Source organism: Halomonas sp. ISL-56, assembly GCF_018612805.1.
In the GTDB taxonomy this organism is placed as follows: domain Bacteria; phylum Pseudomonadota; class Gammaproteobacteria; order Pseudomonadales; family Halomonadaceae; genus Vreelandella.
Genome location: NZ_JAGGRO010000022.1, coordinates 1 through 57671, shown reverse-complemented (window position 1 = coordinate 57671; position 57671 = coordinate 1). Strand labels below are relative to the sequence as shown.

The 57671-nt window shown below is 52.2% G+C and carries 52 protein-coding genes and 3 pseudogenes (1 of these 55 running past the window's edge); 45 read left to right on the top strand and 10 right to left on the bottom strand.

What is annotated here, in order from left to right; translation table 11 throughout:
• A protein-coding gene (locus tag J7J49_RS18775) for a methyltransferase domain-containing protein (protein WP_215094815.1) crosses the window boundary here: on the top strand, positions 1-517 show its 3' portion. 377 nt of this gene lie to the left of the window's left edge; the window shows 517 of its 894 coding nt (coding positions 378-894); the start codon falls outside the window, past its left edge; its stop codon occupies positions 515-517.
• Positions 518-613: 96 nt separating this feature from the next.
• A pseudogene (locus J7J49_RS18770) lies at positions 614-1079 on the top strand (IS66 family transposase); the annotation flags it as partial.
• A 38-nt stretch (positions 1080-1117) separates the two neighbouring features.
• On the opposite strand, the gene J7J49_RS18765 reads toward J7J49_RS18770, so the two are convergent.
• From J7J49_RS18765 to J7J49_RS18740, 6 genes are all read right to left on the bottom strand, one after another.
• Positions 1118-2443 carry a capsular polysaccharide export protein, LipB/KpsS family gene (locus J7J49_RS18765; RefSeq protein ID WP_215094813.1) on the bottom strand — a complete coding sequence of 442 codons (1326 nt, stop codon included), beginning with the start codon at positions 2441-2443 and terminating at the stop codon, positions 1118-1120.
• 258 nt (positions 2444-2701) lie between these two features.
• Complete coding sequence (locus tag J7J49_RS18760; RefSeq protein ID WP_215094811.1) at positions 2702-3814, bottom strand: DegT/DnrJ/EryC1/StrS family aminotransferase; 1113 nt, start codon at positions 3812-3814, stop codon at positions 2702-2704.
• A gap of 623 nt (positions 3815-4437) precedes the next feature.
• Entirely contained in the window at positions 4438-5151 is a 714-nt protein-coding gene (locus tag J7J49_RS18755) for an acetyltransferase (RefSeq protein WP_215094809.1), read from the bottom strand.
• A 13-nt stretch (positions 5152-5164) separates the two neighbouring features.
• On the bottom strand, positions 5165-5893 hold the full coding sequence (locus J7J49_RS18750) for an SDR family NAD(P)-dependent oxidoreductase (RefSeq protein WP_215094807.1): 729 nt from the start codon (positions 5891-5893) through the stop codon (positions 5165-5167).
• Positions 5883-7256, bottom strand: a complete 1374-nt coding sequence (locus tag J7J49_RS18745) for an AMP-binding protein (RefSeq protein ID WP_215094805.1) — start codon at positions 7254-7256, stop codon at positions 5883-5885. The genes J7J49_RS18750 and J7J49_RS18745 overlap by 11 nt, the downstream gene beginning before the upstream one ends.
• The gene (locus J7J49_RS18740; protein ID WP_215094803.1) at positions 7237-7482 is read right to left on the bottom strand and encodes an acyl carrier protein; all 246 of its coding nucleotides are present in this window, start codon (positions 7480-7482) and stop codon (positions 7237-7239) included. Before J7J49_RS18740 ends, J7J49_RS18745 begins: the two co-directional genes overlap by 20 nt.
• 240 nt (positions 7483-7722) lie before the next feature.
• Between J7J49_RS18740 and J7J49_RS18735 the strand changes: the two genes are divergently transcribed.
• Positions 7723-7983, top strand: coding sequence for a hypothetical protein (locus J7J49_RS18735; protein WP_215094801.1), 261 nt, complete (start codon positions 7723-7725; stop codon positions 7981-7983).
• A 1117-nt stretch (positions 7984-9100) separates the two neighbouring features.
• Here J7J49_RS18735 and J7J49_RS18730 read toward each other — a convergent pair.
• Positions 9101-9262: pseudogene (locus J7J49_RS18730) on the bottom strand (transposase); the annotation flags it as partial.
• A gap of 300 nt (positions 9263-9562) precedes the next feature.
• Here J7J49_RS18730 and J7J49_RS18725 point away from each other — a divergent pair.
• From J7J49_RS18725 to J7J49_RS22595, 4 genes are all read left to right on the top strand, one after another.
• Positions 9563-10399 (top strand): hypothetical protein, encoded by an 837-nt coding sequence (locus J7J49_RS18725; protein ID WP_215094799.1) that lies wholly within the window; start codon positions 9563-9565, stop codon positions 10397-10399.
• Positions 10400-10820: 421 nt separating this feature from the next.
• The gene (locus J7J49_RS18720; RefSeq protein ID WP_251048400.1) at positions 10821-11027 is read left to right on the top strand and encodes a hypothetical protein; all 207 of its coding nucleotides are present in this window, start codon (positions 10821-10823) and stop codon (positions 11025-11027) included.
• Positions 11028-11031: 4 nt separating this feature from the next.
• Positions 11032-11181, top strand: coding sequence for a hypothetical protein (locus J7J49_RS22835; protein ID WP_215094795.1), 150 nt, complete (start codon positions 11032-11034; stop codon positions 11179-11181).
• 323 nt (positions 11182-11504) lie between these two features.
• Positions 11505-12956, top strand: coding sequence for a flagellin N-terminal helical domain-containing protein (locus J7J49_RS22595; protein ID WP_251048399.1), 1452 nt, complete (start codon positions 11505-11507; stop codon positions 12954-12956).
• A gap of 34 nt (positions 12957-12990) precedes the next feature.
• Here J7J49_RS22595 and J7J49_RS18700 read toward each other — a convergent pair whose 3' ends face one another.
• Complete coding sequence (locus tag J7J49_RS18700; RefSeq protein ID WP_215094793.1) at positions 12991-13725, bottom strand: ATPase; 735 nt, start codon at positions 13723-13725, stop codon at positions 12991-12993.
• Positions 13725-13940, bottom strand: coding sequence for a hypothetical protein (locus J7J49_RS18695; protein WP_215094791.1), 216 nt, complete (start codon positions 13938-13940; stop codon positions 13725-13727). Before J7J49_RS18695 ends, J7J49_RS18700 begins: the two co-directional genes overlap by 1 nt.
• A 350-nt stretch (positions 13941-14290) precedes the next feature.
• On the opposite strand from J7J49_RS18695, the gene J7J49_RS18690 reads away from it, so the two are divergent.
• From J7J49_RS18690 to J7J49_RS18615, 16 genes are all read left to right on the top strand, one after another.
• Positions 14291-14971, top strand: a complete 681-nt coding sequence (locus J7J49_RS18690; RefSeq protein ID WP_064235155.1) for a hypothetical protein — start codon at positions 14291-14293, stop codon at positions 14969-14971.
• Positions 14972-15143: 172 nt separating this feature from the next.
• Entirely contained in the window at positions 15144-15914 is a 771-nt protein-coding gene (locus J7J49_RS18685; RefSeq protein ID WP_215094789.1) for an amino acid ABC transporter substrate-binding protein, read from the top strand.
• Between the two features lie 146 nt (positions 15915-16060).
• Complete coding sequence (locus tag J7J49_RS18680; RefSeq protein ID WP_215094787.1) at positions 16061-16729, top strand: amino acid ABC transporter permease; 669 nt, start codon at positions 16061-16063, stop codon at positions 16727-16729.
• On the top strand, positions 16726-17481 hold the full coding sequence (locus tag J7J49_RS18675; RefSeq protein WP_215094785.1) for an amino acid ABC transporter ATP-binding protein: 756 nt from the start codon (positions 16726-16728) through the stop codon (positions 17479-17481). The genes J7J49_RS18680 and J7J49_RS18675 overlap by 4 nt, the downstream gene beginning before the upstream one ends.
• 268 nt (positions 17482-17749) lie before the next feature.
• A complete protein-coding gene (gene rpsT, locus J7J49_RS18670; RefSeq protein ID WP_022521977.1) occupies positions 17750-18016 on the top strand; it encodes a 30S ribosomal protein S20 in 267 nt (88 codons plus the stop codon).
• A 195-nt stretch (positions 18017-18211) separates the two neighbouring features.
• Positions 18212-19795 carry a murein biosynthesis integral membrane protein MurJ gene (gene murJ / locus J7J49_RS18665; RefSeq protein ID WP_215094783.1) on the top strand — a complete coding sequence of 528 codons (1584 nt, stop codon included), beginning with the start codon at positions 18212-18214 and terminating at the stop codon, positions 19793-19795.
• A gap of 64 nt (positions 19796-19859) precedes the next feature.
• Positions 19860-20954: a bifunctional riboflavin kinase/FAD synthetase gene (gene ribF, locus J7J49_RS18660; RefSeq protein ID WP_215094781.1), complete on the top strand. Its 1095-nt coding sequence runs from the start codon at positions 19860-19862 to the stop codon at positions 20952-20954.
• Entirely contained in the window at positions 20938-23799 is a 2862-nt protein-coding gene (gene ileS / locus J7J49_RS18655; RefSeq protein ID WP_251048398.1) for an isoleucine--tRNA ligase, read from the top strand. The genes ribF and ileS overlap by 17 nt, the downstream gene beginning before the upstream one ends.
• Positions 23792-24349, top strand: a complete 558-nt coding sequence (lspA, locus tag J7J49_RS18650) for a signal peptidase II (protein WP_502793521.1) — start codon at positions 23792-23794, stop codon at positions 24347-24349. Before ileS ends, lspA begins: the two co-directional genes overlap by 8 nt.
• 33 nt (positions 24350-24382) lie before the next feature.
• On the top strand, positions 24383-24829 hold the full coding sequence (fkpB, locus tag J7J49_RS18645; RefSeq protein WP_215094779.1) for an FKBP-type peptidyl-prolyl cis-trans isomerase: 447 nt from the start codon (positions 24383-24385) through the stop codon (positions 24827-24829).
• Positions 24830-24866: 37 nt separating this feature from the next.
• Positions 24867-25853, top strand: coding sequence for a 4-hydroxy-3-methylbut-2-enyl diphosphate reductase (ispH, locus tag J7J49_RS18640; RefSeq protein ID WP_215094777.1), 987 nt, complete (start codon positions 24867-24869; stop codon positions 25851-25853).
• An 80-nt stretch (positions 25854-25933) separates the two neighbouring features.
• Positions 25934-26329 (top strand): type IV pilin protein, encoded by a 396-nt coding sequence (locus J7J49_RS22715; RefSeq protein ID WP_353048398.1) that lies wholly within the window; start codon positions 25934-25936, stop codon positions 26327-26329.
• Complete coding sequence (gene pilV / locus J7J49_RS18630) at positions 26316-26750, top strand: type IV pilus modification protein PilV (protein ID WP_215094775.1); 435 nt, start codon at positions 26316-26318, stop codon at positions 26748-26750. The genes J7J49_RS22715 and pilV overlap by 14 nt, the downstream gene beginning before the upstream one ends.
• On the top strand, positions 26750-27235 hold the full coding sequence (locus tag J7J49_RS18625) for a PilW family protein (protein ID WP_215094773.1): 486 nt from the start codon (positions 26750-26752) through the stop codon (positions 27233-27235). Before pilV ends, J7J49_RS18625 begins: the two co-directional genes overlap by 1 nt.
• Positions 27232-27669, top strand: coding sequence for a PilX N-terminal domain-containing pilus assembly protein (locus tag J7J49_RS18620; protein ID WP_215094771.1), 438 nt, complete (start codon positions 27232-27234; stop codon positions 27667-27669). Before J7J49_RS18625 ends, J7J49_RS18620 begins: the two co-directional genes overlap by 4 nt.
• 112 nt (positions 27670-27781) lie before the next feature.
• A complete protein-coding gene (locus J7J49_RS18615) occupies positions 27782-28804 on the top strand; it encodes a tryptophan--tRNA ligase (protein WP_215094768.1) in 1023 nt (340 codons plus the stop codon).
• 142 nt (positions 28805-28946) lie between these two features.
• Here the strand turns inward: J7J49_RS18615 and J7J49_RS18610 are convergent, their stop codons facing one another.
• Positions 28947-29465: an Hcp family type VI secretion system effector gene (locus J7J49_RS18610; RefSeq protein WP_035580474.1), complete on the bottom strand. Its 519-nt coding sequence runs from the start codon at positions 29463-29465 to the stop codon at positions 28947-28949.
• 643 nt (positions 29466-30108) lie between these two features.
• Here J7J49_RS18610 and tssB point away from each other — a divergent pair.
• The 22 genes and pseudogenes from tssB (at position 30109) to J7J49_RS22870 (ending at position 57670) form a co-directional block, all read left to right on the top strand.
• Entirely contained in the window at positions 30109-30618 is a 510-nt protein-coding gene (tssB, locus tag J7J49_RS18605) for a type VI secretion system contractile sheath small subunit (RefSeq protein ID WP_064235142.1), read from the top strand.
• A gap of 54 nt (positions 30619-30672) precedes the next feature.
• Positions 30673-32154: a type VI secretion system contractile sheath large subunit gene (gene tssC / locus J7J49_RS18600; RefSeq protein WP_064235141.1), complete on the top strand. Its 1482-nt coding sequence runs from the start codon at positions 30673-30675 to the stop codon at positions 32152-32154.
• A 15-nt stretch (positions 32155-32169) separates the two neighbouring features.
• Complete coding sequence (tssE, locus tag J7J49_RS18595) at positions 32170-32601, top strand: type VI secretion system baseplate subunit TssE (protein ID WP_215094766.1); 432 nt, start codon at positions 32170-32172, stop codon at positions 32599-32601.
• An 18-nt stretch (positions 32602-32619) separates the two neighbouring features.
• Positions 32620-34383 (top strand): type VI secretion system baseplate subunit TssF, encoded by a 1764-nt coding sequence (gene tssF / locus J7J49_RS18590; RefSeq protein WP_215094764.1) that lies wholly within the window; start codon positions 32620-32622, stop codon positions 34381-34383.
• Positions 34347-35366, top strand: coding sequence for a type VI secretion system baseplate subunit TssG (tssG, locus tag J7J49_RS18585; RefSeq protein ID WP_064235138.1), 1020 nt, complete (start codon positions 34347-34349; stop codon positions 35364-35366). Before tssF ends, tssG begins: the two co-directional genes overlap by 37 nt.
• Before the next feature lie 3 nt (positions 35367-35369).
• Entirely contained in the window at positions 35370-36866 is a 1497-nt protein-coding gene (gene tagH / locus J7J49_RS18580) for a type VI secretion system-associated FHA domain protein TagH (RefSeq protein WP_215094762.1), read from the top strand.
• Positions 36863-37402 carry a type VI secretion system lipoprotein TssJ gene (tssJ, locus tag J7J49_RS18575; RefSeq protein ID WP_064235136.1) on the top strand — a complete coding sequence of 180 codons (540 nt, stop codon included), beginning with the start codon at positions 36863-36865 and terminating at the stop codon, positions 37400-37402. The genes tagH and tssJ overlap by 4 nt, the downstream gene beginning before the upstream one ends.
• Positions 37402-38736, top strand: coding sequence for a type VI secretion system baseplate subunit TssK (gene tssK, locus J7J49_RS18570; protein ID WP_064235135.1), 1335 nt, complete (start codon positions 37402-37404; stop codon positions 38734-38736). Before tssJ ends, tssK begins: the two co-directional genes overlap by 1 nt.
• 3 nt (positions 38737-38739) lie before the next feature.
• Positions 38740-39585, top strand: a complete 846-nt coding sequence (icmH, locus tag J7J49_RS18565; RefSeq protein ID WP_251048397.1) for a type IVB secretion system protein IcmH/DotU — start codon at positions 38740-38742, stop codon at positions 39583-39585.
• A gap of 8 nt (positions 39586-39593) precedes the next feature.
• Positions 39594-42215 carry a type VI secretion system ATPase TssH gene (gene tssH / locus J7J49_RS18560; protein ID WP_215094760.1) on the top strand — a complete coding sequence of 874 codons (2622 nt, stop codon included), beginning with the start codon at positions 39594-39596 and terminating at the stop codon, positions 42213-42215.
• A gap of 4 nt (positions 42216-42219) precedes the next feature.
• Positions 42220-43803, top strand: coding sequence for a sigma-54 interaction domain-containing protein (locus J7J49_RS18555; RefSeq protein ID WP_215094758.1), 1584 nt, complete (start codon positions 42220-42222; stop codon positions 43801-43803).
• Positions 43804-43865: 62 nt separating this feature from the next.
• Positions 43866-44459 carry a type VI secretion system-associated protein VasI gene (gene vasI, locus J7J49_RS18550; RefSeq protein WP_240488237.1) on the top strand — a complete coding sequence of 198 codons (594 nt, stop codon included), beginning with the start codon at positions 43866-43868 and terminating at the stop codon, positions 44457-44459.
• Positions 44460-44477: 18 nt separating this feature from the next.
• Complete coding sequence (gene tssA / locus J7J49_RS18545; RefSeq protein WP_215094756.1) at positions 44478-45941, top strand: type VI secretion system protein TssA; 1464 nt, start codon at positions 44478-44480, stop codon at positions 45939-45941.
• A gap of 177 nt (positions 45942-46118) precedes the next feature.
• A complete protein-coding gene (gene tssM, locus J7J49_RS18540; RefSeq protein WP_251048396.1) occupies positions 46119-49649 on the top strand; it encodes a type VI secretion system membrane subunit TssM in 3531 nt (1176 codons plus the stop codon).
• Entirely contained in the window at positions 49633-50244 is a 612-nt protein-coding gene (locus tag J7J49_RS18535) for a GNAT family N-acetyltransferase (protein ID WP_251048395.1), read from the top strand. Before tssM ends, J7J49_RS18535 begins: the two co-directional genes overlap by 17 nt.
• 230 nt (positions 50245-50474) lie before the next feature.
• Positions 50475-52721: a type VI secretion system Vgr family protein gene (locus tag J7J49_RS18530; protein ID WP_215094751.1), complete on the top strand. Its 2247-nt coding sequence runs from the start codon at positions 50475-50477 to the stop codon at positions 52719-52721.
• Between the two features lies 1 nt (position 52722).
• Positions 52723-53877 carry a DUF2169 family type VI secretion system accessory protein gene (locus tag J7J49_RS18525; protein WP_215094749.1) on the top strand — a complete coding sequence of 385 codons (1155 nt, stop codon included), beginning with the start codon at positions 52723-52725 and terminating at the stop codon, positions 53875-53877.
• Positions 53867-55471, top strand: a complete 1605-nt coding sequence (locus J7J49_RS18520) for an HNH/ENDO VII family nuclease (RefSeq protein WP_215094747.1) — start codon at positions 53867-53869, stop codon at positions 55469-55471. Before J7J49_RS18525 ends, J7J49_RS18520 begins: the two co-directional genes overlap by 11 nt.
• A 10-nt stretch (positions 55472-55481) precedes the next feature.
• Entirely contained in the window at positions 55482-55943 is a 462-nt protein-coding gene (locus tag J7J49_RS18515) for an SMI1/KNR4 family protein (RefSeq protein WP_215094745.1), read from the top strand.
• Between the two features lie 74 nt (positions 55944-56017).
• Positions 56018-56214 (top strand): annotated as a pseudogene (locus tag J7J49_RS18510) (phage baseplate assembly protein V); the annotation flags it as partial.
• A gap of 49 nt (positions 56215-56263) precedes the next feature.
• Positions 56264-56734, top strand: coding sequence for a hypothetical protein (locus J7J49_RS18505; RefSeq protein ID WP_215094743.1), 471 nt, complete (start codon positions 56264-56266; stop codon positions 56732-56734).
• 6 nt (positions 56735-56740) lie between these two features.
• Positions 56741-57670, top strand: coding sequence for a type VI secretion system tip protein TssI/VgrG (locus J7J49_RS22870; RefSeq protein WP_215094741.1), 930 nt, complete (start codon positions 56741-56743; stop codon positions 57668-57670).
• Position 57671: the final 1 nt, after the last annotated feature.

Here is a 57671-nt window from a genome sequence, read left to right as displayed (position 1 = left end):
CTCAATTAAGATGAAGCCTTTAGTGGCAGATATGCTCGAAATCCCTCTTCCGACAAAGTCTGTTGATATTGTTACTTCCAGCCATGCTTTGGAGGCGAACGGTAGCCAGTTAAGCGAAATTGTTAATGAACTTTTTAGGGTTTCGAGAGATAAATGTGTGCTTTTTGAACCATGTTATGAGCTTTGTTCTAAAGAAGGCCGTGAGAGAATGGATAGGCTTGGTTATATTAAAGACGTAGAAAATGTCGTCAAAAATTTGGGCGGTAGTGTTGAGAATATTATTCCGATTACTCACTCTTCTAACGCACTGAACCCAACAGCGTGTTTTATAATTAAAGTGCCTCCGAGTTACGCAACATATGAAGGGGGTAGCCACTTTACGGTTCCAGGTACAGACTACTTACTAGAACATAAAAAAGACTGTTACTATTCAATCGATACTGGTATAGCGTTTCCGATTCTAAAGGGTATTCCAATTTTAAAAAGTGACAGCGCTATTTTAGCGTCAAAGTACTAAAATTTTCAGTACAGCGCTCTTTTAAAGCTGATTTTTTCATGAATTATTTACGTGAATAAAACAAAACCACCTCGTCCTGGCGTGAGTTGTGGCTACAGGATATACGGTGTGGAAAAACAAGCGAAGGCCCTTGAACTCGAGGCGCGTCACGCGCTGCGCGAACAGAAGAGCCGCCCACTGATCGATCAACTGCGCACCTGGCTCGACAAGTCACTGGCCCAGGTGCTGCCCAAAATACGCTAGGTAAAGCCCTGCACTACCTGAACAACCAGTGGTCGCGCCTGACACGGTTCCTGGACGATGGTCTGATCCCGCTGGACAATAATCCGGCGGAGAACGCTATCCGGCCGTTCGTGGTGGGGCGTAAAAACTGGCTGTTCAGCCACACCCCGAGCGGCGCTCACGCCAGCGCGGCGATCTACAGCCTGATCGAAACCGCCAAAGCCAATGGCCTGTCGCGCTACGACTACTTGCAGTAAGTCTTCGCAACCCTGCCACCCTCAACGATGATGACCTCGACATGCTGCTGCCCTGGCAGTGGAAAGAGACATTACCGGTCTAAGTGACGCCTGAATAGATGGAGTTAGTGGCGCTTGCGTTTTACTTGCGCACTACAAATAGTTGTCCGTAATCTTCAAAGTTTTTTAAAGAGAGTTCTTTGTAAAAACTACAAGGCTGTCCATATTTAAAATTGTAATATCCAAATGGAAGAGTATTTTCCTTTTCTTTCGGAGAAATTTCGTCTTCTAATAATATATGTAATTGCTCAGGCGATTGAGGCTCATAAACAGCATCAAATCCTTTATATATCGGATTTCCAACCGTAATACTAGGGATACCCATATAAGTTGCTTCGACGCCCATTGTCGATAAAAAGCTAACTACCTTCTTAGCTTTCAATGCTACTTTATACGAGCTTATGTTTGAGTGACTAGGAATTATAGTTACGTTCTTCCCGTTAAGTTTATTGTGCCAAAAGGAGTAATCTTTTTGGCATATTTCTTTCTGGTTAGGATGCAATCGTATGACTAATTGATAAGCTTCTTGACTGCTAGCCCAAGCTGCTAGCCACTGAACAGCGTCTCTTTGGCTTTTAAATAGAGTTGATAATGATATTCTTTCATCTAAGCTAGCGTATTCGTCCTCACTGGAAGGGAAGTAAACTATATAAGGTTTGTTAACTAATAATTCATCATCATTATTTTTGCTGAATGTATTTTTTTCTTGTTTTTGAAAAAACGAATGACCAGTGTCAATTTTTGATTTATCTGTAGCATTTATCCAAAAGTCATTAGCAATTTTACTTCTCAACAAAAAATCATGAATACGTGGCTTTTGGATCGTTAGATTTTTTCCACTATTCATTCGCTCATAATAAAGTATATTACACCCCAGTTGCTCGCAGAAAAGAGACTGCGGGTAAGTGTTGTAGTGCCTACCATTATAGATGTATATAGTATCGCTGATATGAATATGATCTAAAGCAGCCGTTTGAAAGCTTTCAAGAAAAAGAATGCTTTGTTGGGTGTATGAATTTAATTCTTGACTTAATTTTTTTAGGTCAGGTTCTGTACACCTATGTTTTGAGATTAAGCTTGATGCAATGCCAGGGCCAATATTTATGTTGTTATATTCTAGTAATTGAAGCTCCTTTATATTAGTTATTTTTTGTGTAAGTGACTCTGATTTTTTTTCTATTGAGTCATTGATGGTTATGTCATTATTGACTTTGTAGATGCCGTTTTCAATGTCGAGTTTATTTGATAGGATCTTTTTTAATGCTGGTATTTTATCAGCATCACGTGTTCCGACAATTACCATAGGTATTGGGTCTTCGTTTTTTGTTACTTTTAGATAGTAGAGAAGCTCTAAAAAAGTACCTAGAACCTGATAGTTTTTTAAATCGGTACAGTAGACATAGTTCATGTTTATATATCCAATATGTTATAATGAAATATAAGGAGCTCAATGCCATACTTTTTAATGACTACCTTAATTTCGGTTAAGTATTGATTGTCATAGTAGCTGGGAATTATTGTATCGTCGTCGCAGTCAAATGCCCCGTGCGCTAATGGGTTATTGTCTAGGCCTATTAAATTAACTTGATCTATAAATAATTGGCAGAAGTCTACAATAGACTGTCCTACACCACTTTCGATAGAGCAAATGCCAATAATAACCTTTTTATTTTGTTAATGGGTATTGAACAAGAGAAACTATTTTTGATAGAGAATTTCTCTCTATACTTGGAAAGATAGGCAGGCATATAACTTTGCTAGAAATTGATTTTGCAACTTTTAAGTGATTCTTTTTAGATAGACTGTTGTATTGGGGCGTGTTGCTTATCAAAGGGTAGAAATATCTCCGCGCATGTATGTTATTTTCTTTTAGTAAAAAGTAAAGCTGATCTCTGCTTAATGGGTAATTACTCTCAATTAGTATAGGGAAATATGAGAAATTATGTTTCTCTAAGTTTAAGGGTTTTAATATACTAATGCCTGGTGTTGAGTTTAATGCATCTCTATAATAATTATCTACTGATTTTCGTTCTTCAAGTGCTTTGTTAATATACTGTAGTTGAAGTAGTCCAAACGCTGCATTTACTTCACTCATTTTGCCATTTATGCCGGGCGCTACAACAGTAACTTCATCAACAAAACCAAAGTTTTTTAAATTATTGATATGTTGCTTCGTCTTTTTATCGGGACAAATAATCGCGCCGCCTTCAAAAGTATTGAATACCTTAGTAGCGTGAAAACTTATCGCGCTTAAATCACCATGCCTTAAAATGCTGCCGCCTTCATCTCGAACGCCGAAAGCATGCGCAGCGTCATAAATAACTTTGAGATTATATTTATCTGCAATTTCTTGGATAGCATTTACATCGCAAGGGTTCCCATAGCAATGTACAGGCATGATTGCTGTAGTGCGAGAGGTAATGGCAGCTTCAATTTTATTAGGATCAAGGTTAAAAGTGTTGGGATCAATGTCAACAAAAACAGGCGTAATACCGTTCCAAGTCAAGGAATGTGCCGTTGCTACGAACGAGAAGGGAGTTGTGATGACTTCGCCAGTAATTCTCAATGCTTGTAAGGCAGTGAGTAGTGCTATAGTTCCATTATTGAAAAGCGCTATTTCAGGCACTCCCAAGTACTCGCAGAGGGCTTCTTCAAGCTGCTGGTGCATCGGCCCATTATTAGTAAGACGCTTGCTTTGCCATATTTTCTCTAAATACGGAATGAACTCCTCAAGCGGTGGAAGATAAGGCTCTGTCACATAAATTGGTTTATCGCTCATGCTTCTCTCGCTAATTGTTTTAAGTAAGCGCCGCAAACGATTTTTCTCATTGGTTTGCTTCGTATCATCATTGCCCTTGCGATAGCGCCCAACGTCGTGAAACTGCTACCAATAAACTCGACGCTACTCTTTAATGAAAAATGCTACTATTTTTTTAATTTTACTTAAATCAAAATTCTTAATCGAGTAGATCATATGGTTGAAAATTCCTTTATCTTGACATGATGTGGCAATTGCAAATGAAAGAAAAGCGTTATTGATTGGGCTTATGAGTAGCATTTAAAACATAGACGCTGTTCGTTGACTGATCTTTAAAGTTAATATTTGATTAAAAATCAAGGATTTATATCTATATTTTGGTCTGTGTAGCCCTTTTTTGTAAAATCACTTGACAGCTACTGTTTCTCTATCTATAGCCATAGGCCCTTTTTTAGTTTCCGTAGGCATCTTAGTTGACGCGGCTACCCCCGCTTGTGTTACTGAACATCCACAAAACTAATCCGAGGAAAAAGTGTAAATGCTCATTAATTAAATATAAGATAACTACTTGGCTCATTAGTTATCAGGTTCTCAATGCTTAGATATTAAAAGCGATGAGAAAGTCAATATTCTGATCTATAAAATCACCGCTTTTTGAGCAAGCTTTCACCATTTTTAGAGTTAAACATTCTAACGCTTTTAGGTGATTCTCGGTCAAATGCTAACATCCCGTCAGGCATGTCTTTTTTAATAACAATTCCAGACGATAATTTACAATATCGTCCAATGTTTGTGCGCGGATCCACAACTACGCCTGCACCTATAAACGTATATTCGCCAATGCTAGAGCCACCATTGAGGTTCACATGAGGAGAAACGATGACGCCAGAGCCAATAGATACATCGTGACCAATTGTAGAATGGACGTTTATTATGGAATGGTCTCCAATTTTAGAGAAGGGCCCAATAAAAACAAACGGTGCAATGATTACGCCTTGTCCAATACTTGCTACGGGTGAAACTACTGCGCTAGGATGGATAATCGTGATGAACTCACCACCTGCGTCATTTATCTCTGATCTCTTTTGCCTAACTGCTAAAGCCGTACCTATGCCAATGATAGATTTTTTTTGCTTGAATTTATCAACACTGTTTATAGAGTCGTGAAGCGAGACTGAATAGCCGAGAACCTTTTGAAGGTCATCAGCTCGAGAAAATTCACTAGAAACAATATCAGTAACGACTAATTTTTTGTCACTAGTTTTTCTATGATATGTAACATCTTTTATATACATGGCTAATTCAATAGCCATGGCGCCGCATCCATGAATTATTATTTCTACAGAGTGATTCGTCATAGTTTATTCCTAATTATGCCGTGCTTCCGCCATCGACTGTTAATATAGTGCCTGTCGTTTTTTCCGCCCCTAGTTCCAGCAGATAACGCACAGCATGAGCCGCATGTGAAGGGTCTGGCAAGCCAAGTGGCGCGCGACGCTTTACTGACTCAAGCTTTGACCCTGTTAACCCCTGAGTCATTTCTGTGATCATGTAACCAGGCGCGACACAATTTACAGTGATGCCTGCTCGGCCCACTTCACGAGATAGAGAGCGTGTAAACCCTTCTAAGCCTGCTTTAGTTGCACCATAAACGGATAAGCCGCTAAAGCCAGTCTGCGCAATTATTGATGATATATTTACAATTCGCCCGCGCCGAACTTTCATCATTTGGCGAACCACATATTTTGTCAGGGTAATCGGGGCTTCCAAATTAAGCGTTAATACACGCGAAATATCAGAAGCGTGCTGAGTGGCCAGTAAACCGTCAAGACCAGTTCCAGCATTATTTACCAACCCATAAGGGGCTTGGCCTATTAAATCCATAATATCGTTTACCAGCCCATGAATTTCTCCGATCTGCGTGAGGTCAAATTCAATAAATTGGCTGTGCTCACTAGGCAGTGTATCAAACTCTGGCGTAATATTGCGTCCGATTCCAATAACCCTATAGCCGGATGCAACTAGTTCCTTTGATATAGCTAAACCAAGTCCTTTTGCAGCTCCTGTGACGACTACTGTATCTTGACAATCAGAGTTCATTTTTTTGTACCATTTTGCCCGTTAAATTTGTTTTGATATCATCAATAAAACGAATAACTTTAGGTCGCTGATATGTTGTCAGTCTGTTATTTATAAAGTTTTCAATGTCTACTCTGGAATTGCTTTCATCTAAACCATCACGTAGTTTGATATCGACTACAACTAACGTGCCAGTGAAGGGGTTTTTCTTCCCGTATACATGCGCCTCTAAAATATATTCATGCTCAAGAAGAACGTGTCTCACTTGCTCTGGAATTACTTTGTTACCACCAATATTCAATACACCACTTGCTCTTCCTAAAATGTAAAAACGTTCTCCTTTTACACTTACTAAGTCGCCAGTGTTAATCCAACCTTCATCGTTAGATAAGTTTTGCTCACCAGCATAACGTTGGCCAGCGCCACAGGAGCGTAAAAATAAATGACCATCACGTATAGCACTCTGCACTGTGGCAGCATTGTCGTCTAAAAATGAAAGAGGAAAGCCAGCTTTACCATCACTTACAGACATCCCTACGCCTGCTTCTGTTGAGGCATAGACATGAGTAATACGTGCTCTGGGGAAAACTTTATTTAATGCGGCGAGTATTGTCTCATCTGCTGCTTCACCTCCTAAAGTGATTTGCTGCAAATTGAGTTTTTCACTACCAGGACACATCAAAATTTTCCGCCAGAGGGTAGCTGTGGCGGATATATGAGTTACGCGATTAAGTAAGCAAAGCTTTACACACTCATTCATCGGCTCAGTTAGGTCTGGCACGACTAGAGTATGCCCGCCAAGCAATGCCTGAAAGAATACTTGGTAACCAGCATAGCGCGTAACATCGTAAAGTAACGCCCAGACGTGTGGCATACACTCTGTTTGTGATGTTTTTAAAGCTGTTCGAGCTAGTGAGTCTAAAGAATGCAGAACTAACTTTGCAGACGCAGTCGTTCCCGACGTTGGCACAAGCCACGTTGTTTTAGCCCATTTCACTGATTGCTCATCAGCTAGTTCGGACTTCAACTCTGAAGTGCTAACGATCGTGAGCCCTTCCTCAGAAAATAATATTGTCTCTTCAATAGGTAGGTCAGTTACGACATGTGAAAAATTATGTTGCTTTAAAATACCCGAAATGTCCGCTTTGCTCAGGCGTGTACTGATTGGGCAAATAGAAGATGCAATGCCGTCCAAGGCAACCAGTATTCGAGCCAGATTAACAATGTCTTTACAATAAACAACAACCGCGCTGCCTCTATCATTCCAGGCGGTACTGCAGATATCCAAATAGCTGATTTTTTTATGTGCCGTATATATCGCTATGCGTTCAGGATTGGCCGCAGCCACAACCTCAAGATGGGATTTAAGGCTGGTGTTTTTCATAGAATTCTACGAACTCGCCAAAAGTTTGTGGATAAAAAGCTTCATCTGCTATCGAAAATGGATCAAAACCAAGCTGTTCTTCTAGTTCGACAACCAAAATGGCAAATCCAAGACTATCAAGCCCTGACTCCAAAAGTATCAAATCGTCAGTGATAACTGGAAGGGCCTTACCCTTAGCTTCTCGCTGAAAAACTTCCAGGAAAATTCTTTGAATAGTACTTTTCACACATTTCTCCTTGTTAGATAGCCTTTTAGAGGGCTATTTCTTGAGTCTATGTTGGCTGATTAAGTGAGAAAATAAAATATTTCGCACTGATGATGCCACTTTTAACTAATTCTGTGCGTCAGTGACTTGAGCATACGTTAATAGGTCTGTTGCGTGCAGTTGCTTTGTGAGCTCTTGACGGATGATATTGGCATTCACCACGATTTTTAAGCTTTATCACATCCCTGCAAGGTGAAAATAATGTACTCGCATGTTAGCTCCGGTGATTTTCAACCCAGTTCCAAATGTCTGTCTCTACACAGCCTGTTTATTACGCTCAATTTCGTCCTCTCGACACCGAACCGAGTACCTCCCTGTTTGGGTGTTGCCCGTTCAGCGTTGTGGATGTCGGCGCTTAGCCCTTTTGTAAACTCCCTTGCGGTGCTCAAGACGTTCTCGGTCGACATCTCGTCGATGCCGCTCAACGATGCAAAGCCCTCTGTGGGCGACGTTGGTCAATAATACTTGACGGCGCGGCTTCATTCGACCTCGGTGGTGCTGTTGTTGGTGCTTTTTCATTACCCGGTAGAACGACGATTCGGAAGCCAAGTAGGCTCCTTGATCTGCCAGTAATGGCACGATTTGATACGGCGGCAGGCTCTGATACCCCGTGGGCAGGCGCTCAAAATGGCCTGTTCCTCCTCGTGTGTCAGTTGACTGGCTTGTATCGTGTGTGGACGCTGATCCTCAACCACTGCGCCACTCCCAGAACGCCAGCGTTTCAGCGTACGCTCGCTCACGTCTATCATCGCCGCTGCTTTATAGCGGGAAGCGCCCTTGTTGCCGCTTCATCAAACAACCCAATGAGCCTTGCACGTTCCTCCAGAGGCGTCAGACGTCCTCGCCGCCTTTTGGGTCTTCGCCGTACAAGGCGTCGACCTTTTTTTAGAGCACCAGTAATAATGTCGTTTCCGCTAATACTCTGTCTTTGCGGCGTACTCCTGCTTTGAGCTGTTTGATCGTTTTACGGTCTTCTTTACGCTGTTTTTATGCCGTTTTTGCTTGGTCTTCTGATTGCCCGCTCCCTGTAGGCAAGCGGTTTTCTACTGCTGGATCTGCTTGAGATAAAGGTTTTTTTGCGGCAGTAAGCACTAAGCTTTGTTTCTGGCAGGGTGGCGGTTTCGATGACCACAGCGAGCTTGGCATCAGGGGATCACTCGTTGTCGCTTTGGGTGTAACCCGGCACAGGTACTTCCTTTTCTCGACACTGTTTTAACCAACTATACAGCGTCGCGTCAGAGATGCCTTCTTCAGTGGCGACCGATAATGGGGTGGCAATAACTTTTTAGTACGGCAGCTTTACTTTCTTTAGAATAACTTGGCACATGTGTTCCATGCCGCTTTCTCTGGATTAGATTAAGGCGATATCGCCAACCGAACGACAAGGCCGACAGAGGGATAGTGGCGCTCAGGCCAGCGAAACCGCCAAAGCCAATGGCCTCTCGTCCTACGACTACTTACAACAAAGTCTTTGAGACGCTGCCGACCCTCAAAAATGATGACCTCAACACGCTGCTGTCCTGTAGTGGAAAGAAACTTTACCGGTCTAAGCAATGACTGTCTAGGTGTGGCTAGTGGATCGCTTACGAAGCACCGAGGCTAAACTACGCGTCAGGCGGTGTTGTTTATCGACTTCGCGAAGCAGGAGCAATCTTGCATCGGAGGTAATGCGGCCCCCAGAAAAATCGGCTTCAATTTTGCGGCCGGAGAGTAGCGAGAAAGCTAGTTTTTCAGGTACCATTTTGGAAGGAATTGTTGGTGTTGTTGTAAGCCCAAAAACTTTAACACTTTCAGCCGTTTTCTTTTATGCTTGTGAGAAATTCGTTTAGGCCTATTAATGATAGGCTACAAAGCATTTGTACAGATTTAAAGCAGTGCTTTTTAGTCGTGGTGATGTTAAAAGGTCTTCCGTTATAATGTTTTTTGAAAATTTATAAATGTACCTCGTCTGTCAAATGTTTATGTGATCCACTGTTGCTTTTATTATGAACGACTATGTGTGTTTTATTGTTAAAATCGACGTGATATAAGGGGAAGTGAATTGGAAATTGAATTGTCGCCGCTTTTAAGTAAAGCAATACGAACTCTCGCGGCAAAAAGAACGATGTTGAAAAGAGAAAAAGACATTATTGAAACTATTGCTGTCGGTTCATCACATGGTGATTTTGGCTTTGATCCTCGTTATTGTGAGAATTCTTTTAACCTTTGCTATAGATCTTTAGATTTAAAGCATTCTTTTGGACTTTATAGTTACGCATGTAACACTTTGCCAAATTTGAAAAATGTAATTGTTTTTTATTCAGTGTTTTCCTCTGGTTTCTCTTTAGAGAGAAGTAATGGTGAAAAAGAGATTTCTGTAGCGGTTAATGAGCTTTTTGAACTCGACTTTACTTATGATGACGAAGTGCTAGTTGAGTCAGCTAATATGATAAAAGGTCATTTTGATGATTATGAAGTTGAAGCTAATGGGATAAGAGGTTTTTTGGCAACTGGGAAAGGGTTTTTATCTGAAAGTATAGGTGTTGATGTCCGCTCATCAGCGCATATGAAGCATAATTCTAGAAAGGATTTTAACCTTTATTTGGCAAAAATCATTTCACTATCACAGAAGATGGGGCATAAGGTTTTTGTGGTTATTCCACCGGTAAGGTCGGATTATAGAAAGGCAGTTGGCAAAGATTTTGAAAATATCTTTTCTGGTCTTTTAGAGCTGAAAAATGAGTTTCATTTAGATTATGATTTTCCGATAATCAATTTTTATAGTGATGACGGTTTTGTGGATAGTTATTTTGGGGACTTTGACCATCTCATGCCAAGTGGCGATGGTGCTAGACTTCTTTCATTAGTAATTGGTAATGTTTTGAAAGGTGATGGTTAATTACTTCGATGTTGTTTTTTGGCTCCTCGTCATTGGGTGTAGAATTTTCCCCTTAAGTTTAGTCACGATAGATCCTCTGCAACAACAGGAGGTAAGACTTTGATGGTAATCAGATTCTGACTCTCGGTCTGAGTTTGGAAGCGCCCTGAGCTCTCAAGAAACAGCATCTGGACACTTCTGTGTTTACCCATCTACTGGATCTCTATGTCGAGGCCAAGTGCGGTAGTCTTTGCCTCTCTCAGGAGTGCGGTCACGCCTGCTAAGCCCATGACTTTGCCGACAAAACCTGAAGGGATCTAAACTTTTTCCAACACCATTGTTACCTGCATGCCCTGCACAAAGTGCCCTAGACGTCAAACGCATTGAGGTGTCTTGGGCGCGGCGGGGCAGCAACTTTACACTGCTGTTTGAGCAAGTTGCCATGTCATTGGTTAAGGAGATACCGGTGCTGGTCGTCTCTCGGCAGTTGGAGATTTCCGACAAGCGATTGTGGCGCTTCATAAACTATCTCAAGGTCATGCTGGCGGTGGTCTTCAAAAAAGCACTGCTGAAGCCGATTGGGAAAGCCCACACGACGCTGGAGCGGCCCGCCGAAAGAAGTCAGTCGCTGGTCGAGCGCGCGACTTGAAGGAATGAATGGCCTGTTTCAGGCGAGTCGGTCACGTGCATGTGGCTATCGAAACGAGGCCAATTTCATCGCTAGGCTTTGTACGGAAAGTCGTCGAGCGAAGGCCTGGCAAGGGAATAATTGCGAAAAAGCAGAGTTTACGGGGTGTAAATGAGCATTTTGAACGGCCTAGCGTAGCGCACGACCCTTTTTTCACGCCGTATGGCCGAGTTGAGTCAGTTTTCGTAAAGCCTAAGATTTACCTGATTGGCAACGCGGTAGGCTGCCTGTTTAACAAGGCTAAATGCACATGAAGTGACGAATAACATGCTTTCACCTCATTGGAGTGAATCACATTTGTGAGCTGTCACTTGGCAGATCTTCATATTTCTATGAATATGTTAACCAGTAGGACTGCACGCTCTTCATAAGCTACTAAAGAAAGTTCCTTTTTCTGCTGTAACCTATTGCGACTAATTGTGTATAAGGATGTCCCGAATGGCAGTTATTAATACGAATCAACTCTCATTGAGTGGGCAGAACCAGCTCAAACGCTCGCAGTCTGCCATGGACACTGCTATCGAACGTCTGTCGTCAGGGTTGCGTATCAATGGAGCGAAGGACGACGCTGCCGGGCAGGCTATTGCTAATCGTATGGAAACCAACCTTCAGGCGGGTAAAACCTTAACCCGAGGCATTAGTGATGGCATTTCGCTGATGCAAACTGCTGAAGGTAGTCTTGATAGCATTAACGATATTTTGCAAAGAGCGCGTGAGCTGGCCATTCAATCCGCCAATGGTACCCTTTCTGATGCTGATCGCTCCTCGGTCAATGCCGAGTATCAGCAGCTCGCAGAGGAGATCGACCGATTGGCCTTCAGTACAGAGGCGTTTGGTAAGACACCACTCGCACCCGCTGAACCGCGCCCCTTGCCGGTTAAGCTAGGTGATGCATCTCATATTACTGAGCTTCTTGAACCTGGTTTTAAGGGTTTTACCTCCGGCACAGTGTCATTGGCTTACATACCTGAGGGGGCCACTAACGTCACGTTGGAGATCGACTCTTTTGGTTTAGATGATGACATTCAGATCTTCACGCAAGATGGGAAGCATCTGATAGGGACGCCTATAGATGGGGCTCATCCTGACCATGTTTGGCAGTCCCGGGACGCTACTGATCTTAATGCTTCACTACTCACGTCTCAAAATGGATTTGAATCTGGGGCCAGTTACGATGCTAGCCTGCTACAAGATGCGGCGGGAAGCTATGACCTAAACTCGCCGCCTATTGAGCTTGTTTATAATGACATGAAAATTACTTATAGCGGCGACGGTGATCGGCTTGATGAGGCATCGGCTGATGATGACGGTACCGAATTTAACAACGGCAACCTGTCGGAAAATAGGCTGGAGCGAGTAACTTTCGACAAGGTAACAGAAAACCTGATTGTTTTCGTTGTAGGTCAAGGTTCATTTAATGCCAGAGCTACCTGGGATGACATGCCAATTGAGTATGACGATCCCGAGCCAGTATCAACCCCCGTGAGCACTCCTACCAACATCGTGGTCAGTGCTGGGGTTGGTCAGAAAATGGATTCCATCACGATTGCCCCAACCCCTTCGGATACTCAATCATTGGGGCTTGAAGGGGTAGCACTGGATCCTATAGAGAAGGCCTTGGAAGCGATGCAGAAGCTCGAGCAGGCAATGGGGCAAGTTGATGGCTATCGAAGTCAGTACGGGGCTCTCAACAACCGTTTTGAATCTGCCATTGGTACCTTGAGCGAGGAGCAAGTGAGCTTGGGGGCTGCTAAGTCGCGAATCGAGGATGCGGATTATGCCGTTGAGGCGTCTAATATGATGCGCGCACAGATTTTTCAGCAAGCTGGTACTTCAATGCTCGCTCAGGCCAATCAGACTCCGCAAAGTATTCTTTCTTTGCTGGTTTGATTGTGGATGATTGTTTTATGTGAGGTGTGGGAGGTTAGGGGCTAAGCTTTTGCACGACATGGCGGTAAAACCAGTCGGGTAGCTCCCCGGTCTTGGTTTCGATCTCCCCTTCAGGAGTCACTTCAGCTAACCATGTATTTTCACTGCCAGAATTGTCAAAGATAAATGCACGGTCAGCCAATTTGATAGCATCCAGCAATAGATCCAGCGAGCGATAGTACCGCTGACGAATTTTTTCTTCTGGCACGGCGTGCCCGCCAGCGCTTACACGGTTGGACACGCGCTGTATATTAATAGCTGGGTCATCCGTGGCGATATAATAGAGGTAGTTTTTAAAGCCAGCCTTACGAGAATCCTTAAGTACTTGAATCTTATCGTTTGATGACATTACTGTTTCAAAGGTAAAGTCAGTTTTAGAGGTAATGAGCTCTTCTCGAATAAGGGCTGAGGCAATAGAGGCAAGATAAGAATTTGGTGGCGATGAGGCGGGGAAAATAATGCAGTTTTCTTCGAATGTGAGTGCTTTAAGTTGTGATGCTAAAGAGGCTTTAACGGTGAGTGGTGATTGGTAGAAATAACGCTCAATTTCAGTCTTTGATAGATAGACTGCGTAGTCCTCAAAATAGAGGGTGCCGGATGCTTTAGCATCACTCTCAATGTCGTCAGGGTTTATATACACCCCTTTCATCTGAGTAGGGATAACGTCCTTGATAGTGCTTTTGCCAGACCCGTTTGGCCCAGCAAACATACGCAAACGCGGTATGCCCATTAAGTTACCTTGAGCTTCATGCCTACCGACACCCTGTGCTTAGGTGGTGCTTTTTTCAGAATGCGAACGTCGCCATTTGCGCAGGTTTCTACAAGATTACCATCGACGATTTCTATCACGTTTTGACCACTGCTCAACGAGGCTTGGTAAGCGCGACGGGTGTAACGCACTGCTTTTTCTGCAAAACGTTGTTCCGCATCAAGTTTATTGCTCATGACAGCTACCCTATTAGCGATCTTAACACTCTACCAGCATACAAGCGCTTGTCAGTATATGCTAGCAGTGGGAGTTGGCGCCCAAGCAATTACAAATAGTGGGAATAAAAAAAGTCATTTGCACAAAGATTCACGCCTTGCCGCAGATAGCCAAACTCCCGTGCAGCTCCTCCAGCAGGCTTGCTAAGCCTCAGGTGGTATCAATCAACTGAGACGTCGTATGCCACTAATTACTTAGCCCGCTAAAATTGATCTTCCCGGCGTTTGCTCGATAATGAGTCGTTATATTGGCACTCGTCGGCTAGTGGGTGCCCAAATTTTACCTTCTTCATTGGGCAGGAAAACACCCCATGGATCCGCAAAAACTGGCGGTAACCTTAGCGATTGCAGCAGGTTGGTTGAGTTTTAACAGCCTTATTGTTTGTATGTATTTCCTGCTGAGTGGCAGAGGCGTGCTAGAGGGTGGAATGTGGCGCGGCGGAGAGTGGCTAAGGATCGGCCAGTCATTATTACCAGCCGATGGGAGTACCGAATTGCCAGCTCAGCCCTCAGCTATGGCTCAACAGGTGAATACCTCCTCTACGTTACCCGAGATTGAAGATAGCGTAGAGGAGGTGGTAACTGTAGAGGCAGAAGAGACTGCTCATGTACTATTTGTGATGTTTGATCAGCCGGATGCCGCGCTCAATAAGAGACTTCAGCTTAGTCTTAAAAAATGGGAGGCTCACTACGATGCTGCATTTCAGGTATACAGCGTGCCAGGAGCTACCCCACAAAATCCATTGCGGATTGCCAATGCCTACCCGCCTGGAGTAATGCCTTCCCCGGATACCTTCCTGCAAGATGAGCACTTACTTGGTGGCGTGAGTGTGATCCTCAAAAAGCCCAAGCGCAGGCGCGGGTTTGATAAAGTGCAGTTGGAGAAGTTGGTTGCGTTTACAAACGAGTTGGCAGCGTTGGGCGGAAGCGTGCTTGATGCTGATCGCCAAGTAGCTACCCCTAAAACGTTTTTGGCTATTAGGCAAAAGTAGCCGTACAGCCCTTTGCGATGTCATATGCAGTAAAGGAATAAAAAATAATTTTAATATTCTTTTGTATGCTTTTTTCTTAGAGGTAAAATAGTTGCCATCAATATCCATGACTATTTATGTGCTGTGTGGCTATTCATATCGTCGCACAACCGACCAACGAGGAAATAGACTTATGCCACTACCCCGTAAGCTTAATCTCACCCTGGCCGCGTTTTCGTTGAGCGTTGCCAGCGGGTTATTTGCCGCGGCTGCCCATGCAGATTCACTCCGTGTAGGCATGTCCGGTGGTTATTTTCCCTTTACCTTCGTTGAGCAAGACGAGCTAAAAGGCTTTGAAGTGGATGTCATGAACGCCGTGGGTGAGATCACCGGTGATGACATTGAATTCGTTACGGCGAGCTTCTCTGGCTTGGCGGGTATGCTGGAGTCTGGACGCATTGACACCATTGCTAACCAGATTACGATTACTCCGGAGCGTGAAGCGAAGTACGTGTTCACTTCGCCTTACGTGTATGACGGCGCGCAGGTCGTGGTGCGTGCGGGTAATGATTCTATCCAAGGCGTGGAAGATTTATCTGGCAAGAGCGTCGCGGTAAACCTGGGCTCGAACTACGAGCAGTTGCTACGTGAACAGCCTAACGCCGATGAAATCGATATTCGCACCTATGAGTCCAACATTGAGCAAGATGTGGCGCTAGGTCGTGTCGAGGCGTTTGTCATGGATCGTGTGAGTGCTACCCAGGTTATTAAAGAGAAAGGCCTACCCTTGGAACTGGCTGGTCAGCCGTTCTCGACCATTGCGAATGCTCTGCCGTTTCGTGATGATGAGGCGGGGCGCGAACAGCGGGATCGCATTGATGCAGCCCTTGCTGAACTTCGTGATAGTGGAGAGCTGCGCGAGATATCCGAAAAGTGGTTTAGTACTGATATCACTCAACCGTAACCGCTGAGTTCGCCTGTTTCACGCGGCCGTGGCATTGCCACGGCCGTTTGCTTATACGCGATGTGGCGTTTGTTAATGGCTAGTTTGAATGGCTGTGTCAAATGGCTATGTTAGATGACTAATCTGAATGACCATGTTGAATAACCATGCTTAACCTTGAATATATGTGGGGGCTGTTGCCGGTTCTGCTGAGCTATTTGCCGCTTACGCTGGAAATGGCGACGATTGCCATGGTCTTTGCGCTGATATTGGCGTGCCTGCTGGCAGTGATTCGCGTCTCACGGGTGCCATTTTTAAACGGCTTTTCGCTGCTGTTTATCTCGTTTTTCCGAGGCACGCCGCTGCTGGTTCAGCTGTTTCTTTTCTACTACGGCTTGCCGCAACTGATCAGCGCATTGATCTCTATTACCGGCGTTACCGCTGCGGTGCTGGGATTAACGTTGCACTTTTCTGCCTACATGGCCGAGTCCATTCGTGCAGCCATTGTGGGGATTGACCGCAGCCAGACCGAGGCCGCGCTCTCCATCGGTATGACCCAGTCGCAATTAATGCGCCGTATTATTCTGCCTCAGGCAACCCGCGTAGCGACGCCGACGCTGATGAATTACTTCATCGATATGATCAAGGCGACCTCGCTGGCCTTTACGCTAGGGGTAACTGAGCTTATGGGGGCTACCCAAAAAGAGGCCGCGGGCAGCTTCCTTTATTTAGAGGCATTCTTGCTGGTGGCGCTGATTTATTGGGCAGTAGTAGAAGTGCTCTCCTGGGGGCAGCGTCGGCTGGAAATTTACCTGAATAAGGCATACCAACGATGATTTCGCTGCAAGGCATTACCAAACGCTTCAGTGGCCATACGGTGTTTAAAGATATCGATTTGAGCCTTTCTCAAGGTGAAATCATCGTTATCATTGGCCCTTCAGGCACCGGTAAATCGACGCTGCTACGCTGCATTAACTTTTTAGAGCGCCCAGATGCGGGGCGCTTAACGGTAGGTGATTTAAGTGTCGATACCCAGCATGCCAGCCGGGCGGATATTCTGGCGCTGCGCCGCCGCACTGCCTTTGTGTTTCAGAATTACGGCCTATTCGCCAACAAAACTGCGCTGGAGAATATCAGTGAGGGCATGATCGTGGTGGATAAGCTGCCCAAAGCTAAGGCCCATGCGAGGGCGAGGGAAATTCTGGAGCGCATTGGCCTGGCGGATAAAGCCGATGCTTACCCGGCCTCACTTTCAGGCGGTCAGCAGCAACGTGTGGGAATCGGCCGCGCGATGGCCGCGAATGCTGATGTGATTCTATTTGATGAGCCGACTTCTTCGTTAGATCCTCAGTGGGTGGAGGAAGTGCTGAGTCTGATGAAGCAATTGGCGGAAGAGCGCCAGACGATGATCGTTGTTACCCACGAAATGCAGTTCGCCCGAGACGTAGCTGATCAAGTGGTATTTATGGATGACGGCGGTATTGTCGAGCAAGCCCCACCCGAAGAGCTGTTCACAGCGCCCAAAGATGAGCGAACGCGGCACTTCTTACGCAAAATTCTAGCGCCTACGGGGCAGGCCATCTTGTAAAGTAGGCTGAGTGCTCTTGAGCCCTGAATCTCATTGACAACAGCTAGCAAGCACACCTTGCGCGTGATAGACTATGCCATCCTCTCAGACAAGTCCCGTGGGCGGGCAGCTTATTTAGACTGCCTGCTGCACATTTTGGTAGGATGATACGCCTGCCAAATCAATTGGTTGTTGCGGAAACGTCGTGCTGTGACAGCGCAGCCGACGAACATATATTTAATTTCGTTGCCGTTTTATCGGCAACCTTTATTCTCCAAGGAGATACCCTGTGGCGAACAGCAAGCAAGCTCGCAAGCGCGCCCGCCAGGCCGAGAACCGTCGCGTCCTGAAATCCAGCCAGCGCAGCATGGTCCGCACCTACATCAAGCGTGTAGTGAAAGCGATCGGCACCGGCGACCACGCCAAGGCAATGGAAGAGTTCAAGGCAATGCAGCCGGTCGTTGACCGTATTGCAGACAAAGACGTGCTGTCTAAGAAGAAAGCAGCTCGCCTGAAGAGCCGTTTGAACAAGCGTATTAAGGCACTGGCGGCGTAAGTCGGCAGGCGCCATAAAAAAACCGGCTGCGGCCGGTTTTTTTGTGTCTGGATGATTTTCCTAGATGGCCTTTTCTAGATGGTTCTTTCTAGACGATTCTATCTAGACGATTCTTTCTAGAAAGTTTTCTCTGGATGGCTTGTTCTGATGGTTTGCTCTGATGGTTTCTTCTAGACGGTTTGTTCTGGATAGCTCATGACAGCTAAGAAAACACTCGATACGCCCCCAAACACCACCATAGTCCGCCGCGGGCTAATGCGCTCTGGGCTTGTAGTCAGTGCCATGACCATGCTGTCGAGGGTGATGGGGCTGGCGCGCGATGTAGTCATCGCGACCTTATTGGGGGCAGGGGATGGCGCCGATGCGTTTTTCGTGGCGTTTAAGATCCCTAACTTTCTGCGCCGTCTGTTTGCCGAAGGGGCGTTTAACCAAGCCTTTGTGCCTGTGCTTTCAGAATACTCTACCCAGCGCAGCCGTGAAGAGATTCGCGCGCTGCTGAATGCGACTGCGGGTAGTTTAACGGCAGTGCTGGCGCTGATTACCGCCGTGGCCATGCTTTGTTCGCCGTGGCTGATTTGGGTATTTGCCCCTGGTTTTGGCAGTGAGCCGGAAAAGCTAGCGCTGACCGCGGATATGCTGCGCTTAACGTTTCCCTATTTATTGCTGATTTCGCTCACCGCGTTTTCAGGCAGTGTGCTGAACACTTGGAACCGCTTTGCGGTACCCGCGTTTACCCCGGTGCTGCTGAACCTTTCGCTGATTGGTGCGGCGCTGTTTTTAATGCCGTTAATGGAAGAGCCCGCTATGGCGCTGGCCTGGGGCGTGCTGATCGCCGGGGCGGCCCAGCTGGTGTTTCAGGTGCCGTTTTTACTGCGCCTGGGATTGATGCCCACGCCCTGGCCAAATTTTGCCCATGAGGGCGTGCGGCGCATACTGAAGCTTATGGGGCCTGCGCTGTTTGGGGTGTCGGTATCGCAAATCAACCTGCTGTTGGATACCGTTTTAGCGTCACTGCTGGCGGCGGGCAGCGTGTCGTGGCTCTACTACTCAGATCGTTTGGTGGAGCTACCGCTGGGCGTGTTTGGGGTGGCGATTGGCACGGTGATTCTACCTGCACTGTCTAAACGCCATGCTGACCAGTCCAAAGAGCACTTTGCGGCGATGCTCGATTGGGCTATCCGTATTGTATTGCTGTTAGGCTTGCCCGCGGCGCTGGCGCTGGCGGTATTGGCCGAGCCGCTGCTGATTACCCTGTTCCATTACGGGGCGATGACCGACAACGACATCCAAATGGCGGCCATGAGCCTGCGCGCTTATGCCTTCGGCTTGGTGGCCTTTATGCTGATCAAAGTATTGGCGCCGGGCTTTTTTGCCCGCCAAGACACCAAGACGCCGGTAAAGGTGGGTATTATCGCCATGGTCGCGAATATGCTGTTAAACCTACTGCTGATTTGGCCGCTGGCGCATGCCGGGTTGGCGCTAGCCACCGCGCTTTCTGCATTCCTAAACGCTGGCCTGCTGGGCTACTTGCTGCATAAGCAGGGAGTGCTGGTCTTTCAACCCGGTTGGAAGCGGTATGCGGTGCAGTTAATAGGGGGTAGTGGGTTAATGTGTGCAGCACTCTATTTTGTGGCGCCTGACTGGCAGGCGTGGCTTACCTTTGGCCTTTGGCAGCGGGTAAGCTGGGTTGCAGGCTTAGTGGTACTGGGCGGCTCGCTCTACTTTGCCTGGCTGGCGGCGCTGGGTTTGCGCATTCGTCATTTTAAAATGCAATCGTAACTGCACCCCGCCGGGCGTGTTCGTTATAATCAGAGGCTTTATATCCTCCAACGGCTGAGGTGCCATGCGCGTCATTCGAGGTCTGCACAACCTAAAAGCGGCTCATCGTGGCTGCGTTGCGACCATTGGAAATTTCGATGGGGTGCATCGTGGCCATCAAGCCATCCTGCAGCAGTGCCGTGAGCATGCGGCGCGCTGGAGTGTGCCGCTGACCGTTGTGGTGTTCGAGCCCCAACCGAGAGAGTTTTTTGCCGGTGATCAAGCGCCGCCGCGTTTAACCCGGCTACGTGAGAAAGTGCGGCTATTGCGCGACTTTGGCGCCGAGCAAGTGCTGGTTCTGCCGTTTAACGATGCACTGCGCAGCCTCACCGGGCGTGAGTTTATCGACCAGGTTTTGATCGATGGGCTTGGCGTTAAGCACTTAGTGGTGGGCGATGATTTCCGCTTTGGCTGCGATCGCCGCGGCGATTTCGCGCTGCTAGCAGAAGTGGGGCGTGAACAGGGCTTCGGGGTTGAACACACCCGCACCTTTACCGTGGATGACGAACGCGTTTCCAGTACGCGGGTTCGCACATTGCTGGCCAGTGGCAATTTTTCTGCTGCAGCGCGTTTGCTGGGCCGCGCCTACTCGTTAGACGGGCGCGTAGTGCGTGACCAGCAGTTGGGGCGCACCATTGGCGTACCTACCGCCAACTTGCCGCTGATGCCCCAGCCATTAACGCTGCGGGGGGTCTTCGCGGTCATGGCGGTACTTGAAAACGGTGAGCGCTACCCGGCGGTGGCGAATGTGGGCTTCCGCCCCACGGTGGGTTCAGATCGGCCGACGCTAGAGGTACACCTGCTGTATTTTAATGGTGATCTTTACGGCCAACGCATGACGGTATTTCCCTGCGCACGGCTGCGGGGCGAGGTGAAGTTTGACGGCCTTGAAGCGCTTAAAGCGCAAATTGAACGTGATCAGGCCCGCGCTCGCCACTATCTAACAGCGGCGATGGGTGAGAAAAACAGTGCTCAGCGCCACGATGTTAAGCAAGACGATGTTGAGCAAGACGAGGGTAAGCAAGACTATTCTCTTCCGCTGGCCTCGGCCCCGCTTGGGCGTGATACGATTTCTTCTGATTCTTCTTCGGCGGATGACGCCGATGCTAACAACGGCTGACGAGACCATGGATTATAAGCACACGCTGAATTTGCCTGAAACTGACTTCCCCATGCGCGGCATGCTGCCGAAGCAGGAGCCGGGGCGGGTTTCCCAGTGGCAGGATATGAACATTTACCAGCGCCTGCGTGAAGCGCGTGCGGGGGCGCCGCTGTTTGTGCTGCACGATGGCCCTCCCTATGCCAACGGCAGCATCCATATTGGTCACGCTGTTAATAAAATTCTTAAAGATATTATTGTTAAGTCAAAAAACTTAGCCGGTTTTGATGCGCCTTATGTGCCCGGCTGGGACTGCCACGGCCTGCCCATTGAGCACAAGGTCGAAACTACCCACGGTAAGCACCTTGAGCCTAGCAAAGCGCGTGAGTTATGCCGTGAATACGCCGGTGCGCAAATCGAAACCCAACTGGCTGACTTTGTGCGCTTGGGCATTATTGGTGATTGGGATCACCCTTACCGCACCATGGATTTCGCTAACGAAGCGGGTGAAATCCGAGCGTTAGCGGAGATGGTCGATGCGGGCTATGTGTTTAAAGGCTTGAAGCCGGTTAACTGGTGCTTTGACTGCGGCTCGGCGCTGGCGGAAGCCGAAGTTGAGTACGCCGATAAGAAGTCCGACGCTATTGACGTGGCTTTCCCGGTGGAAGATGCCGATAAGCTTGCCGCTGCCTTCGGGTTAACCGAATTAACGAAACCGGCCGCTGTGGTTATCTGGACTACCACGCCGTGGACGATTCCGGCTAACCAAGCGCTGAACGTTCACCCTGAGTTTACTTATGCCCTGGTGGATACCGGCGAGCGTTTGCTGCTGCTGGCGGAAGAGCTGGTGGAAAGCTGCTTGGAACGCTTTGAGTTGCAGGGCGAAGTGATTGCTACCACGCAGGGCAAAAATCTCGATCTGATCAATTTCCGTCATCCTTTTTATGACCGCCTCTCGCCGGTCTATCTGGCAGAGTACGTCGAGTCTGAAGTGGGTAGCACCGGTATCGTTCACTCCGCGCCTTCCTACGGTATGGATGACTTTATCACCTGCCGCGAGCATGGCATGGAGTTTGACGACATGCTCAACCCGGTGCAGGGCAACGGCGTTTATGTTGATGACCTGCCGTTCTTTGGCGGCCAGATGATCTGGAAGGCCAACCCGCAGATTGTTGAAAAACTGCGCGAAGTCAATGCGCTGATGGCGCACATCCCCATCAAGCACAGCTATATGCACTGCTGGCGCCACAAAACGCCGGTGATTTACCGTGCCACGGCGCAGTGGTTTGTGGGCATGGACATCAAAGGCAAAGACGGTAAAACCCTGCGCGAGCGTGCCTTGGAAGGTATCGAAGCGACAGCGTTTACGCCTGCCTGGGGCCAGGCGCGTCTGCATAGCATGATTGCCAATCGCCCGGATTGGTGTATCTCCCGCCAGCGTAACTGGGGCGTGCCGATCCCATTCTTCTTGCATAAGCAAACCGGCGAGCTGCACCCGCGCACCGTGGAGCTGATGGAAGAGGCGGCCAAGCGCGTTGAGCAAGAGGGCATCGATGCCTGGTTCAAGCTCGACCCGGCGGAGCTGTTGGGCGCAGAAGCCGCGGAGTACGACAAAGTCACCGATACGCTTGATGTGTGGTTCGACTCTGGCACCACCCACCGTCATGTGCTGCGCGGCTCGCACCCCCATGGCCACGAAAGCGGCCCACGGGCGGATCTCTACCTGGAAGGCTCCGACCAGCACCGTGGCTGGTTCCATTCGTCGCTGCTGACCGGTTCGGCCATTGACGGACATCCGCCGTATCGTCAGCTGCTAACCCACGGTTTTACCGTCGACTCCCAGGGGCGCAAGCAGTCCAAATCACTAGGCAACGTGGTCGCGCCCCAGGAAGTGATGGATAAGCTGGGCGGCGATATCCTGCGCCTATGGGTCGCTTCCACCGACTACTCCGGCGAAATGGCGGTGTCAGACGAAATTCTGAAGCGCACCTCGGATGTGTACCGGCGGATTCGTAACACCGCCCGTTTCCTGCTCTCGAACCTTAGCGGCTTCGACCCAGAGCAGAACCAGGTGGCGTTTGGCGATATGCTGGCGCTGGATCAGTGGGTGGTGGATCGTGCTTACCAGCTACAGGCGCGCATTGAAAAAGCCTACGAAGAGTACCGCTTCCTGGATGTCTACCAACAGGTGCATGGCTTCTGCGCCCGAGAGCTGGGTGGCTTCTACTTAGATGTGATCAAAGACCGCCAATACACCACCCAGGCCGATTCACTGGCCCGGCGTAGTGCGCAAACCGCGCTTTATCATGTGGTGGAAGCGCTGAGCCGCTGGATCGCGCCGATCCTCTCCTTCACCGCTGAGGAGATTCACGAGAATATCCCCGGTAAGCGCGGCGACAGCGTGCTGCTAGAGACCTACTACACTGATCTGGGCCGTTTGGATGATAACGCCGAGCTGGGCCGTGCTTTCTGGGAACAGGTGCTAGAGGTCAAGCACTCGGTCAACAAGTGCCTGGAAGATGCCCGTAATGCCAAAGTGATTAAAGGCAGCCTGGCGGCTGAAGTGACGTTATACGTCAATGATGAGTTGCAGGCGATGCTGGCCAAACTGGGCGACGAGCTGCGCTTTGTGATGCTGACCAGCGAAGTGACGCTGAAACCACTTGCTGAAGCCGGTGATGTAGACGCGGAAGCGACAGAGCTTGAGGGCCTGAAAGTGGCGGTTAACGCCAGCGACAACACCAAGTGTGAGCGCTGCTGGCACCACCGCCCCGATGTGGGTACTCATGCGGATCATCCCGATCTATGTGGTCGCTGTATCAGCAACCTCCCCGAGGGAAGCGGTGAGATTCGCTACTATGCTTGATAAAAACATGCCTAGCAAAGACACACCTAGCGATACAAACGCACGGCCGCCGATGCAGCGGCCGTTGCGCTGGCTGTGGCTAGCAGTGGCGGTCATTGTCTTGGATCTGGCCACTAAATACGTGGCCAGTAGCCAGTTGGGTTATGCACAGCCGGTAGAGGTGTTGCCGTTCTTTAACCTGACGCTGCTGCACAACACCGGCGCTGCGTTCAGCTTTTTAGCTACCCATCCCGGCTGGCAGCGCTGGTTCTTCGCCTTGATTGCCGTGGGTGCCAGCGTGGCGTTGACCGTGTGGCTTGCGCGGATCAAAAACGACGAAAAGCTGTTGGCGATCGCGCTGCCGCTGATTATCGGTGGTGCGCTGGGAAATCTCTACGACCGCCTGGTGCATGGCTACGTGGTCGATTTTCTGTCTTTCCACGCAGCGGGGTGGTACTACCCCGCGTTTAACGTGGCCGATATTGCGATTACCCTGGGGGCGGTCGCCTTAATCTGGGAATCCATTATGGGTGAGCGGCGGCGTAAAAAAGCGCACGGGGCTGCCCATTAATCGAACGTTGAGAACGGTACATTGAGGGCTGACATGAGCGACTATTTGATTGATGACGGTATGGAAGTGACGCTGCACTTCACCTTAAAGCTCGAAGACAACACCTTAGTGGACTCCACTAAAGACAAAGCGCCGGCTACCTTTGAGTTTGGCGACGGCAATTTGCCGCCCGGTTTTGAACACCCTATTAAAGGCATGTCCGCAGGCCAAGAGGCAACCTTTCAGATAACCCCTGAACATGCGTTCGGCCAGCACAACCCGCAAAATATTCAGACCCTGAAGCGGGCTGATTTTGGTGATGAAGTCCCGGAAATTGGCATGGTGATGTCGTTTGCCGATAAAGCGGGAACGGAATTGCCCGGTGTGGTCAAAACCATTGACGGTGAGCGCATTGAAGTGGACTTCAATCACCCACTGGCAGGGCGTACCCTGGTGTTTGAGGTCGAAGTGCTCGACGTCAAACCGGTGACAACGCATTAATTCACTAAGCGATGTGCTTACGCATCAAGGCGCTACTATGCAACTGACGCAATCGACGCAATCACAGCCCATCCAGATCAAGTTAGCCAATCCGCGTGGTTTTTGCGCCGGTGTGGATCGCGCGATCGATATCGTCAACCGCGCATTGGATGTGTTTGGCCCGCCTATCTATGTGCGCCACGAGGTCGTCCACAACCGCTTTGTGGTCGAAACCTTGCGTGCTCGTGGGGCCGTGTTTGTTGAAGAGCTGGATGAAGTGCCGGACGATGTTATCGTCATTTTCTCTGCCCACGGCGTTTCTCGGGCGGTACAGGCCGATGCGGAACGACGGGGTTTGAAGGTATTCGACGCCACCTGCCCGCTAGTGACCAAGGTTCACCTTGAAGTGCTGCGCTATGCCAAACGCGGACAGGAGTGCATCCTGATCGGCCATGAAGGCCACCCGGAAGTCGAAGGCACCATGGGGCGATACGATACCTCCCATGGTGGCCGGATCTACTTGGTCGAGGACGAAAAAGACGTCGCCAAGCTGGAGGTGAGTGACCCCACCAAGCTGGCTTTTGTGACCCAAACCACGCTGTCGATGGATGACACCGCTAAGGTGATCGGTGCGCTGCGCGAGAAATTTGCCGATATTCAGGGGCCGCGTAATGACGATATCTGCTACGCCACGCAGAACCGCCAGGATGCGGTACGCGAGCTAGCCGCCCAAAGCGATCTACTGTTAGTGGTGGGCAGCCCCAACAGCTCAAACTCCAACCGCTTACGTGAACTTTCGGAGCGTATGGGCACACCCGCCTATTTGATCGACAACGCTGACCAGATTGACCCGCAGTGGCTTGAGAATGTTTCACGCATTGGCGTAACCGCGGGCGCCAGTGCCCCTGAAGTGTTGGTCAAAGGCGTGATTGCCAAGTTGCAAACCATGGGCGCTGCACTACCTGAAGAGCTACAGGGCCGTGAAGAAACCATTACCTTCTCTATGCCGAAAGAGCTGCGTGAAAAGGTGATCGCCAGCAGCTGATATAAGCTGCGGAATGCAATGCGTATTAGTATGCGACATACTGAATCAGTATGAGCTAACTAATACAGGAGTAGAGCCGCGTGTCTTATGTTTCTCACTCTTTTTCTGGCCGTTCTTTGCTGAATGGCCAGCGTGGCTTCACCCTCATTGAGTTAATGATTGTGCTGGTGATCATCGGCATCGTCTCCGCCATTGCTTACCCCAGCTATACCCGCTACGTGCAAAAAACAGTGCGAACCGATGCCCATGCAGGCCTTATGCAGGCTGCTTCCGAGCTTGAGCGCTGTTATACGCGGACTTACTCCTATAGTGATTGTCCTATCAGTAACGCCTCTCCCGAAAACAACTATACGATTGCGGTAGATGTTAGCGGTAACGGCTATTTATTGACCGCTAGTACCCATCAGAATGACGGCTGCGACAATAATATAACGCTAAATTCGAGTGGCGAAAGGTTGCCCGATGCTTGCTGGTAAACAGGAAAAGCAGCGAGGCTTTAGTTTAATCGAGGCTTTGATCGCTCTGGTGGTGCTTTCCATCGGCTTGATCGGGGTTGCCGCCATGCAGCTTAAAGCGTTGCAAAGTGCGAATGCTGGCTACCAGCGTTCATTAGCAAGTGTTGCAGCCGTGGATGCGCAAGAGCGGCTGTGGGCGGAGCTGGCAAGAGAGGGCGTAGATAGCTGTGCAGATATTGATGTAGAGGCTGCTTGGAAGACCCAGTGGTTTGCCGAGAGTGATTTAAATCCTTTGCGGAATGTGAATGCGCAAGAGAGCAAAATCGTATCAGATGGTTGTGAATTTACCATTGAGATAGGCCTGGGAAGCTTGGCAGGCGATACCGGATCTGATGTGTTTACCTATACGCTTCGCCTTCCTGATACAGGTGGAGGCGAGTGATGCCAGTTAGGCAAAAGGGCTTTACCCTCGTTGAGCTGATGGTCGCGATGGCGATAGGTGCAGTGATTATCTTAGGGGCAGGACAGCTTTTTTTAACCTCTTTTCAAACGTTTCAAACCGTTGGCAAGGTCAGTCGTAAACAAGAGACATTAATTTTTGCGGTAAGTACCCTGACTGCTGCAGGACGCAAAGGGGATATTGCTGACTACGCTATTGTGTCCGATGGACGTCACTCTGACAGCGGGACGGACTATTATTGTGTGCTGCAAGACGAGGTTAAAAACCAACCTGTCTTAGATCTTGCTCAGGTTGATGATGAAGCCGATTGCCCAACGCTTTCCAAAACCAACAGCGATGACGTGTCTCATTTAATCACACTGCCCCTTGGCGATTGCCGAGAAAGCGTGAATATGACGTGCGATGAAATCACCTTTACTATCAGCGAGCGAAATAAAGCAATCTCATCACGAGAGCCTACTTCATGAAGCAACAACAAGGTGCGGCGTTAGTGATTGTTATGGCTCTGCTCGCCGGTGCGTTGATGCTAGGCATGTCAGGCATGCAGAGCGCGTTGATTGATGAGCGTTTGGCGGGTAATTATCGAGCCTCTGTACAAGCTCAAATGAATGCAGAAAGCATGTTGTCGGTATTTAGAAGCATGGCTTCTCGGCGTCAGTTATTAGAAGGCATCTTTAACGCTACTTATACCGAGAGTGATTTTTTAAATGATGTAACTGGCGCCGAGGGATTTGAATCCTTCGATCAGTTGGGCGTCACGTTTGATGTGAGTGGTGATGAAGTGACTATTACAACGCGCGATATGGGCACGAATAGCAGCATTGAGGGCATATCGGTTGCCGTTTATCAACGGGCCAGCCGAACCAGCCGAACCAGCCGAACCAGCGGAGCAGGCGACTAAGCAGTTGTGAGGGGCATTGTTTAAATGCCAGGGATGCCATTCGCCACACGGCATGCTGCGCGTTATGATAGTCCTATTTGCCTAAGAGCCTGAAAGCTAAGAGTCTGAAAACATGAGTCAAACCGCTAAAACCCGCGTTCTCACCGGCATCACCACTTCCGGCATCCCCCATTTGGGCAACTATGTGGGGGCGATCAAGCCCGCCATCGAAGCCAGTCAAGACCCCAGCGTGCAGTCGTTCTATTTTTTGGCCGATTACCACGCGCTGATCAAGTGCCCAGATCCAAAGCGGGTGCAGGCGTCCCGCTTGGAAATTGCCGCCACTTGGCTGGCGCTAGGGCTGGATACCGATAATGCGATTTTCTATCGCCAGTCGGATATTTCAGAAATCCCCGAGCTTGCTTGGATGCTTTCTTGCGTGTGCGCCAAGGGCTTGATGAACCGTGCGCATGCCTACAAAGCAGCGGTGGCTGAGAACGAAGAGGCGGAGAACCAAGACCCGGATAAAGGCATTACCATGGGGCTGTTTAGCTACCCCGTTCTGATGGCGGCGGATATTCTGATGTTCAACGCCAGCAAAGTGCCGGTAGGCAGGGATCAGATTCAGCATATCGAAATGGCCCGCGATATCGCCGGGCGTTTTAACCACCTCTATAAAGGCCAGCACTTTACCCTTCCTGAGGCAGTAGTAGACGACAAAATACAGCTGCTGAATGGCTTGGATGGGCGCAAGATGTCCAAAAGCTACGACAATACCATTCCGCTGTTTGCCCCAGAGAAAAAACTGCAGAAGCTGGTGCGCAAGATTAAGACCAACTCGCTGGAGCCCGGTGAGCCGAAAGACCCTGATACCTGCACGCTGTTCCAGATCTATTCAGCCTTTGCGACAGCGGAAGAGACCGCCAGCCTGCGTGAGCAGTACGCGAACGGTATTGGTTGGGGCGAGGCCAAGGATAAGGTGTTTGAATATTTGAATGCCCACTTGAGCGCTCCTCGTGAACGTTACAACGCGCTGATGGAAGACCCGGCTCATATTGAAGCAGTACTTCAAAAAGGCGCTGAGCGGGCGCGGGAAGAGGCTGCTGTAACGATGGGTCGTCTTCGGACAGCCGTTGGTCTGGGGCGGTTTGTATAGTTTCAGGGCCTTGCCGTAATACCAATCGCAATATGCCCATTGTAACAAGGCAGTAGAAACGACGAAGCCCCTTCCAGTTGGAAGGGGCTTCGCTTGTTTCAGGCCGTGTTTTTCAAGCCTGGTTCAGGCTAGTAGCGATAGCTTAGCCTTCAATCGGGGCGCGCCAGTCGTCGGAACCAGAGGTGCCGGCAACAGTGTGTTCCCAATCAATCTTACGGTAAGCCAGTGACACGTCCATCAACTGAGTGAATTCAGATTTCTGGATGTCTTGGGCGTGGGGCATGCGCAGGTTGATGTCAACGATGGTGGCATCGGTCAGCGTGGTGGTGAAGAAGTGCTCCTGCTTACCTTCTACAGAAGTGCGGTACCACTTCAGCTCAACATTGGGCAGCATTTCACCAGACGCTAGTGCGTTGTACATCAGCGGTACTGCTTTGTTCAGAGCAACAGTAAAGATAAAGGGCTTGTGAGCACGTTGGCCGGACGGCTGACCAGACTGCGGATCAGTAGGTACGGTAACAACATGCTTAAATTCTTGTACCAGCATCTGGTCTTCGTGACCTTCAACGTAGATGTTGCCTACGGAGTCAGGGGTAAAAGCGCCTGATGTGATGTTGCCCTGAGTTTGGCCTTCGATGCTGATATAACATGGTGTTGGCATGGTCTGCTCCTTGACTGGAAAATTAAATGAATGTCTCGTGGACACAAACAGTAGAGCAACTTCAAGGCCAATATTTTTAAATGCTTAAATATCAGTTGCTTATGATGATTCTGGGTAATGGGTTTCTTTCTCTGAGGCAATAAGTTGCCTGTGCTGGGCAACTTATTGCCTGGTGGGGCAAGAACTTGCTTGCCTGTTTGTTACATCCACATGCGTTGCGTAACGCAGAGTTGCATCTTCCATGGCCATGCTTTATGCCTAAAAGAATTGCCTATGTTTTAAGCAGAAACGGTGCCATCAGTGCCATATTTTTACTGCTCAAAAATGATTGAGCTACCCCCACTAAGCTCCCCTTTTGTATGAATTTTGCTCGCCGTTTGTAAGAAATCTCTGACAGTTTTTGTAAGAAATATCTTACAAATTCATATTTCTTAAATTAGCTTTAATTAATGTTCTCTTATCGTGTCGCTAAAAACCGCGAAAATGGCGGTAAAAAATGCCTTTCTGATATTCCTGTTTTCTGAATGACAGTGATGCCTGTTTAGGAGCATTTGGTACTTTAGGCTTAAATCCGGTAGTTTCCCGCGATTAATAAGCATTCTTCTTTGAATCGAATTGTTCTATTTTTTTACGGGCGAAAACCATGGCTAAGCAAGGAACGGTCGCGCCGAAAGAGCGCATCAACATCAAATATGTACCCGCTACAGGCGATCAGCAGGCCGAGACTGAACTGCCGCTGAAATTATTGGTGGTCGGTGACTTCAAGGGTGGGGAGGAAGATACCCCCATTGAGGAGCGCGAGGCTGTATCTGTTGATAAGAATAACTTCCAGTCTGTTATGCGCGAAGCGAACCTTGGCTTGCAGGCTGCGGTTCCCAACCGGTTGCAAGAAGAGGGGGAAGCAAGCGATTTGGCCGTCAATCTGGAGTTTAAATCACTCCATGATTTTGCGCCCGATAGTATCGCTCGGCAGGTGCCGGAGCTGCGTAAGTTAGTCGAGTTAAGGGAGGCGTTGGTGGCCTTGAAAGGCCCTCTAGGCAACGTACCTGCTTTTCGTGACCGCTTACAGAAGCTGCTCGAAAGTGACGAAACGCGTCAGCAACTGTTGGCGGAGCTAGAGCTGCTTGATTCTGACCCTAACCGTAACGATTAAGCATTCTTATTTTCGTGCTAGTCCAGTAACCGGATTGTATTCGAGGCATCTCTTATGAGTGATATGGCGCAAAAGAAAAGCCAAACGGCGGAAGCCCAGGAAGAGGTTTCTTTACTTGATCAAGTGATGGCGCAGACGCGTATGGCGCCAGCGGATGAAGGCTACGACGTTGCCAAGCAGGGCGTTGCCGCCTTTATTTCCGAGCTGTTAAACGGCGAGAATGCTGCCCCGCAGGTTAACAAAGCCGTCGTAGATAGCATGATTGTTGAACTTGACCGCAAAATTAGTCGTCAAGTTGATGAGATTCTCCACGACGATAACTTTCAGCAGCTAGAGTCAGCATGGCGTGGCTTGAAGCTGTTGGTTGATCGCACCGATTTCCGCGAAAACATTAAGCTTGATGTGCTGCATGCCACCAAAGAAGAGTTGTTGGATGACTTTGAGTTTGCCCCGGAAATTACCCAAAGTGGTCTCTATCAACACGTTTACGCAGGCGGGTATGGCCAGTTTGGCGGCGAGCCAGTAGCGGGGATTATCGGGCATTACGATTTCACGCCCTCGACCCCCGATATGAAGTTACTGCAGCATACTGCTGCGGTCGGGGCGATGGCCCATGCGCCGTTCCTGTCGGCGGTGGCGCCCTCTTTCTTCGGCATCGATAGCTTCGAAGAGCTGCCCAATATCAAAGATTTCAAGGCGATTTTTGAAGGGCCGAAATACGCTCGCTGGCGCAGTTTGCGTGAGTCAGAAGACGCGCGCTACTTAGGCTTGACGGCGCCTCGCTTCCTGCTGCGGATGCCCTACGATCCAGTCGAAAACCCCATCAAGACATTTAACTATCGTGAAACCGTCAGTGAAGATCACGATCACTACCTGTGGGGTAATACAGCGTACCTGCTGGCTGAGCGTTTGACCGACAGCTTTGCAAAATACCGCTGGTGCCCGAACATTATTGGGCCGCAAAGTGGCGGCGCGGTTGAAAACTTGCCCGTCCATACCTACGAAGCGCTGGGCCAGCTGCAGGCTAAAATCCCCACCGAGGTGCTGGTGACGGATCGCCGCGAGTTCGAAATGGCCGAAGAGGGCTTCATTTCGTTAACGATGCGTAAGGGCAGTGATAACGCTGCTTTCTTCTCCGCCAACTCCGTACAAAAGCCCAAGGTATTTCCGAATACGCCCGAAGGCAAAGACGCTGAGACCAACTATAAGTTGGGTACCCAGCTGCCGTATATGTTCATCATCAACCGCCTGGCTCACTACATTAAAGTGCTCCAGCGTGAGCAGATCGGTTCGTGGAAAGAGCGTCAGGATCTTGAGCGTGAGCTGAATACCTGGATCCGACAGTACGTGGCCGACCAAGAGAACCCGCCCTCTGACGTTCGCAGCCGCCGCCCACTGCGTGCCGCCTCTATTCAAGTGTCGGATGTCGAAGGCGATCCGGGCTGGTACCAGGTATCTATGTCGGTACGCCCGCACTTTAAGTACATGGGTGCCAACTTTGAGCTGTCTTTAGTCGGACGTCTCGACAAGGAATAAGGGAACCTCTCCATCATGGCTATTAACCATGGCAGCCTGCTAGGTAACCGTCTGTTTGAGCGTCTTGCAATGCCTGAACAGCCGTTAGCGCATGGGGAGGATGAAAGGCTGGCGGAAACTGTTGAGTCGATCAAGCGCCACCTAGTGGAGCTGCTCAACAGTCATCCGGGCAATAGCGCCTGTGAGCCTGAGTTGGGGTTGCTGGACTTCAATGATGCAACGATCGGCGTGCTGGATTTAGAGCTGAATATCCAGCGCGCCATTCGGCAGTGCATTGAGCGTTTTGAACCACGGGTTCAGCACGTTGAAGTTGAGTCATTACCCAATAATGGCGACCCCTTACAACTGCATTTTCAAGTACATGCCACCGTAGCGTTAGGGCGAGATAACGCCCACGCCACGATCGACTTATTGCTCAATAATAAGCGCTATCAGTGTCTTAACTGATAGGCTTGCGAGGCCCGAATGCTAAATCGCTATTACCGGGACGAGCTCAATTTTCTGAAGCGCCAAGGGCGAGAATTTGCGGAGGGCAACCCCGGCCTGAGTCGCTTCTTGTCAGAGCGTAGTACCGACCCTGATGTTGAACGTCTGCTAGAAGGTTTTGCCTTTCTAACCGGCCGTATGCGTGAAAAAGTGGAAGATGAGTTCCCTGAACTTACTCATTCGCTGATCAGCATGCTATGGCCGAACTACTTGCGCCCGGTGCCTAGCATGACCGTGGTGCAATTTACCCCTACGTGGCATGCGTTGAGTACCCACCAGCTCCTAGAACGGGGTACAGAGTTAGCCAGTAAGCCAGTGGATGGCACTACCTGCATGTTCCGCACTTGTCATGACGTGACGCTCTATCCGCTAGAACATGCGGGGGTTGAGGCACGTCATACACGTGATGCCTCCATTGTTGAGTTGGCGCTTGATGTACATAGTGATCAGCCCCTCAGCGCGATGGGGATTGATACATTGCGTTTGCACCTTGGTGGAGACGCTTATACAGCGCGCACGCTCTATCTGTGGATGAGCCACTACCTGGCGCGTGTAGAGCTGGAAATTGATGGTAAACGGCTGCCCCTGCCAAAGCAGTTGCTGCAGCCCGTTGGTTTTGATCGTAAGCACGCGTTACTGCCTTACCCACGGAATGTGTATCAAGGGTATCGGATACTTCAGGAATATTTGTGTTTTCCAGAGGCCTTCCACTTCTTTGATGTAACAGCCCTAAACCAGCACTTGCCTGCCATTACCGCAGACAAAATTATTCTGCGCCTAGAGTTTGAGCGTACTTTACCGACCGACGCGAGAGTGAAAGACGAGCATTTTGCTTTGTATTGCTCGCCAGCGATCAACCTATTCTCTCATGATGCAGAGCCTGTCGATGTTAGCGGTGAGCGCAGTGAATACCGCATTCACCCCAACAGTCGATCTCCCGGACACTATGAAATTTTTAGCGTCGATAAGGTAGAGGGCTGGTTAGAGAGCGAGAACGGTAAGGGGCGTGGTACGCCGCGTGAATATGTGCCTTTTGAAAGCTTTCAGCACCAAGTTAAGAGAGACCGTGGCAACGATGCCTCCTATTACCGGCTTCGCGTGCGCAACAGCTTGCGTGGGGATGGGTTTGATCACGACATATCCTTTGTGCGTGGCGATGAGCGCAGCTACATAGGCATGTCCGAAACCGTCTCGCTCGGATTGACGTGTAGCAACCGTGAGCTGCCTGAGCGTTTGACGGTAGGCGATATTTGCTACTCAACGGAAGAGAGCCCCTCTTATGCCATGTTTCGCAATATCACCCGCCCCACGCCAGTGTTGCGCCCCACGCTGGACGGCAGCTTGCTATGGACACTGATTTCTAATCTATCGCTTAACTACTTATCGCTACTGGAGCGTGATGCGCTGTGTTCTGTGCTGCGTGCTTACGATTTCCGTGCCTTGGTCGATAGGCAGGCCGAGCGAGTGGCTCAAAAACGGCTGGCAGGCATTGTCAGCATTGAAACCCAGCCCATTGATCGGCTGAAAAGAGGGCTGCCCATTCGTGGTCTGCGTTCGGTAATGACGCTAGATCAAGATGCCTTTGGCGACGAAGGGAGTCTGTACTTATTTGGCAGTGTGTTGGCGCGGTTCTTCTCCTTGTACGCCAGCATCAACTCGTTTCATGAGCTGCATGTTATTAACCGTCAAAATCACGAGCGCTACAAATGGACCTTACAGTCGGGGCAGCAGCCTCTGATGTAGCGCTTGCCCCTTTGATGGCAAAGGCGCGGCGTTACGATTTTTATCAACTAGTAGAGCTTCTGCATCGTCATCACGGCGATGACCTTGAGTGTGGCCAGCGAGGCGCGCCCGCTTTTGAGCGCGTGCGCTATAGCGCCTCAGCATCACTAGGCTTTCCCAGCAGCGACGTTCTCTCACTGGCTTTTCAGCCTGAGGGCCATTACGAGCTGGAAGTTAGCTTCTTGGGTCTGCAGGGGTCTCAGTCGCCGTTGCCCAGCTATTACCTTGAAACATTAGCGCATGAGGCAGCCCATCACGATGGTGTTGCAGGCGATTTCCTGGATTTTTTCAATAACCGCTTACTGGCGTTAGTGCACCGCAGTTGGCGTAAGTATCGCCATTACATCCGCTACCAGGATGGCGCTAGCGATGGGTTTTCGGCGGCTATTTTTGCCCTGGTGGGGTTAGCAGACAGTGACTTGCGCGTTGAGACCCCCATCAACTGGAGCAAGATGCTGGCTTATGCCGGTTTGCTGGCAGGCCGATCGCGTTCACCCGAGGTCGTCTGCAGCATCGTCGGGCACTGCTTTGACCTTGATGATGTGCAGATTGAAGAGTGGGTACATCGCTGGGTTCAGATTCCAATGGATCAACGCAGCCGAAGCGGTATGGCAGCCATGACGTTAGGCAGCGATGTGGTGGCCGGTGAGCGCGTTGCTGATGTTAACGGCAAATTTGTGCTGGGTTTATTTGGTCTCACCTTGGAGCGTTTTCGCGACTTCCTACCTGATGGCAGGGAGCATGCCCCGTTGCGCACCCTGGTTGAGTTTGTGCTGCGCGAGCCGTTGGCCTACGACCTTGAGCTAGAGCTATTACCCAGCGCCGTACAACCGATGCGGTTAGGCGATGCTGGCACCTGCCAGCTCGGCTGGACCACCTTTGTTAATCCCGAGTCCGGCAGCGCCTCAAAACGCCGCCGAGTGCGTATTCAGATGACAGGTTAAACAATGAACGCCAACCCAATTTCCGCTGTAACGCTGGTCATTGCCAATAGTGAGCGACTAGAAGGCCGTTCAACAAGTAGCTACGTCTTTCATGACGTGGGGGGCACTTTAGGCTCCTCAACCGATGATGACTGGCTATTGCAAGACCACGCCGGCCGCATTCGCCCGCAGCATGCCCAAGTGAGCAAGATTGATGGCAAGTTCTGCCTGATTGATAGCAGCGGCCACACCTTCATCAATCACGCCACTCTGCCAATTGGGCGAAACCGCAAGGTTGCCTTGAGCGAGGGCGATGAACTGTTAGTCGGCGAGTACCGCCTCAAGGTGCACTTGGGTGATCGGCAGGCAACCCAGCCCGGTGCTCAACCCCTGGCTTCGCTAGTCAATGAAGAGCAGGAAGCAGTAGATGCTTATGGCCGCCCTTTAGTGCATGAGGACCAGCCGCTGCGTGCTGAAGCCGCGAAAAAAGAAGATCCCATGGAGGCGCTTGGCGGGGTAGCGCGCGGTGTGGGGCACGAAGATCCAATTGCCGCCTTAGATCCCCGTTCTGCCAATGTTCAGCTGTCTGAGTCCCTTGATGAAATGCCTGAGTTAATGGGGTCAGAGCACCGTGTTGAAGGAAGTGTAGGGCGTGACCAGCAGGAACGGCGCGAAGGCGCTGTTCGCATGCCGGCGATCAAACGCAAGCCAGGCAGCCATTCACCGGACAGCCATTCACCGGACAGCTATTCACCAAGCGTTTATTCAACAAGCGGCTATTCACCAAGCAGTCATTCGCCAAACGGCTATACAGCAGGCAACCCTACAGAGAGGAGCAGTAGCATGGATGAGCGGGCAATAGACGACCTCGAACGTTCCGTTGGCGAGCAGTTGGAGGATCGCTGGCAAAAGCCTAGTGGGCGTTCACTCGGCCATGTTGGTGCTGACCCGCTATTAAGGGGGCTGGATATCGACATCCCCTTCCGTGATAGCGAAGAGCAGCAGGCGTTCCTTGAAGAAGCCGGTCAAACATTAAAGGCTGCTATCAATGGCTTGCGCACTCTTCAGCAGGCTCAAAACGATAGCAAATACCCTCTTCGAGACCGTCGCTTGCAGCCCATCGAAGATAACCCGCTGCGTCTCGGTCAGGCTTATGAAGCCACCGTTGAAACCATGTTTTCGGCCCAGCGTAGCCCGGTTCACCTTTCGGCGCCCGAAGCGGTGGGGGAGTGCTTACGTCATCAAGGCCACCATCAGGCGGCTGTAGAAGAAGCCATTGAATACGCCCTAACCGCTATTCTGGATGCCTTTTCACCTGAAGCGCTACTAAAACGTTTCCATGCTTATCGTGGTGCCGGAACCCGTATCGAAGATGAAAACGGCTGGGCCTGGGAAATGTACCGCCACTACTACCACGAGCTTAACTCAGGCCGCCAGCTAGGCTTCCAAAAACTGTTCTGGGAAGTCTTCGAGCAGGCGTATGACCAGTCTGTTCGTCGCCAGCAGCGGGAGGACGCATGAGCAAGGCCAAGAGCCTCGGGCTTGTTGGGGTGCTTTTAGTGCTGCTGTCGATCACAGGCTGTGCCTCGACCCGTGAGGCAGCCGGTAAAGCATGGGAGGTCATGCTCGATCCCTCTATACCAGTGGGCTATCCGGAAGATCAGCCCACCTTGGTGGATTTAAGCATGGTCGCAGAACCCGATGTGAACCCGAACATTGATGGTGAGGGGACGCCGCTGCGCTTTCAAATTTTGCAGCTTAAAGATGACTCCATGTTGATGGCGGCTGACATGGATCAGCTCAGTGAGGATCTAGAGGCGGCATTGGGCACTAACTACCTGACACATGACGACTTCACCTTGCTACCTGGCCAGTGGAAGTTTTACGAGCCCTTCGCCATTGAAGAGGACGCGCGCTATATCGGTTTGATTGCGTTCTATGCTCAGCCAAATGAGGCGGAGTGGAAGAAAGTCGTCAAAGTGAAAGCCAGTTCAGAGAATTATCACTTGCTGGTTCATCTGCGCAGCAATGAAGTAGAACTAAGGAAGGAAGAGTGATGGCCAGTCGCAATCGCGTGGTATGGAGTGAAGGGCTATTCATCAAGCCGCAGCACTTCCAACAGCAGCAGCGTAGCCTTGAAGGGTTGATCGATACGCGGCTTAAGGGGGTTAGTCACTATCTGTACGGATTTTTAACCCTGGAGTTGAATAGCGAATTTTTAAGCTTTGGCCGGATTGCGATTAGCCGGGCGAGCGGCGTAATGCCCGATGGCGTGGCCTTCCAATTGCCTGAGGATGATCTAGAGCCTTCTGCGCTGGAAGTGGCAGACTCGGGTGTTACCAATCAAGTGGTGTATTTAGGTTTGCCACTGGCCACGGATAGCGTTGGGGAAGTGCGTTGGCCTGATGACAACCTACCTGCGCGTTATCGCCTTTCACCGCGCAGCGTACGTGACCTGCACTCCCGCGATGGTGATATGGCAGACCTGGATGTGGCCCGCGTTTCACCGCGCTTACTGCTAGAGCAAGAAGACCGCAGTGGTTACGCCTGCTTAGCCGTCACGCGTATTCTAGAGCGCCGCCCCGACGGCAGCTTGGTGCTGGATGAGCAATTTATTCCCACCTTGTTGAACGTGCAGGCAGCGCCAAGCCTGCAGCGGTTTGTGGGTGAAATGGCCGGTTTGATGCGAGAGCGGGCGCGCAATATTGCTCAGCGGCTGTCGACCCCCAACCAGGCAGGGGTGGCCGATGTGACGGATTTCATGCTGTTGCAACTATTAAACCGTGCTCAGCCACGTTTTCAGCATCTATCGCGTTTGGGGCAAGTTCATCCAGAACGGCTCTACGACACGATGTATGAAATCGCGAGTGAGTTGGTCACGTTTACCGATGAGTCGCGTTTGCCGCCTGAGTGTCCTGCTTATGACCATGAGCATCCCGAACGTGGGTTCCGGCCATTAATGCAGATGATGCGCCAAGCGCTCTCCACCGTGCTTGAGCCCCGCGCTATCGCCATTCAGATACAGGCGCGGAAATTTGGCTTACTGGTGGCGCCGCTTTCGGATACCAGCCTGTTCGAAACAGCCGAATTCATTTTGGCAGTGCGCGCCGATATGCCCAATGAGCGCCTTCGCAAGCAGTTTCTACAGCAAACCAAAGTGGCCAGCGTCGAGCGTATTCGCGACCTTATTAGCCTGCAATTACCGGGTGTGCCCTTGGAGCCGCTACCAGTGGCCCCTCGCGAGCTGCCTTATCACGCGGGCTACACCTATTTCCAACTCAGCCGACAAAGCGAAGCCTGGGGAATGCTGGATGGTGCAAGCGGTTTTGCCTTCCACGTGGCAGGCGAGTTCCCTGGGTTGGAGATGCAGTTTTGGGCGATCAGGAGTTAAGCCATGCAAGATATTGCCACGCATCAAAATGACGCCAAAAACGACTACCCGATGGGTGAGCCGGTTCGCCATGAAGACCATATAAAAGAGAGCGGCGTTGAGCAGTTGGTGCATAGCCATGCCCAACACCTGAATGCTGACGAGGACTACTGGTTTCGGCTGCGTGGGCACAATTTAAACCCGTTGGTCGATGCGTCAAGCAGTCTGCTGGGTATGGCGGTACGCGTCCGCGAGGTGGACGGTGCTGATGATATTGGACGCCTCTATCGCCAGGTGGTCGACGAAATTGCCTCGATCGAAATTGAGCTAACCGAACAAGGCTATGACCGGCCAACGCTGCTCGCTTACCGCTATGTGCTGTGCTCGTTTATCGATGAAACCGTGATGGGCATGCCCTGGGGGCGCCAGAGTGTGTGGGCCGAGCACTCGCTGCTGGCAAGATTTCATAACGAAACCTGGGGCGGTGAAAAAGTTTTCTCCATCCTCGCGCGGTTGCAGCAAGAGCCACAACGTTACCGGGACATGCTGGCCTTTATCTACTTGTGTCTATGTCTCGGGTTTGAGGGGCGTTACCGAGTAAAAACCGAAGGTCGTGAAGAGTACGACCAAATCGTGCGTGCCCTGGGTGACCAGTTGGCGTCGCTTGAAGAGCAACCCGACGAATTATTGACCCAGCCGCTTAAGCATGTGGTGAAAGGGCGTGGCAAAGGGATGCACGAGGGATTACCGCTATGGGCCATCTTTGCCCTATTCGGCGTTACGTTGGTGAGTATTTATTTGGGGCTTTCTTGGTCGCTGGATCAACAGGCTGAGCAAGTCAAAGCTTTACTCGATCAGATTTATCGTTAGGAGAGAGCATGCTTAGGGTAGAGCTACCGGCGCTTATTAGTCGACTGAATGGAATTTCTCGTCATGGCCTGGAACAGGCCGCCGTGCTTTGCGCAGAACAGCAAGCGCCTGAGGTGACCACTGGGCACCTGCTGCTGGCGCTGGTCGACCAGCCGCTATGTGATGTGCGTTTACTGCTGGAAACGCTTGATATTGATGTAGAGGAGTTGCGCGCAAGAATTGCTGAGGAAAGCCGCCCACCTCGTGATCTTGAGGTATCGACACCCAGCTTTTCACCGTTATTGGTAGAGCTGCTCCAGGATGCCTGGTTGCTGGCAGCCACCGAGTATGGACATCAAGCGCTACGCAGCGGGGTACTTTTCACGGCGCTACTGCACAACGCCCCGCGTTACTTAGGGCCGAAGAGTACGGCGCTGCTGGAAGATATTAATCGCGAAAACCTGCGCCGCCACTTAGAGCGTCTGACGGCCGATTCAGCCGAAGCGCCTAGGGATGGTGCCGATGCTAAACAACGCCAGGCTGCCCAGCCTGCTGGCGATGACAGCGCGCTGGCTCGCTTTGCGACCTCGCTGACCGAACAAGCGCGTCAAGGTGAGCTTGACCCTGTCCTGGGGCGTGATCCGGAAATCGACCAAATGCTCGATATCCTGGGACGTCGGCGAAAGAACAACCCCATTGTGATTGGCGATGCCGGGGTGGGTAAAAGTGCCGTAGTAGAAGGCTTAGCCGCTCGTATTGTGGCGGGGCAAGTACCCGCGGCGCTGGCAGGTGTTGAGCTACTCACCCTTGATCTAGGCGCGCTGCAGGCCGGTGCCGCGGTGAAGGGCGAATTTGAAAAACGCCTTAAAGCGGTGATTGACGAAGTCAAAAATGCCCCGCGGCCTACGCTACTGTTCATTGATGAAGCGCACACGCTGATCGGTGCTGGCAACCAGGAAGGTGGCGGTGACGCAGCCAACTTGCTCAAGCCTGCCCTGGCGCGGGGCGAGCTGCGTACCATTGCCGCCACTACTTGGCGGGAGTACAAAAAGTACTTTGAAAAAGACCCAGCGCTGTCGCGTCGCTTCCAGCCAATTGCGCTTTCAGAACCAAGCGTTGAGCAAGCGCTGGTCATCCTGCGCGGTTTGCGAGATGTGTATGAGCGCGCCCATGGCGTATTGATTGGCGATAGCGGCCTACGTGCTGCCGCTGCGCTCTCTGCCCGTTACCTGGCCGGTCGGCAATTGCCCGACAAAGCCATCGACGTGCTGGATACCGCCTGTACTCGGCTGGCGCAGGCCTTGGATACCCCGCCGCGCAAGCTCAGTCATTTGCAGAGTGAGCATATTGCTGCACTGCGCGAGCGCGATCAGGTTGAGCGTGAGCGACTGCTGGGTCGCGAACCCGATAACGAGCTTCACCACGACTTAACTGAACGCTTAGCCAGATTGGAAGAAGAGTTAGCAAGCCTGGAAGCCGCCTGGCAAGCGCAGCGTGAATGCGTCGATGCGATTGTGGCGCTACATCGCCAACTGCTAGAGGCAACGGAAGGTGATGCCGTGGATCAACTTCCCGAAGGCGTTCATCAAGAACTCGCCGAACGGGAGCAGCAGTTGGCTCAACTTCAAGAAACGTTTGCGCTGGTCAACCCTAGCGTTGAAGAAGCCCAGATCGCTCAGGTGATTGGCGATTGGACGGGGGTGCCGGTCGAGCGCATGACCAGCGACGAGCTGACGCGGCTCACCGAACTGCCGACGCATCTGGATGCATTAATCCAGGGGCAGGGCAGTGCTATTGAGCGTATTCATCGCCATTTGCTAACCGCGCGTGCGGATCTACGTCGCCCAGGGCGGCCATTGGGCGCGTTTCTATTGGTAGGCCCCAGTGGCGTGGGTAAAACCGAAACCGTGGTGCAAATTGCCGACCAGCTGTATGGCGGTCGTCAATTTCTCACCACAATCAATATGTCGGAATACCAAGAGAAGCATACGGTTTCACGCCTGATTGGCTCGCCGCCCGGGTACGTCGGGTTTGGTGAAGGTGGGTTACTGACAGAAGCAATCCGTCAGCGCCCTTATTCGGTGGTACTGCTGGACGAAGTCGAAAAAGCCCACCCCGATGTACTGAATCTCTTCTACCAGGCGTTTGATAAAGGCGAATTGGCGGACGGCGAAGGGCGCGTGATTGACTGCAAAAACGTGCTGTTTTTCCTGACCTCCAACCTGGGCTACGAAGCCATCGTCAGCTATGGCGATGATCCGGCGGCGCTGGATGCCGCGCTTTATCCGGTGCTGGCAGAGTTTTTCAAACCGGCGCTATTGGCGCGTATGGAAGTGGTGCCTTACTTGCCGCTGGACGGCGATACCCTGCGCGACATCGTCAAGGCCAAGTTGGATACCTTGGCAACACGCATCCGCGAGCGCCATCGTCAGGCCGAGGTGGTACTTGATGACAGCCTGGCCGAGGCGATTTGCAAGCGTGCGACGCGGAGTGAAAACGGCGCAAGGATGTTGGAGTCGGTGATTGATGGTGAACTGCTGCCGCCGCTTTCTCGTGCGCTGCTCGAACGTATGGCGCGGCGTGAAACAGTTAGCCGGGTAGTGCTGGGTACCGATACGGATAGCGGTCTGTTTACTGCGGAGGTGGCATAGCGCCATGCAGGTAAAGGCTCTTGACCAGCGCACTGCTAGCGACGCGCAGCCTATCGCCGGGCTGGCGGCTATGCCAATGGCGCTTGCGCTGGTTGAAAGTAGCACGCCACGGGAGCTGCGCTTACGCAGCCGCCAGCTGCTGGCCAATAGTCTGGGTCTGGCATGGGTAGAGTGCCTCTATCTAGACAGCAGTGGCCGCTGGGTGGGCCGTGACAATAGTGAGGCGCGTTTCAACTGTGATGAGTTTAGTCACCCCTACGCCCATGCCATTCGTACCGGTAAACCGGTAACACTGGGCGTGGGGGAAGCGCGTACCCGGCTTGATCACCCCGGCTTTCAAGCCCAAATGGCCGCCTTGAACGGCAACTTGCGGCTACATGTGAGGCCGTTACGGTTACAGGACAGCTCGCGTGAATGGCTGGGCGTGCTCGCCTTTGTAACGGAAGCGACCACCTTGACGAGCCTCATGGAGTGCAGCAATTTTGTCGCTTTTGAGGCTCTGCTGTGCCGGTTGTGGTCGCGCCTGGCAAGTAGCCAGGGTGAGCGTCAGAAATCAGCGGTATTGCGTGACTCGTTAGCCAAGCTTAACGACAACACTCGGCGCCAGGGGTTAGCGACCAAGCTGGCGAGCGATTTACTGGGCAGCTCTATCGCTATGCAAGAGCTTCGGCTGCAGGTGATTCGTGCAGCTGAAACTAATTTAGCGGTGCTGCTGCAGGGCGAAACCGGCACCGGTAAAGACCTTGTGGCCAGAGCGATCCACCGTTTCTCAGCACGCGCCAAGGCACCGTTCATGGCGATTAACTGTGCCGCGATCCCCGAGTCGCTGCTGGAGTCGGAGCTGTTCGGCCACTCTAAAGGCGCATTTTCCGGTGCTGACCAGGCCAGGGAAGGGCTAATCGCCCAAGCCGACGGCGGTACGCTGTTCCTGGATGAAATCGGCGATATGCCTCTAGCGCTGCAAGCCAAGCTGCTCAGAGTGCTGGAAAGTGGTCGATACCGCCCCCTCGGATCGAACGAAGAACGCTGTGCCGATCTGCGTCTTATTGCAGCTACCCATCAGCCACTACGTGAGCAGATCAAACAGCAGCGGTTTCGTGCAGATCTCTACTATCGCTTAGGTCAATTTCCACTGTCGTTGCCATCACTGTCAGCACGGCGTGAAGACATCGCCTTCCTGGCGGAGCACTTTGTTGCTGATTTCTGTGTCCGGGAAGGGCGCAGCGAGATGGGCATCACGCCCGCTGCTTTGCGGCAGCTAAAAGAGCGTGATTACCCCGGCAACGTGCGCGAGCTTAAAAACTTGATCGATTATGCCTGCGCGATGACGCCCGCTGGTGGCGATATTGAAGCCTTACTACTGCCCAGTGATACCGCCAGTGGCGCTGAGTCAGCAACACCAGAAACCAGCGGCACGCTGAATAAGATTCATGATCTACGCCAAGCGGTGCGTGATTATGAAGCGCAACTGATTAGCCAGCGATTGCTTTACTACGGCGGGAATCGTGCCCTCGCAGCAGAGAGCCTGGGGATACCTAAGCGTACGCTCTCCCACAAATGCCAATTGCTAGAACTGGATGCTAAATGAAAGTGACATTCGTAAGCTGCCGATGGCAGTACAGGCTATTGATTTGCCTCTGGCTATTAAGCATGAGCAGTGCCCTACAGGCAGATGATAGCGCGGCTGTATTGGAGCAGGCGCATCAGTGCGGCCAGGAAAGCTCGCGCTTGGATCGCCTGGGCTGCTACGACAATCTTTTTCTCGATGAACAGCGCCCACCCACTGATAACGCTGAATTACCGCCGCTTTGGCACTCAGTCATCAGCCAAGAGGCGAAACGCAACGCTGATGACTTTGGCCTGATTGTAAGCGCCGAGGGTAATCAAGTGCTGATGACGGTGCCCGCGCGAGGCACAACACCTCCGCGGCCCGTCTTGGTACTGGCCTGCGAGAAGATAATTACCCGTTTCCAGGTGCACCTGCCCAATGCGTTGGACACGGCCCGTGTGTCGTTGCGGGTCACCGCCGATGGGCGTGATGTCTCTCAGCAATGGCGAGTGCGCGATAACGGTCACGTGGTTAGCGGTGGCCGCGGACTGCCCGCCATTGAAACGCTGCGGCAATTATTGGGCGCCAACGAGCTTGTGTTGAGCAGCGACGCAGCGGCACTGGACGGGCTGCGTTTTGACGTATCGGGATTGCGCCAACAAATTCAACCGCTGCGCAGCGCCTGTCGCTGGTAGTGGGTATAGGAGTTCGTGATGCGTATAACGGCGGATAGCCACCTTGAATCCCTGCTAGCGCCTCTGCCCGCCAATGAGCAAGGCGAGGCGATCGGCATTGTGCTGGAGGACAGCGCCGATTACCTACGCCTTGAGGCTGAAATGATGAAAGTGGGTTCATTGCAGCATCAAGACGTTGATTGGGACACGGCAGAAGCATTAGCAATCACTATGCTCAGCCACAAAGGCAAAGACCTAAAGGTGTTGGGGCATTTGCTCCACTGTTTGCAGCATGAAGGCAATGGGGTGCGTTTCGCGCTTTCCCTAAGGCTGCTGGCTGGCTGTCTTGACGCCTGGTGGACGCTGGCATACCCCTTCAACGGCCCCCGCGGCGCTAAGATGCGGCCCAGGCTGTTCCAGCAGTTTACCCAACGTACGCTGAAGCTTGCCTCAGGTCTCGATTTTCACAACGCCGAAGACGAGTATCAGGCCTGCCAACACTCACTGGAAAAACTGCAAACGTTAGCGGTTGCCAAGCAACTACCTGCTGACTCGCTTGACGAGCTGAAGCGCCTGCTGGATGAAAAACAGCCTAATCAAAACAGTGCTGCATCGGGTTCTCAAGGTGGCAAAGCTTCCGGTGGCGATGGCCGGAGAACCGTGTCGTCTTCCTCCAACGAGGCTGAGAAAGTTGATCAGCCCGGCGGAGCAAAAGTCCCTGAACTGCGTCTGGAAGCGGGCAATGAGCGCGCGAACCGCCAAGCACTGCTCAAGATGGCTGACTTTCTGGGTGAGCAAAACCCAGGCGAGCCACTGGCTTACCGATTACGCCGCTATGCCATCTGGAGCGCTATACAAGCATTGCCTGCCGCCCGGGAAGGGGGGCGAACGGAGCTGGCGCCGGTCGCTGCTGACCGGGTAGCCGATTACCGAGAGGCACTTTCCCGCGGCGGCGATGAGACGCTTTGGCAGCGCATCGAGAAAAGCGTGGCGGTCAGCCCCTATTGGATAGAGGGGCACCGCTTGAGTGCCGAGCTGGCTAAACGCTTAGGCCTGCCGCGCTGCGCTGAGGCTATTCGCGATGAGTCGGTTCGGTTTGTGGAAAGGCTCTCTGGGATTGAGTCGTTAACGTTTAACGATGGTTCGCCTTTTGTGGATAAAGAAACACAGCAGTGGCTCTACAGCGGCGCTGGCAGCGGCGCAAATGACGGCGCTGGTGGCGGTGAAGCATGGCACGCGGGATTAGAAGAAGCGCGTAGCTATATGGGAAGTGAAGGGTTAGGGCCTGCCCTGCAGGTACTTGACCAGGGGTTAGCGTCGGCACGTTCCTTGCGCGAAAGCACGTACTGGCGCTTAGCCAACGCTGATTTGCTGCATGAAGCAGGGCTAGAAACGCTCGCTCAGCAGCATTACAGCACGTTGCACCAAACCGTTAATGCACTCGATTTAGAGCAATGGGAACCAGCGCTGGTTTCGCGGCTTCAGGCATCGCTTAGGACATGATCTCAGGGGATGGCAACGATGATCGACTTTATCACTAGGGACGAGGATTAAAGGCTCATGTGGGGAACATTAAAATCAAGGCTGAGCCGCTGGGTGCCCGGCTTTTCACGTGCGCAGAGCACGCATAATCGCGCCAAAGCGCAGGCTAACAGAGTTAAAGGGCTGGGGCGATTTAGCATGGCCATGTGGGCTGTGGTCATCGTGCTACTGTTGGTGGCGATCTGGTGGTTAGGGCCTGGCTGGGAAGTACGCGACAGTTATCCCTTAGGCCCGTGGACGAATCGCTTACTGGCTACCTTGGCGCTGGCAACCCTAGTGGCGGTGGTTTGGGGGGTGCGCCTCTCCCGTCGACTGCGTGAAGCTGATCAACTCGCCCAGGACGTGGAGTCGCATCAGTCAGACCCCATACTGGAGAGTATCGAGCAGCAAGAAGCTTCACTTAACAATGTGCTATCAGAAATCATTGATAGCGTTGGGAGTGGTGATAGCAGCCGCTACCGGCTCCCCTGGTATTTGGTCATGGGCGTCGAAAACGCGGGCAAGACCAGCCTGGTCAATCGCTCGGGGCAGAATTTCGCGCTCTCCAACGTCATGAAAGCCTCGGGTATCAGCAGCAAGAAAAACCGCTTTGGTTTTGACTGGTGGATTGGTGATAAAGCGATACTGATTGACCCTGATGGCGAATTATTGACCCAGGGCGCACTGGAAACGGGTGAGCCTGTCGAACTGAATAGTCGTCTATGGGATCACTTCACCGAGTGGCTAGAGCGCAACCGCCCTCGGCGCCCGTTGGATGGCGTTGTGCTGGTGCTCGATCTAGCCCGTCTTAGCCACGCCCAGATAGCCGTTCGTAAGGCTTACGCCACCTTATTACGCAGCCGCCTGCGTGAGCTGATGGAGCGCCATGGCAGCCGGTTACCGGTTTACGTCACCTTCAGCAAAATGGATTTGCTGCACGGGTTTGACGATTTTTTCCGTCATTATTCGCGGGCCGCACGGCGGGCGCCGCTAGGCTTTACCTTCTCGGCGAAATCCATTGATACACCGGGGAAGTGGGAAGAAGAGTTCTCTGCCGCTTACGACAATATGCTGGAACGCCTTAACCGTGCGATGCCTACCATGTTGGCAGAGTGTCGTGACCGCCAAGAGCGGGAGTCGGTATTTCGCTTTGTGCGCCAGCTAGCTGGGCTGCGCGATGTGCTGCTAGGTTTCCTCAATGAGGCGCTTTCCAGCGACCGCTTTTCCACCGCGGCTATTGTACGTGGGACTTATTTCACCTCGGTCTACCAGCAAGGGGTGCCTGAAGATCCTTTTGTAGATGCTGCAGCTCGCCGCTATGGCATGTCCGAAAGTGTACAGCCCGCGCACCGTGCGACGCGCAGCGCTCTTTACTTCACCGAAGAGCTGTTTGAAAAAGTCATTTATCCGGAAGCCGGTCTGGCCGGTGACAACGCCAAAGTCGCTCGCCGCCGCCAGCGTATTCGCCAAGCGTGCATTGTTGGGTGCATGTTAGTGGCTGCGGTAATGATTGGTGGATGGAGTCATTTCTACCAGAAAAATGCGACCTCGCTCGCCACCGTCGAGCACCGGGCGGAAACCTTCCTGGCGACCCACCCCGAAGAGTTTCAGAGCGATGACCCAACGGGCTATGAAATGCTGGCGCCGTTGGATCGACTCCGCGATGCGATGCAAACCTTTGAGGGCTTCCGTACCCACACGCCTTTCCTTGCTGATATGGGGCTTTATCAAGGCCACATTATTGGTGGTCAGCTAGAAAACGCTTACCTCGCCATGCTGGAGTATCAGTTCCTACCGGCATTAATGGTGGGCATCATGGACGACATGAACCGCGAAGAGGAGGGCAGTAACGCCAAGCTGGCCCTGCTGCGTATTTTGCGCATGATGTCTGACGCCAGCGGCCGTCAGCCCGAACGCGTACACGACTATATGGCGCAGCGCTGGCAAGCTGATTTCCCCCAACGTGGCGAAATTCAAGATCGCTTACTCGATCATTTAGATTACGCCCTGCAGTACAGCGATTTGGAAAGCAAAGTTGCTGCCGGTAATCGACGCGCTGAATACGCCATGGCGCCACTACGCGGCAGCCTAGTCGCCGCCACAGAAGACCTGTCACGCCTGCCGATGGATGAGCGGGTCTACGCCACCATGAAAGCTGACAGTAGCCGTCGCGGGGATCCTCTCGATCTGCGTCGTCAGGTGGGGTCAATGTTCAACACGGTGTTTATGGCGCGTAACGATGAGCCGTCATATGTTCAACTGCCGTATCTGGTTACCCGGGGAGGCTTCGAAAATCACTTCCTGCAACAGCTTGATAGAGCTACCGAGCTAGCCCTAATCGACTTGTGGGTATTGGATCAGCGCGAAGACATCAACTTCAGCAATGCTGACCGGCAGCAGCTGCAAGACGCCTTGCGTGACTACTATGTCAGCGACTATCGGGTGAGCTGGCGCGATGCCTTGCGTAACACTTTGCTGGTGCCCTTACCGGATATTCGCCAGGCGGCAGTGGTGGCCGATGCGCTGGTCAGCGCCGAGCGCCCGCTAGACCGTCTATTAGCAGCGGTTGAGCAGAATACCCGTCTCTACCCAGAACTGCCTGAAGATGACGAGGAAGCCCGTGAAGCGCTGCAGCGCTCGCCGCGTTATCAGTTGGCTCACGACATCGAGCAGCAGTTTACTGCGATTAACAAGCTCTCCAACGCCCAAGAAGGGGATCCCTCCTCGTTGGAAGAGATCAAATCGGCAGTAACCGAGCTACGCGATTACCTGCTTGATATAGAAGAGGCCAGCGACCCAGGCTACGCCGCTTTCATAGGCGCGCGTGACCGTTTATCGCTACGCGGTGATGACCCGATCTATCGCCTGCAGCGTATCGCTGACAGCGCTCCTGAGCCTGTCGCAAGCATGCTGAAAAGCCTGGCTGATCAAAGCTGGCAGCTCATCATGGCAAGCGCCATCAGCCACCTGGAAAATATCTGGATAGACGAAGTCGTCGCGCCCTACCAAGAGCGTTTGGCTGGGCGTTACCCGCTGGTGCCCAGTGCCAGCCGGGATGCTTCGCTAAGCGACTTTGAAGCTTTCTTTGCCCCTGAAGGCATTCTCGACAGCTTCTATCAGGATAACCTGCAGCCCTTTATCGAAGGTGCGCCTGAGCAGCTGGTGGATACCCAGGGTAATTCGCTACTGCGTGAAAGCGTGTTTGCCGCCGTATCGCAGGCGGAACAGATTCGCCGTGCCTACTTTGGCGCCGATGGCGCGCTAGACGTTGAGTTTTCTCTTGAGCCGATCAGCTTAAGCCCCGACAAGCGGCGCAGTGTGATCAGTGCCGATGGTCAGCTCATCGAATACACCCACAGTGCGAGCAGCCGTGTATCGATGATTTGGCCTAATACGCTGCGTGGAGGCACGGATAGCCGGATCACCATGGTGCCCAGCCAAGTAAACCGCTCGCCGCGGAGCATGACCCGCGATGGTGCCTGGGCGTGGTTCCGACTGTTGGAAGAGGCAAATATCACCAGCGTCAATGAGCGTGAGCTAGAGCTGCGTTTCAATGTTGACGGTGGCGCTATGCGTTATCGCCTATTTACCGATAACGCGCCCAACCCCTTTACCCGTTCGCCCGCCGCAGGCTTCCAGTTACCGTCAGCACTCTATGCAGAACGAGGGCCTTATGCTGACGAAACTTAAGCAGTGGCTCTCTCCCTCACCTAGCGCGACCCATGGCCACCCAGGTGGCCATGTGGATAGCGGCCCTGCCGTGAGTGGCCAAGCGTCGTCACGCGCGCTTGAAAATGCCCGCGAAGAGGATCTCGATTGTTTTATCGAAGCCGTTCAGCGCGCCGATGCGAAAGGCCATTCACCCTGGGTGCTGCGTGATAAGGCCTACCTGGATACGTTGCGCCGTGCTCTGGAATTTACCCTGCATCGTCAGGTGTGGTTGCAGCGCGAGCAAGAGCACGTTGAGCACTGGCAGGGGCGGTTACTCGCCCTGCGCCATGGGGATGGCCCGCCGCTGGGGATGGTGCTGGCGTGTAGACCCGACGATGAAGCTGCCTGGCAACTGCGCTTTTTCTTTATCAGCCAGGAGTGGAAAGGCAGCGGCCATGGCGCACGCTTGCTGACCGCCGCCCGGCTTAGTTTAAGCGGTGTACCGCTACAAACACGGCTACCACTGGGTTGCCACACGGCGATTCAAAGCCTGGAAGCGGCGGGCTTTCAGCGCATGTACGTCGATGCGTTTGAAGTGGCGAGCTACGAAGCGCCCGCCCAGTGGGATAAGTAAAACAGCGGCAGTCATGGCTGTTAAGCGCCGATGGTGAAGCGCTGCTGATAGCAACAACTGCCGTCACCCAGCCAAGAAAAACAGCAGCGGAGGAACAGTAATGGGACAAAATATGCTAGTGGCGAGTCGCTTAATCATCACCCAGGACACTAAGCCGTTTGTATTGACCGATCAGGCAACGGTCTGCGGTGATCTTTTAACGAGCAGTGGCAGCAGAGAGGGATCTTGCAATGGCTGATAATACGGGCCTTCAGTTTACTTTGAGCCTTCCTGGGGCGACTGACACGGCGGTAGTACGCTTTACCCACCGCGAAGCGCTGTCGGAGCCGTTTACGCTCAGCGTTGACTTTGCCAGCCGCACCCACGACCTGTCGCCCGCCGACTGCTTGGATCAGGAGGCGACCCTCACCATTTGGCAGGACGGCGAACCGCTGCGCCGCGTGCATGGGATGATAGCTGAGCTGGATCGCGGCGATCGCGGTCACCGGCGCAGCTTCTATCGGGTGGAGATTCGCCCCGCCCTGTGGCGGCTATCGCTGCGCCAAAACTCACGTATCTTTCAAGATACCTCGCCTTATGATGCGATCACGACCTTAACCAGCGAGCGTGGCCTCACCGATATTGAGTTTGCCACCACCCGTACGCCCCTTGACCGGGAGTTTTTGGTGCAGTACCGGGAGACTGACCTGGCCTTTATTGAGCGTGTGGCCGCTGAAGAGGGCTGCTTCTATTTCCATGAGTTTGAGAATGTTGAGGGCGGTAAACACCATTTGGTCTTTGCCGATGCCACGGTGGTACTGCCCAATATCGGCGAGCGCACCTACCACAGCCGCGCCGGGGGGACACCGCCCCGACGCCACTTACGCAAGCTACGCCAGGTCAGTCGGGTGCGCCCCGCCTCAGCCACGCTGAAAGACTACAGCTTTAAAAACCCGCCCTACGCTCAACTTCACGAACACCAGGCTCCCAATCTAGGGGAACACGCTCAGCGGGAGGACTACGAACATTACGACTACCCTGGGCGCTATAAGAAGGACGCCTCCGGCAAACCCTTTACCCGCCACCGTCTGGAATCGCTGCGTGCCGATGCCACCACCGCTGAAGCCGAGAGCGACCTGCCGGAACTCGCCCCAGGCACCTGCTTCACTCTCACCGACCACGATATCGACAGCCTCAATCAGGCGTGGCAAGTGGTATCGGTGGTGCATTACGGCGAGCAACCCCAGGCATTGGAAGAGGATGGCATGGCGCGGGGCGGCTATGACAGTAACAATGGGGGGAGCAGCGCTGCGCAAGCAGGCGAGCTGATGACCCGCTACCACAATGAAGTGGTGATCATGCCCCGGGATCAGACCTTCCGCCCGGTGCCCAACCCTAAACCTCGCGTTGAGGGCCCCCAGGTGGCCTTTGTGGTTGGCCCCGAAGGCGAAGAGATCTACTGCGATAAATATGGCCGGGTCAAGGTGCAGTTCCCCTGGGACCGCTATTCTGCCTCCAACGAAACCGCCAGTTGCTGGGTACGCGTGGCCCAAGGCTGGGCGGGCGGCGGCTACGGCAGCATGGCGATCCCGCGGATCGGCCATGAGGTAATAATTTCACACTTGGAGGCTGACCCGGACCAGCCGCTGATCACTGGGCGTACCTACCACGCGGTTAATCGGCCGCCTTACCCACTGCCGGCCTACAAAACTCGAACGGTCATCCGTACCCAAAGCCACAAAGCAGACGGCTTTAACGAGCTGCGCTTTGAAGATGAAGCGGGCGAAGAGCAGATCTGGCTCCACGCCCAAAAAGACCTCGACCTGCTGACCCTTAACGACCGCACCGAGGACATCAAGCGCGATAGCACCCTGCACGTCTTCCGCGACCGCACTACCGATATCGACCGCGACGAAACCCGCACCGTCCATCGCCATGAAGTCCATACCGTGCATGGCAACGAGACCCATACCGTCGACGGTAACGAAACCTTTACCGTGCACAAGAACCGCCACAAAACGGTGGATGGCAACGAAACCGACCGCATCGGTAAAAACTGGTCGAACAAAGTCGGCAAGAACAAAACCGAAACCATCGGCAAGGCCTATCTGCAAAACGTCGGCATGGCTCGGATGGAGAACGTCGGCCTGGGTTACAGCCTCAACGTGGGCGCCATCATGAACACCCTGGTCGGGCTCAGCCAAAGCACTCAGGTGGGGCTCAACCACTCGCTCAACGTCGGGCGCAATATCACCCTCAAGGCCGGTAACCAGATCACCCTGCAGGTAGGCAACAGCCGACTGGTGCTCTCGGAAGACGCTATCTACCTGGATGCCGGCGAGATCCACGTCAAGGCGGGCACCAAGGTACACGTCGACGGCCCCGATGACGTCCTGCTCAACACCGGCACAGCCCAGCCCGCCCCAGGCGGCTCAGAAGAGGACGCTGAGGCAGAGGCCGATCCCATCGTCAAAGACGGTAATACCAAGGGGTGGTAGCGTGGTGCAAATCATAAACCCAACGTCGTTCCCCCATGCGCTGTATCGCAAGCTCGGCCCGGGCGACGAAGAGTATGATGTGGTGGTGGTACGCGCCACCTACCGGTTCACCGAAGACAACTGGCCGCTGTTCGAAGCCAGCCACCAGCAGCCGATTCGCTGGCAGGCGACGCTGGAAGGCGACAGCGACAACCTGTATAGCCAGGTCATCAGCGATGACCGCGACGTACTGCTCGGCAAGCTCAGCACCGAAGTGCACGTGCATGGCACCCTGCGCTCGCCCACCGGACAGCCGCGCAGTACCTGGCAGGTTAGGGTGCAGGTAGGCCCGGTGGACAAGCGCCTGATCGTACGCGGGCCCCGGGAGTTCCGCTGGCAACTGCTCGGTGGCTGGCGAGTCACTGACCCCACACCGGTGAGCGAAGTGCCGCTGGACTACCGCTACGCCTTTGGCGGCCACTACAGCCTGCCCGACGAGGACGCCCTCACCAACACACTCTACTACCCCGACAACCCCGCCGGACGGGGCTGGTTGCCGTCACGTGCTGACTACAAGCGTGTATCCAGCGAGGTCGCTGGGTACCTAAAGCCTGACCTTAACGCCGTCACGCAGTTGCCCGCCCCTCAACTGGAAGACCCGGACTGGCTGGTGACCTCCCCCTTTGACCGTCCGGCCCCGGCAAGCTTTGGGCCCATCGCTCCCTGGTGGGAGCCCCGGGTCAGCTATCAAGGCACCTTCGACGACCACTGGAGAACCCAGCGCTTACCCTACTGGCCAGAAGACTTCGACTACCGCTTTCACCACAGCGCCCCGGCGGATCTGGTCGCGCCTGACTACCTGCGCGGCGACGAACTAATGATCCTCACCAACTGCTTAGCCAATAGCCGCGCGATCACGGTAGGGGAGCGCCAACGGTTTCGCCACCGCACCCGGCTACCGGGCATCGCCATGCACGCCCTCACCGACCACGCCAGCGGCCAGCGCGGCAATACCCCACTGGCCCTCGACAGCGTGGTGATCGACCTGGATCGGGAAGACGTCTCTCTCACCTGGCGGGCATTGTTCCCGCTCGATGACCCGCTCAAGCAGGTACGCATCCGGCGCACGCCGCTGGCGGCGACCTCATCCACCGGAGGGGCACGCCATGTCGGATGACACGTACGAACTGGCCCCTATGTGTGTGACACCCGACGGCTATTGCGAAGAAGGCGACGGCCCACCTGGCGCTGACAGCAGCACCCCGCGCGATACCCAGGGAGAGTCACCCCAAGGCGAAGCCCGTAACGGCCAGGCTCGCCATGCCGGTAATGCGGAGGCCCGATGGACAGCGCTGACCAGCTACCCTGATTTTTGTCAGGTGGGCAACAGTGTCGTCGGCTTCGATTCCAGAGCAACGCTCGGTAACCCTGTGAACTACTCCCCCAACGTGATCACCGCTGGGCAGCGCACCTACCGGGTCGGCGACCTGTGCCAAGGCACCGAGGGTAACGACGGGGCAGGGGTGGGCTCCGGCACCTCCCAAGGCAGCGGCCACGTACTGTTCTTAACCGGGCAAGACAACGTCAAAGCCAACGGGCAACCGGTCGTCCGCGACGGCAGCGAATGCATGGTCAACTGCAACGCCGCCGGGGTAGGCGGTGCCAAAGGCTATGTCCAAACTAACACCGAGAGCGTCAACAGCCAGCCCGAAGAGACCAGCGAAGCTGAGCAATTACAGCAACAGGCACAAGCCAATCTGGAACGGGTAGGCGAACTACGCGACGCCCTGAACGACAACCCCAACGGCAAAACCGCTGCCGAAGCCGAGGCACTCTATGCGGAGGTGGAGCAATTAGCCAGTGAGACCCGAGCTCAACAAGACGCCCTTATGGATGCGCTAAGGGAAGGGCGCATCAGCGATGATGACTATATCGAGAGCAGTTTTGAGGTCGACGAGGCAGCTAATCGTGCTGCCGGTATGCAGCAAGAAGCCGAGCGGCAAGTGCGTTACACTTCAGAAAGTGGTCGCAACATCCGAGCGGCGGGGGTGTTTATGGCCGAAGCCGCGACGCCGTATGGCACCATTGTGGATATACGCGATACGGTGGCGCTGTGGGGCGAGGGCCGCTATCTCGCCGCGTCAGGAATGACCTTGCTAACGGCTGTATCAGTTATTCCGGGGGTAGGGCTTTTACGTAAGGCGGATGATGTCGTGGACATTGCCCGGAATACTGATAGGGCAGAAGATGCGGCGGGAAGTGCCAATCGCAGTGGGACGCCAGGAGACAACGACGGGCTGCAGGTGGAGCAAAATTCGGGTACGGTGGAAAGTAGTAATGGAAACTCTACAGCAGAGTTGACGGAGTATGGGTTTCAGTCTGAAAAATACATTGCTACTGTAGGCAGTGATGGACGACGCGTATATAAAAACCTTACAGATATTGATCCTGGCGCACCGGCTTTTGTTGATAGGAGTGTTCATCGGAGCATTCGCCAGAAAATAAATGATGGTTGGACTAATGTTGATTTGATGAGACAAGGTTATGCGCCGATTGGTTCAGATGGGAAACAAATGAATCTCCATCACATCCTTGGCCAAGAGTCTGGCCCAATGGTGGAGTTAACTACAACTACGCACCAAAATTTTTCCAGACAACTTCATGGCCTCATTGAGGACGGTAGAAGCTTCCGTAATGATCCTATTCTCAACAGGCAATACAATGGTTTCCGTCGTGAATGGTGGAAAACACGTGCTGAAGATTTCCAGTAAGGTGGCTTAGATGGCTGAATATGATGATCTAGCAAAAGCGGTTGAAGCAGCAGGCTATGAGATTTTCTGGTTAGGCTCTGCTTCTGGAGAGCAAGTTAGAAAACTAGAGCGTTTATTAAGCTCCCCTTTACCCAGTTCATTTAAAAGGTTTTTGGAAGTTTATGGCGGTGGTGGTGTCGTGAGCGCAGAAATTTCAGGTATAGAAGACGGAGACGTTGAAAATGAGTTTGGTGGAACTGTGCTTTTTGATACGAAAGAATGCAGGGAACTCTACAGTCTCCCTGCCCACTTGATTGTTATCTACTATCATGATGATGAAGTTTGTTGGTGCTTGGACACTTCACGATACTCTGCAAATGAGTGCCCTGTTGTCAGCTATAACTTGTTTACAAAAAAGTTGGATAGGGACATAGCCTCTGATTTTGGTTCGTTTATAAAGCAGCATTTATTGCTGTATACCCAATCGGATTGAGAGTGTTCAATACCCTGTGTCAGCTTAATCCCTGGACTATCGGATCGTCTAACTAGTCAAATCAAAGTTCTAGGGATCGCTATTCTGCCTCCAACGAAACCGCCAGTTGCTGGGTACGCGTGGCCCAAGGCTGGGCAGGTGGCGGCTACGGCAGCATGGCGATCCCGCGCATCGGTCATGAGGTTATTTTGTCGTTCTTGGAGGGGATCCCGATCAGCCGCTGATCACCGGGCGCACCTACCACGCGGTTAATCGGCCGCCTTACCCACTGCGTTAAATCGCTCTGAATTGAAAAACGATCATATGAATGGAAATTAAATATGAAATTACTAGATTGGGTAGTAGCTAACAGGCCAGGTAATGTCTCTGAGTATGATGACCGATATGAGATAGAACACGAATCAGGAGAGCACTCAACATTATTCAAAAACTTCTGCTCTCCTATCAGCGATAAGAGCCCGCTTAAGACGTTGGGTGATGTTTATTGCACATTTGATGGTGCAGACTTGTTCTCAAGTACATTCAAGATTGCATCTTTAGTGTCGCCGAGATCAGTTGAAGGAGTTGAGTTAGTTGGGAGTTTACATAATTTTAAAGATTGGTTGGACAAGTTGTATCCAAGCTTTTCTGAGAGAGTTATACCATTTATGTATCAGGCAGTAATTGGGTTTTATGCAATTGGGGAGGAGAGCGGTAAGATCTACGAGTGGGATGAAGAACAAGGTGCCTTGTCTGACGAATTTGATACTCTCGATAAGGTTTTGAAAGAATGGCTTGATGCTATAAGTTGAGGGTTATTGTTCAGTCTGAGCTCAGACCGCTACTCCGCCTCTAACGAAACCGACAACTGCTGGGTGCGCGTCGCCCAAGGCTGGGCAGGCGGCGGCTACGGCAGCATGGCGATCCCCAGGATCGGGCATGAGGTAGTAATTTCACACTTGGAGGCTGACCCGGACCAGCCGCTGATCACAGGGCGCACCTACCACGCGGTTAACCGACCGCCTTATCCACTGCCGGCCTACAAAACTCGAACGGTCATCCGTACCCAAAGCCATAAAAGCAAAGGCTTTAACGAACTGAGCTTTGAGGATGCCACCGGCGAAGAGCAGATCTGGCTCCACGCCCAAAAAGACCTCGACCTGCTGACCCTTAACGACAGCACCGAGGACATCAAGCGCGATAGCACCCTGCACGTCTTCCGCGACCGCACTACCGACATCGACCGCGACGAAACCCGCACCGTGCATCGCCATGAAGTCCACACCGTGCATGGCAACGAGACCCATACCGTCGACGGTAACGAAACCTTTACCGTGCACAAGAACCGCCGCAAAACGGTGGATGGCAACGAAACTGACCGCATTGGTAAAAACTGGTCGAACAAAGTCGGCAAGAACAAAACCGAAACCATCGGCAAGGCCTATCTGCAAAACGTCGGCATGGCCTGTATGGAAAACGTCGGCCTGGGCTACAGCCTCAACGTGGGCGCGCTGATGAACACCCTGGTCGGGCTCAGCCAAAGCACCCAGGTGGGGCTTAACCACTCGCTTAACGTCGGGCGCAATATCACCCTCAAAGCCGGTAAGCAGATCACCCTGCAGGTAGGCAACAGCCGGCTGGTGCTCTCGGAAGACACCATCTACCGCCGTGCGTTCGACGTCAGACTTTCGAGGAGGATTTTAATGTACAGTGAAATTTTAAAGAACCCGACGTCACCCCCTGATTGAG

Excerpts from the sequence above, each read along its gene's own strand:
- J7J49_RS18765 (WP_215094813.1), bottom strand. The coding sequence starts at position 2,443 with ATGAACTATGTCTACTGTACCGATTTAAAAAACTATCAGGTTCTAGGT.
- J7J49_RS18760 (WP_215094811.1), bottom strand. The coding sequence starts at position 3,814 with ATGAGCGATAAACCAATTTATGTGACAGAGCCTTATCTTCCACCGCTT.
- J7J49_RS18755 (WP_215094809.1), bottom strand. The coding sequence starts at position 5,151 with ATGACGAATCACTCTGTAGAAATAATAATTCATGGATGCGGCGCCATG.
- J7J49_RS18750 (WP_215094807.1), bottom strand. The coding sequence starts at position 5,893 with ATGAACTCTGATTGTCAAGATACAGTAGTCGTCACAGGAGCTGCAAAA.
- J7J49_RS18745 (WP_215094805.1), bottom strand. The coding sequence starts at position 7,256 with ATGAAAAACACCAGCCTTAAATCCCATCTTGAGGTTGTGGCTGCGGCC.
- J7J49_RS18735 (WP_215094801.1), top strand. The coding sequence starts at position 7,723 with ATGTACTCGCATGTTAGCTCCGGTGATTTTCAACCCAGTTCCAAATGT.
- J7J49_RS18720 (WP_251048400.1), top strand. The coding sequence starts at position 10,821 with ATGTCATTGGTTAAGGAGATACCGGTGCTGGTCGTCTCTCGGCAGTTG.
- J7J49_RS22835 (WP_215094795.1), top strand. The coding sequence starts at position 11,032 with ATGAATGGCCTGTTTCAGGCGAGTCGGTCACGTGCATGTGGCTATCGA.
- J7J49_RS22595 (WP_251048399.1), top strand. The coding sequence starts at position 11,505 with ATGGCAGTTATTAATACGAATCAACTCTCATTGAGTGGGCAGAACCAG.
- J7J49_RS18700 (WP_215094793.1), bottom strand. The coding sequence starts at position 13,725 with ATGGGCATACCGCGTTTGCGTATGTTTGCTGGGCCAAACGGGTCTGGC.
- J7J49_RS18695 (WP_215094791.1), bottom strand. The coding sequence starts at position 13,940 with ATGAGCAATAAACTTGATGCGGAACAACGTTTTGCAGAAAAAGCAGTG.
- J7J49_RS18690 (WP_064235155.1), top strand. The coding sequence starts at position 14,291 with ATGGATCCGCAAAAACTGGCGGTAACCTTAGCGATTGCAGCAGGTTGG.
- J7J49_RS18685 (WP_215094789.1), top strand. The coding sequence starts at position 15,144 with ATGCCACTACCCCGTAAGCTTAATCTCACCCTGGCCGCGTTTTCGTTG.
- J7J49_RS18680 (WP_215094787.1), top strand. The coding sequence starts at position 16,061 with ATGCTTAACCTTGAATATATGTGGGGGCTGTTGCCGGTTCTGCTGAGC.
- J7J49_RS18675 (WP_215094785.1), top strand. The coding sequence starts at position 16,726 with ATGATTTCGCTGCAAGGCATTACCAAACGCTTCAGTGGCCATACGGTG.
- murJ (WP_215094783.1), top strand. The coding sequence starts at position 18,212 with ATGACAGCTAAGAAAACACTCGATACGCCCCCAAACACCACCATAGTC.
- ribF (WP_215094781.1), top strand. The coding sequence starts at position 19,860 with ATGCGCGTCATTCGAGGTCTGCACAACCTAAAAGCGGCTCATCGTGGC.
- ileS (WP_251048398.1), top strand. The coding sequence starts at position 20,938 with ATGCTAACAACGGCTGACGAGACCATGGATTATAAGCACACGCTGAAT.
- lspA (WP_502793521.1), top strand. The coding sequence starts at position 23,792 with ATGCTTGATAAAAACATGCCTAGCAAAGACACACCTAGCGATACAAAC.
- fkpB (WP_215094779.1), top strand. The coding sequence starts at position 24,383 with ATGAGCGACTATTTGATTGATGACGGTATGGAAGTGACGCTGCACTTC.
- ispH (WP_215094777.1), top strand. The coding sequence starts at position 24,867 with ATGCAACTGACGCAATCGACGCAATCACAGCCCATCCAGATCAAGTTA.
- pilV (WP_215094775.1), top strand. The coding sequence starts at position 26,316 with ATGCTTGCTGGTAAACAGGAAAAGCAGCGAGGCTTTAGTTTAATCGAG.
- J7J49_RS18625 (WP_215094773.1), top strand. The coding sequence starts at position 26,750 with ATGCCAGTTAGGCAAAAGGGCTTTACCCTCGTTGAGCTGATGGTCGCG.
- J7J49_RS18620 (WP_215094771.1), top strand. The coding sequence starts at position 27,232 with ATGAAGCAACAACAAGGTGCGGCGTTAGTGATTGTTATGGCTCTGCTC.
- J7J49_RS18615 (WP_215094768.1), top strand. The coding sequence starts at position 27,782 with ATGAGTCAAACCGCTAAAACCCGCGTTCTCACCGGCATCACCACTTCC.
- J7J49_RS18610 (WP_035580474.1), bottom strand. The coding sequence starts at position 29,465 with ATGCCAACACCATGTTATATCAGCATCGAAGGCCAAACTCAGGGCAAC.
- tssB (WP_064235142.1), top strand. The coding sequence starts at position 30,109 with ATGGCTAAGCAAGGAACGGTCGCGCCGAAAGAGCGCATCAACATCAAA.
- tssC (WP_064235141.1), top strand. The coding sequence starts at position 30,673 with ATGAGTGATATGGCGCAAAAGAAAAGCCAAACGGCGGAAGCCCAGGAA.
- tssE (WP_215094766.1), top strand. The coding sequence starts at position 32,170 with ATGGCTATTAACCATGGCAGCCTGCTAGGTAACCGTCTGTTTGAGCGT.
- tssF (WP_215094764.1), top strand. The coding sequence starts at position 32,620 with ATGCTAAATCGCTATTACCGGGACGAGCTCAATTTTCTGAAGCGCCAA.
- tssG (WP_064235138.1), top strand. The coding sequence starts at position 34,347 with ATGGACCTTACAGTCGGGGCAGCAGCCTCTGATGTAGCGCTTGCCCCT.
- tagH (WP_215094762.1), top strand. The coding sequence starts at position 35,370 with ATGAACGCCAACCCAATTTCCGCTGTAACGCTGGTCATTGCCAATAGT.
- tssJ (WP_064235136.1), top strand. The coding sequence starts at position 36,863 with ATGAGCAAGGCCAAGAGCCTCGGGCTTGTTGGGGTGCTTTTAGTGCTG.
- tssK (WP_064235135.1), top strand. The coding sequence starts at position 37,402 with ATGGCCAGTCGCAATCGCGTGGTATGGAGTGAAGGGCTATTCATCAAG.
- icmH (WP_251048397.1), top strand. The coding sequence starts at position 38,740 with ATGCAAGATATTGCCACGCATCAAAATGACGCCAAAAACGACTACCCG.
- tssH (WP_215094760.1), top strand. The coding sequence starts at position 39,594 with ATGCTTAGGGTAGAGCTACCGGCGCTTATTAGTCGACTGAATGGAATT.
- J7J49_RS18555 (WP_215094758.1), top strand. The coding sequence starts at position 42,220 with ATGCAGGTAAAGGCTCTTGACCAGCGCACTGCTAGCGACGCGCAGCCT.
- vasI (WP_240488237.1), top strand. The coding sequence starts at position 43,866 with ATGAGCAGTGCCCTACAGGCAGATGATAGCGCGGCTGTATTGGAGCAG.
- tssA (WP_215094756.1), top strand. The coding sequence starts at position 44,478 with ATGCGTATAACGGCGGATAGCCACCTTGAATCCCTGCTAGCGCCTCTG.
- tssM (WP_251048396.1), top strand. The coding sequence starts at position 46,119 with ATGGCCATGTGGGCTGTGGTCATCGTGCTACTGTTGGTGGCGATCTGG.
- J7J49_RS18535 (WP_251048395.1), top strand. The coding sequence starts at position 49,633 with ATGCTGACGAAACTTAAGCAGTGGCTCTCTCCCTCACCTAGCGCGACC.
- J7J49_RS18530 (WP_215094751.1), top strand. The coding sequence starts at position 50,475 with ATGGCTGATAATACGGGCCTTCAGTTTACTTTGAGCCTTCCTGGGGCG.
- J7J49_RS18520 (WP_215094747.1), top strand. The coding sequence starts at position 53,867 with ATGTCGGATGACACGTACGAACTGGCCCCTATGTGTGTGACACCCGAC.
- J7J49_RS18515 (WP_215094745.1), top strand. The coding sequence starts at position 55,482 with ATGGCTGAATATGATGATCTAGCAAAAGCGGTTGAAGCAGCAGGCTAT.
- J7J49_RS18505 (WP_215094743.1), top strand. The coding sequence starts at position 56,264 with ATGAAATTACTAGATTGGGTAGTAGCTAACAGGCCAGGTAATGTCTCT.